Origin of the sequence: Motilimonas pumila (assembly GCF_003596335.1) — a bacterium.
Taxonomy (GTDB): Bacteria; Pseudomonadota; Gammaproteobacteria; order Enterobacterales; family CBDFNC01; genus Motilimonas; species Motilimonas pumila.
The window spans coordinates 1-57,035 of sequence record NZ_QZCH01000027.1; the positions used below are offsets into that span (position 1 = coordinate 1).

Sequence of the window (57,035 nt, forward strand, 5' to 3'; positions counted from 1 at the left end):
TAATCCTCGACGGCGTTATGCGTTAACATACGCGCTCATAGACTGAGGCAAGGCTCCAGCGGCGAAAACAAGTCATGCGGATAACCAAACCCGCGAATATCAGCAAGGTCAACCGCCGAACTTTCTTGCCAAAGGTGCACTCACTTAAGTTTCTCTCCCATGCCGAACATTTTTGGTAGGGATAGTCACGCGCTCGTTGACAGTGGGAATCATATCAACGCCTTGCTAAGCGGCGTGAAATAGTTGGCTAAACTTGCGAGGAACGAGCGTGAGCCAACTGTTATCACGTCCGTTTAAGCAACTTGTTAGAAGCCTATTACGACAGTACTTGATATTCCGAACTGCCATTGTGATATAGCCTAATTTCAATACCATTAATTTCTGATTTTAAGATAGACAATTGCTTTTCTATCCATAAATAACCAAGTTTATATGATAAATCAAGTAGTGGAATGTATGAGTCTTCAGGATCTCTGCTCTTATCAATTGATAATATTTCATACCAATCAAACTCTTTAAATTCAGGCATGGAATCAATATTTAACCCCGCGTAAATCCCCCAAGTACCATTCATCAAAGAAGGAATGTCAACGAAAAAATCACAAGCAATTTTGTTATGATTAATACAATTTTCGGAGTTCCTTTTGACTAAATCATGAAACTCATATTTATAGTTTTCTAACGTACTTTCAACAATTCTCGTTGCTTCGGATAATTGATGCATAAATTCCCATGGGCTTCTAACAGCTTATTAGCGAGCATTCCGCATATACACAAAACAGTGCGAAGCGGGCACTCACATCTTTTGATTAAAAATTCATGTAAATTTAGCACTTTAGTGCAATCGCTACAAACGATCGCTCACTAAAATGCGCGGAGAAACCGAGAAACGTGTTTAGCGAGAGTGACATTCTCGTTAAATAAAAACGAAAAGCCTAAAAGCGCAATAATTTCAATTTGTTACGAAAACCTTCGTATTATTCGAGCCAAAAATCATCTCGAATAACGCGACAAATTCAAGAATAGTCATTATAACTGTATATAAACACAGTTAAAGAGGTCACCATGAGTCGCTCTCCTTTTTTAGAAGAAGTACGCGCGGAAATGCGCACACGGCACTACAGTATAAGAACTGAAAAATCTTACCTCTATTGGATCAAGTCCTTTATTCTATTCAACCATAAACGTCACCCAAAGGAATTGGCGAATAGTGAGATTGAGAGTTTCCTGTCATATTTAGCGAACCAGAGAAATGTCAGCAGCGCGACACAAAACCAAGCGCTGTGCGCTTTAATGTTTATGTATAAACACATTTTGCACATTGAAATCACGCAGCTTGCTTACCAATACACCAGAGCACCCAAGCGCATGCCATGTGTATTGAGTCATCATGAGGTACAACAAATTTTTGCTTACTTAACGGGCAGAAATTGGCTTATCGCCGCTATTTTGTATGGCTGCGGCTTACGGATTAATGAAGCACTTAGGCTGAGAGTGAAAGATGTCAATTTTGATAATCACACCTTATTTATCTTTCGCGGCAAAGGGGCAAAAGACAGGTATACCTTGCTGCCCCACTGCTTACTGGATGCCTTACAGCAGCAAATTCAATTTTCTTTGCAAATTCACCGACAAGATATTGCACAGGGATATGGCTTAACGTCGTTACCACCGGCGTTAATCAGAAAATACCAAAGTGCAGCTAAGGATGCAGCTTGGCAGTATTTATTTCCTTCCTCTCACCTCGGACAACATCCTCACGACGAGTACATGTGTCGCCACCATATTCACGAGACCACCTTTCGCAGAGCATTGCGCCAAGCTGTGCAGCAATCGCACGTAACTAAACGGGTCACCGCGCATACTTTCCGCCACTCTTTTGCAACCCAGTTATTGCTCAATGGAGTCGATATTCGCACCGTGCAAGAGTTGCTTGGTCATACTGACTTACGGACAACAGAGATATACACCCATGTAATGGGTTCGCGCTTTGCTCATACCCTCAGTCCCGCTGATCGCCTGCAGAGCTAAAACCCTTAAAAAAGCGATTCCCAGAGAGTGTTTTAAACAGTGAACACACAATCTAGTCTACATACGCTATGCGGTTGCCACTTATCAGCTTAAACTTGACGATGATTATCTTTTCTTTGGCTAGGTATCAGCATCACCAGCACAACGGCGATGATAACAGGCAATACCCACAGGTTAAGCTGCTGCCAACCTACTTGCGCGTCGAGCCAACCCGACAGCAACGAAGTAAAAGCCACACTGGCAAACACCATAAACTCGTTAAAGCCTTGAGCTTTTGCCTTATTTTGCTCTTGATAGGTTTGAGTTAACGCTTGCGTAGCGGCAATAAACATAAAATTCCAACCTACACCAAGCAATGTAAGTGCAACACGAAAATGCCACAAACTGGTACCATGCCAGTTCACGCCAATGCAGGCGATAAACAGTGCAGCACCCGCAAAGATCATGCACTTGCAACCAAACCGTTGAATCAAATGGCCAGTAAAGAAAGCCGGGGCAAACATGCCTAACACATGCCATTTGATCACACCGGCCGCCTGAGGAAAAGCAAAGCCACAGTGCAGCATGGCTAACGGTGTCACTGTCATTAATAAGTTCATCACGGCGTAGGCCACGACCGCGGTAAATACAGCGGTGGCATAACCAGGGCTACGTATCACCGCCAGCAAAGGTTGCGCACCTTGCTCATGGTGCTGAGTATATGGAGGCAGCTTGACCAAGGTTAGCAGTACTAAAGCAAGCACGTTTAACAGCATCACAACCAAAAATGCGCCGCTGTACAGCTCACCGCCAAACCAAGTTTGACTGTGCACCGCTAAGTTAGGGCCAACAATGGCCGCCAGCACCCCGCCGGCCATCGAAAAAGACATGGCTTGGCTGCGTTGTTCCGGAGCAGCCACTTCAAGTGCGGCAAAACGGTACAAAGATCCAAAGCCAATTCCCACCCCCAGCAAACTGGCAGCCAGGCAAAATAGCCAAAAGTGTTCCACACTCAACGCCCAAACCACCAAACCAGCGCCCAGAATACCAATCACGTTTCCTAACATAAAACCGCGTTTGCGCCCCACCTTAGACATAATAAACGACGCAGGCATAGTCGCAGCCATTAAGCCAACAAACTGCATGGCTACAGGTAAGGTAATTAAAGAGCTATTTGGCGCAAGTTGTTGGCCAATCAGCCCCACTACAGAAATTAACACGATATTGCCAGACATTAACAAGGCTTGGCAGAGCGTCAACAGGTAGACGTTTTTGTTCATCAAGGCGGTCTATTTCGAAGGGTAAGAAGTTGATAATATGCTTAATGGAGAGAAAAACAACAAAACGAAGGCAAAAAAAAACGAGACGTTAAGTCTCGTTTTTGCAACTAAGAATCGACTCTAAGTTATAGAGGTACGATGTTCTCAGCTTGAGGACCTTTTTGGCCTTGAGTTACTTCAAACTGTACTTTTTGGCCTTCAGCAAGAGTTTTGAAGCCAGTACCTTGGATTGCACGGAAGTGTGCAAATACGTCAGGACCGTTTTCTTGTTGAATAAAACCGAAACCTTTAGCTTCGTTGAACCATTTTACTGTACCAGTAGTAGTAGACATAGTCTTTTTCCTGTAATCAAGAGTAATTAAAGCTCAATAATTTGAGCAGATGTTTTGCTGGAAATTTTGCTATTACTTATGAAAACAGGATATTAAGAGATTTCTCAAGTATCCGAGTGGTGTGCATAAATATAAACCGAACTTTCTAGCTGACCAGAATTATAAACCCCTTCTACTACTTGTCAACGAATAATATCTGCTAATAATCTCAGGCTATCCTTTTCTTGATCACAATATTTGTCTTTTGTTGCCATTTTCAACTAGTGATTCGTGCTACCTAAAATCCCTAAACCCCTTGGTAACAGTGAATTCTATAGCCAACGCCATTGCACAAAGTGAATGGCGCTAACTGGCGGAAAAATCAATCCGTTAGAAATTACTTAAGAAGTAAGGGATCATTACCGCATTGGCTAAATCAATAAAGAATGCACACACCAAAGGCACAATAATAAAGGCCAGATGAGAGTTTCCGTAGCGCTGTGAAACTGCCGACATGTTTGCCATTGCAGTTGGCGTAGAGCCTAAAGAAATCCCCCCAAAGCCAGAACAAATGACCGCAGCGTCATAGTTTTTGCCCATGCTTGGGAATACAATGAAAATATTGACCAAAATCGCAACAATAAATTGCGCGCCCAAAATAGCAAAAATAGGACCGGCTAAATCAATTAACGTCCACAGCTGCATGCTCATCAGTGACATCGCCAGGAACGTACCCAACGAAATATCCGCAATAAGCGCGATAGCAGGTTTACGAGAGGGCCACTTTGTGCCGGAAAAGCGCTTAATGTTTTTAGGCATTAAGTTTGTCATCACAATGCCGGCAAACAAACACGTTACAAACATTGGCAGCTCAAGGCCCATTTCAGTCAGCGTACCGTTTAAAATGTAACCCAGCATAATACACACGTGCAGCGCAAACACAGCGTCAAGAAAATCAAACGCCGTAATGCTGTTGTCTTGTTTATTTTCTTGCACGCCAACATCCATTGGCTCTACTTTGTCGGGCGTGAGGTTATGGCGTGTAATCAAAAACTTGGCTATCGGACCGCCCATTAAGCTGGCCAAAATCAAGCCAAACGTCGCACAGGCGATGCCTATTTCCATTGCATTGGTCACGCCAAAGCCTTCCGAGATTTTAGGTGCCCAGGCAATCGCGGTGCCGTGGCCACCAATCAAAGACACACTGCCGCCCAACAAGCCAACTGGGGTCCCTAAGTCAAACATCGAAGCAATGCCCATGCCGGTAAAGTTCTGCACCAGCATATAGCCAATGGTAATGCCTAGAAGAATCACCAGTGGCATACCGCCTTTGAGCAAGTCTTTTAAGCTGGCGTTAATGCCGATAGTGGTAAAAAAGTAAACCAACAGCACATCACGGGCGAATAAATCAAACTGAACTTCCACATCAAATACAGCGTAAATCAGGGCAAACAACACTGAAAATAAAATGCCCCCAGACACAGGCTCAGGAATGCTGAACTCTCTCAGTGCAGCGACCATTAGGTTAATTCGGCGTCCTATGAATAACACCATAATGCCCGTTGTGACGGCAATGAATGAGTCTAAATGCAACACCCCATTGTCTATCGATATATCCATTCAGTTTCCTTATTTGGCAATCTAGAAATGTATCAAAAATAAATAAAGCAGATGTGTTAAGGCTGGCTTACGACACTCTGCTTGAAAAAGCGCTTTAATTTATCAAATCATAAACATATAAGCACTTTAATCGGCTTGATTAATTACGTGGCGAGTTCAGGCTTGGCCAATTTAACAAAAGTAAACTCTGTTCATGTAAGGCGACAATCGCCTGCTGCAAAAGCCCCGGCTGAAAAAATTGCCCGCTGGTAGGCAAACATGAATAATGTTTTATTTGGCCTTGCCAACTGAAACTCAGCTCATAGGCATGCAAATAGCCTCTGTCGCTGTCTCCGCCGCCGTACCGCTCATCTCCTAAGATAGGCGCGCCTAAACTCTTTAAAGCCACCCGAAGTTGATGGGTTTTACCTGTCGCCGGTTTTAAAATAAACAAACGCATACCGGGCAGTAAACTGTGACTTTTAAATTGGGTCAGTGCTGGCTGCTGGCAGCTAGTCAATAATTTGTAGCTCCCACGACGCGACTTGGCCATGTCGCCTTTAATTAAGCCTTGCTTCTTTTTGGTTTTTTTCTGGCTTAGCGCTAAATAAATCTTGCCCACTTGGCGTTCGCTAAACAGCGCGGTAAATTGCGCAGCGGCGAGTGAAGATTTCGCTAAAACCAGCAAACCAGACGTCATTTTGTCCAGTCGATGAACACTAAATAACGGGTAGCCAAACGTTTCACTCACGCTTGCCACTAAACCCGCCTCGCCATCTTCAACGTGAAAGTTCACGCCGGCGTGCTTGTTAACCACTAAGTAATCGGGCTCATCTGCCACTAAGGTAAACATGGGGTATTGTGTTGTCATGGTTGTCCTGCAGCAATGGCTGGCAATAAAAAAGGGCCCGTGGGCCCTTATCGCTTTATTACACTTGCAGTGGTTTGAGGTGTTTATGCCAGCGCTTTTCCCACAGCTTAAAGACGTAAACAATCACAAAGGTCATCAACATGTATAACAAGCCAGCGGTAATAAAGGCTTCAAACGGCGCATAATAGCGAGAATTTACAATTCTTGCAGCCCCGGTTAAGTCAACAATAGTCACCACCCCTGCCAACGCACTGCCGTGCAACATAAAGATCACTTCGTTACTGTACGCCGGTAGCGCGCGGCGAAACGCACTCGGTAAGATAATGCGTGACATAATCTTAACCTGATTCATACCAAACGCTTTGGCCGCCTCTATCTCGCCTACTGGCATGGTATTAATGCTGCCGCGAACAATCTCTGCGGTGTAAGCACCGGTGTTGAGGGTGAATGCCAACAGCGCACAAAACCAGGCTTCTTGCAGCCAATGCCAAATGTAGCCACACAAGCTAAACCACACGCTTTGTAACACCAGCACAATTTGCTGCCAAGCGCTTGGGTTATCGACTTGCGTCACTTGCCAGCTATCCGCGCCGCCCAAAAACTGGCCCGCACCGTAATAAATCAGAAACAGCTGGATCAGCAGCGGGGTCCCGCGAAAGAAGTAGATAAATGCCCACGCCGGTAAGCGCCATTTGGCCTGGCTGCTGTTACGCATAATGCCCGCAGGCACAGCAATAAATAGGCCGAGAAACAGCGATAGTGCCACTAACCAAAAAGTGGTCCACATGCCTTCAAGGTACAGCGGCCATTCTTGTTGTAGCAGTTGCACGTATTCAAACTGCATCAACCATTGCCCGATAGCATTCATAGTATTACCTCGTCACAATGGCGTATTTCTGCTCGGCACGCTTGAGCAAAGTGGTCGAAATAGCGGTGAAAAATAAAAATATCAACGCCACGATAAAATAAAACGTAAATGGCATTTGGGTTGAGCCACCAGCATCGCCAGCGGCTTTTACCATGTCTTCAAGGCCAATGATGGAAACCAAAGCCGTGGTTTTCAGTAACACTAACCAGTTGTTACCAAACCCCGGCAACGCGTGTCGCATCATTTGAGGAAACATCACCCGGTGAAACACTTGCCATTGACTCATGCCATAAGCACGAGCGGCTTCTAACTGCCCCTTGTCAACAGCAATAATCGCGCCGCGAAATGTTTCCGCCATGTAGGCGCCAAAGATAAAGCCTATCGTCGCGATACCTGCAAAAAACGGGCTGACATCGATATAATCCGGTAAATAACTGGTCCATTCGTGCTGCGGGTTTTGCTGACTGAAGTAGTCATTAAGCCATTCGTTAGTATTAGCGCTAAAATCATTGATGAATAGCTGCCCACCAAAGAAAATCAACATCATTAAGATAAGATCGGGAATGCCACGGATCACCGTTGTGTACGCCGTCGCAAGCCATCTTAGGGGAGCAAAGCTCGACAGTTTTGACATCGCGCCAACAATGCCCAATAGCATCGCCAGCAGCAAAGACAGTAGCGCCACTTGAAGCGTGACCCAAGAGCCACTCAAAATGCTGGCTTCATAACCTTGCAGGTCTAACATGAGAATATGGGTAACCTATAACAATGAAAAAGGGGCCTAAGCCCCTTGAGTAGCAACTTACTGGTCGCCGTAAACGTCAAAATCAAAGTACTTGTCTTGGATTTCTTTATATTTACCATTGGCACGAATGGCTTTAATGGCCGCGTTAAATTTCTCGGCCAGTTCTGTGTCTTTCTTGCGCATGGCAATGCCCGCGCCTTCACCAAACCACTTAGGATCGTTCAGTTTCGGTCCAACAAACTCAAACGCATCGCCGCCTGGTTTGTTCAACAAGCCACTTGAGATAGCCGCAGAGTCAATCATCACGTAATCAATACGGCCAGATTTTAAATCAAGATAAGCTTCATCCGCCGTGCCGTAACGCTTAACTTCTGCATCGCTGAAGTTATCCGTGACATAAGTATCCATTGACGTGGCACGTTGAACGCCCACTTTTTTGCCTTTCATAAATGCGTTTGTGAGCTCAATGCCAGTGCCCTTTTTCGCCGCAAAGCGAGCCGGAATGTGCTGATATTTATCTGAAAACGCTACTTTCTTTTTACGTTCTTCAGTGATGTCCATGGTCGCAATAATGGCGTCGTATTTACGGGCTAACAACGCTGGAATAATACCGTCCCAGTCTTGCTTTACCATGGTACATTTGACTTTCATTTCTTCACACAAGGCATTGGCGATATCAATGTCAAATCCGGTGACTTCGCCATTGGCTTCGGTTTTGCTAAACGGAGGGTACGCGCCTTCTACGCCGATGCGTACATTCTTCCATTCTTTTGCTTGCGCTACACCCATGGCGCTAGCCAAAATTGCCGCTGCTACAATTAGCTTTTTCATCCTGTTCTCCTTGCTTGGTAATCTGTGAAGCGCACTGTACGCGCTTTGTTATTTAACTAATAAACCGTAGAAATAAACTGTTTAAACCGCTCTGACGTAGGGTTATTAAAAATATCTTCTGGTGCGCCCTGCTCTTCAACCAAACCTTGGTGTAAAAACATCACCTTGTTAGAAACGTCACGGGCAAATGCCATCTCATGGGTAACAACCAACATGGTGCGGCCTTCTTCGGCTAATTCGCGCATCACGGTTAATACCTCACCGACAAGTTCCGGGTCTAGGGCCGAGGTGGGCTCATCAAATAGCATCACTTCTGGGTCTACTGCCAACGCTCGAGCGATTGCCGCACGTTGCTGCTGGCCGCCAGATAAATGGCCTGGGTAATACCCTTTGCGCTCGTATAGTCCTACTTTCTGCAACAGCGCTTCGCCCTGCTCAATCGCTTCTTTTTTCGGTACACCTAAAACATGAACTGGCGCTTCAATTATGTTCTCCAGCACCGTCATATGAGACCATAAGTTAAACCCTTGAAACACCATGGCCAGACGAGAACGAATGGCTTCCACTTGTTTTTGGTCTACTGGTAATCGCTCACCGCCTTTCACGTTTTTCATTTTAATCAACTCACCTTTGACGTAAACGTCGCCAGCATTGGGCATTTCGAGCAAATTAATGCAACGTAAAAAAGTACTTTTACCCGAGCCAGAAGAGCCCAAAATAGAGATGACGTCGCCTTGATTGGCCGTCAAATCGATACCTTTAAGCACTTTGTGGCTACCAAAAGTTTTATGGAGATCCTTTACTGCTAGGGTCGCTTGTTGACTCATAGTGATTTCAAAGGTCCTTTCTCATGCGCATTGAGATAACATTCAATAAGGTTAGTAAAAAAATTGCTGGGCAAACTACCACCGAGCTGGCTTTTTAACAAGATTTCAACCCCAATACTGTTAAGCAAATGGTTTTAAAAACCTAAATAAGACAGAAATCTAGCATCTAATCATTCACCGTTACAGCATAAATACTCAACTTACTATTTATTTGATATTTTTATTAGCCGCTGTTGCCTTTCTTGATCTAGAGGATTAAGCAGCTGAAATATGGTGCTTCATTAGAACAAGCGCAAACCCTCGCAACCTTGATGTAACATACATATTTAGTCATCTTTACTTAGCTGAAGTATTAACAAGATTAACAATAACAACAAGTGCTTATATTCTACCCAAAAATATTTACATAAAAATCAATAAAGGCATAATTTACATCTAGTTGTTGTCTAAAATTCGTGACTAACTTGAGCAAACATCGAGCAATGTAGCCAGGTTGTTAACAACATTAGGTAAAATTGCTAGCAGCAATTTGCATTAAAATTAAAATCCGAAAATAGGTTGAATTTCGCTATTAATGTGATCTAGATCCTGATACATTTCGCGCTCTTTTTAATCAAATCAATAGGAGCACGTTAACGTGTCTGCAAATTACGCAAATCCAGGTCCCCTTGGTTTAATGGGCTTTGGTATGACAACGGTTCTGTTAAACATCCACAACGCGGGTTTTTTCCCAATCAGTGCGATGATTTTAGCAATGGGTTTGTGTTACGGCGGTCTGGCGCAAGTCATCGCGGGTATTCTTGAGTTCAAAAAAGGCAATACCTTCGGTTTAACCGCATTCACTTCATACGGCTTTTTCTGGATCAGCCTCGTCGTACTATTGATTTTGCCTGAGCTTGGCTTGGCTGAAGCTACGCCACACGCTTACATGGGCTTTTACTTGTTAATGTGGGGTATCTTCACCGCATTTATGTTTGTGGGTACGCTAAGCCACAACAAGGCAACGCAATTTATCTTTGCCAGCTTAACGGTGCTTTTCTTCCTATTAGCAGCCCGCGACTTCACTGGCTCTGAGCTTATTGGTACCCTTGCCGGTTTTGAAGGTATCATCTGTGGTGCCAGCGCCATTTATACCGCGATGGCGACCGTCATCAACGGTGAGCTAGGTCGCGAAGTATTGCCATTAGGCAACAAAAAGCCAGCGCTTGAAACAGCTGAGCAAGGCCAAGTACAAGCCGCCTAATTACCTGGCTTGTAAAATTGAAAAAAGCGACCTTTGGTCGCTTTTTTTATACGTAAATGTCGCATGCAGCCAAAGCGCTAAGCCGTGAATTTAGAAATGGGCCGATTAACTTTTAGATTTCGGCGGATAAAGTACCAATAAGCACCGCGGTGTCGCCATAGCGGCAACTGCGTCACATAATCAACTTGTCGTAACATCGACGCTTTAATTTCTTCGAACAAGTCTTGCTTAGCTACCGGTAGAATAGACTGTTGCTGCTCTAACTCACTGCAAGCAAGTAAGTGACGCTTATATAGCTCTTGCACTGACAACTGAGTAAAGCACTGGGTGTAAGCATTTGGAATATTGGGTAGGGTTAGCGCGTCTTTCGTTGAACAAGTAGTCACCCCCAAAGTGTGGGAGTACTTGGTAACAAAATCGGTATCGGCTTTGCCTTGGCTAAAATACAGTAACAGCCAAGTCTTTTCATTCAACGACCACCACGCCGCACATTTAATGGTCTGGCTTTTTTGTTGGGTATGTGACAAGAAGTAACAATCAAGGAAAAAACCCTTTGCTTCAGCCCACGCGTTGAGCTCATTGCACGCAGCTTGAAACTCAGCATCGTCAATAAAATGTACTTGCTCTAATGTATTTTCTGGGTACCTAAGCTGCTCAACCGAACCAGCTGCGGCTTTGTTCACCAATAATATCAGGGTTAATAACACCACCAATAAAATCGCTAAAATAACTGTCATATCGTGCCTTGTGGATCTTTCAGTGGATCGCGAACGCCATTTTAAACTCGAATTCGCTCAACCTTTTCCAGTAAAACATCATATATATTAATGACCTGTACTCGGCTTACCATCGAAAAATGTAATTAGTCAGTAACAATTTAAAATTTGGCCAACACTATCACAATTTAATAAAAAAAAGATGAAATCAATTTAATTTTGCATCGATATTATTACATCTATCACTATGAAGTATGACTATCGCTGCTGACTTTATAGCTTAGCTTGCCAAGGCATGACCTCCACTCAAGGTGACAGAGCGTCATTTTTGCCACCCCAGCTGCCAGATAGCCGGATTAAACCGTTCAAGAACGATTAATCCGCTACTTTTACCTGCCTTTACACTGATTTACGCCAGCTTCCCCATTTCTTCCTCATTTGTTTTACACACTTATGTTGTTCCCAACCAATGGAGAGTAAAGATGAAAAAGCAATTAATCGCGTTGACTATTGCAGCGACCGTATTCAGTGGCGCAGCGTTGGCCAAAGGCCATCACCAACGTGGTGGTCACGGTGAAATGCAAAACTTTGTTAATGAATATGTCTTGCAATTGACCGATGCACAGCAAACTCAAGCTGACCAAATAAAAGCCGATACCAAAGCAAAATTAAAAGCCCTTAAGCCTGCCAAAGAGCAGCGCCAACAAATGGCTAAACTGAGCCCTGATGACAGTGAATACCAAAGCCAAATGGCGGTCATGGCGAAAGCAAAAGGCGAACGTGTTGAACAAATGATGCTAATAAAAGCAGACGCTAAAGCGCAGTTTTTCGCGATTCTGACGCCAGAGCAAAAACAGCAATGGCAAGAGTTCAAGCAAAAACAAGCGGAAAAAAAGCCACGCGGTAAAGGAAAGGGAAAAGGTGAACGCCATTGTCCAACGCAATAGCCGCGCCTAACTGTTAATTGGCAAAGTCATTAATGAATACAACGAAGCCAGCCATGGGTTGGCTTCTCTGTTATAGGCTGACTGCGCTACTGAGGAAGCTCACTCTTTGCGCGACCGAGTCTCTGGCTAGGCAAGCCTATTACGGGCTACCACAGTCCTTCCTTTCACGCCCTCATGGCCTCCTTTTGAAAATTTTAACCACTTTTTTACCTTTCAGTACCACAACATCCCTATTTCAACGCATTTTTGTTTTCTATTCCGCCTAAGAACAGTGCTATAGTGACGCCATCAGTGGTCTGAAAACCCCACCCTTGCATCATCATGCTCTTGATATGACTGTTAAGTCACCATGGCAATGGCGCACGATTGGGCTTTTTGGTATTAGTAATAACAGGCTAACTGCAGACGAATTGCCGGCGATTCACTGAGGTGACATTGCCCCTATGGCGCCACTCAAACATGGAAGACACGCGCTTGAGCTGACAATGGCAACGTCTTGCTAGTGTAAATATTCACAGGAAAAAGAATGTCTATCGAAATCAAACCTCTGGAGCTTGCAGCACGCGGCTCATGCCCGCAAGAATTTAGCTTTGGCTCTATTTTTTCTGATCATATGTTCACCCAGAACTATACCCCTGAGCAGGGCTGGCACGAGGCGCTTATTAGCCCTTTCCATAACTTATCGTTATCGCCTTCTGCCGCGGTTTTACACTACAGCCAAGAGATTTTTGAAGGCTTAAAAGCCTACCGTACGCCAGAAGGTAAAATTAACCTGTTCCGTCCGGAAGAAAACTTTAAACGTTTCAACCGCTCTGCCACACGCATGGTTATGCCGGAAGTTGCGGTAGACTTTCACCTTGATGCACTGCAGCAATTATTAATGCTAGACCACCAATGGGTGCCAGACCAACAAGGATCGTCCTTGTACATTCGTCCGACCATGATTGCCACCAGTCCAAAACTCGGCCTCGGTGCCAGTGCCAATTACTGTCACTTTATCATTACCGGCCCTGCTGGCAGCTACTTTAGCGGTGGTTTAACACCAATCGGTGTGTACGTGGCTGACAAATATCGCCGCGCGGTAAAAGGCGGTGTAGGCGAAGCCAAAACAGGTGGTAACTACGCGGCAAGTTTGTACGCTTCTGAAGAAGTGGCAAAACAAGGCTTCTCACAAGTGCTTTGGTTAGACGCTGTAGAAGGCCGCTTTATTGAAGAAGTCGGCGCCATGAATATTTGCTTCGTTTACGAGGACAAACGCATTGTCACGCCGGCACTGAGTGGCAGCATCTTACCGGGTATTACTCGCGATTCTATTTTAAAACTGGCCCCGGCCATTGGTTATGAAGTGAGCGAAGAGCGCTTAGACATCAACCAAATTCTGGCTGATATTAAAGCCGGTAAAGTTACCGAGGTATTTGGTTGCGGCACCGCGGCGGTGATTTCTCCCGTCGGCAAGTTTAGCTTCCAAGACCAAGAATACGTCATTAACAATAATGAAACCGGCGAAGTCTCAAAACACCTTTACGACGAGTTGACGGGCATACAATACGGCACCAAAGAAGATCGTTTTGGATGGGTTAAAACCTTAGAGGTATAATTACCGCGCAATGTCTGCCTGCAAAAAGCTCAATGGTCAGCGCCATTGAGCTTTTTTAGTTTTTGGCTTTGGTTTTTGGCGATACTTCACCGCCAAACGTAAAGCCCTACTCTACCATAATGGTGATTTTTTCAGACATGACAGGCTGCTGGTGAGGCACATGGGCATAGTTGCCTAGTAACAACTGTAAAGTGTGCTTGCCGGGTTTTAAGGTGATTTGAGTTTGAGTTTGGCCTGCGCCAAAGTGTTTAACTTGCTCCGTGGCAGGCAAAGGAAGGCTTAAATCCGGTAAGGTTTCCACATCTATCAGTAGGTGGTGATGACCGGTATTTTCTTTGTTCACCCCAGCAGGTGCAACCCCCATATTCTCAAGGCCAAACACCACGGTGACAGGGCCAGTCACCGTGTCACCGTCAGCCGGTGAAATAATATACACCTTGGCATTATCAGGTGCACTAGACACATGACCATCAGCTTGCGCCCATGGACTCACGGTCAATAGCAATACTAGCAGCGCGCTCCACACAGATTTCATAACCCACTCCTTCACTTTAATAACGCTCAATAAGCCAATGTCGAATACTCTTCGACGTTGATGTAAGCTTAGCGTATCTGGCTAAAGTGAACCCGCGATTACAATAAACGCTGCATTTTGTAATATTCCACGCCTGACTTGGTAAAAACCGCACCGTGTCGCGTCATTGAAAATTGCTCATAAAAACCCACCGCGCTGGCTCTGGCGTCACACCAAAATACCTTTACCTGATGCCGTTGCAACTCTGTCAAAATGTGATGGATCATCGCCGTGCCAATACCTTGGTTTTGATGCTCAGGTAAAGTGGCAAATTTGCGCAGTCGAGCCCTGTCTCCTGCGATATACACTGAAGCCACAGCGACTAACTGAGAATGCTCAAACGCCTGCGTGGTAGCGGCGGAAACAGACTTAAAAGCGCCAAAGTGCAACCCGAGTTCATCACCCTCTACTTGGCAAAATGACAGCGACTTATTCGGCCACAATACTTGCTGGCGAATTGGCAACGCTTGCTGCCAACTGATCATTTCTATATGCATCATTACTCCTTTTATTGCTTTGCCCCTATCTTAGCAGCATTGGATGCCACTTCTTGAACGATTTCACTCATGGTAATTAAAGCTGTCGCGCGGTTTAATTTTGATAAGTTCCACACATTTTTATGACCTCAATCAAATAACAAAAAAGACAAAAAACTGGTTGATACCAATTATCAATATCATTAATATTCGCGACCTTTAAACGCAACAAGAAATATAAAAATGAATAAAATCATACCGATAATCGCTTCGATCGGTTTAGCCGGTCAAGCACACGCCGCAAAGGGTTTGGCATTAGAAAGCCAAAAAACTCAAGCAGACATCACCATAGATGGAAAGTTTGACGATGCTTGGCAACAATCTCACGTGGTCACAGTGAAGTTAGACGAATTACCGTACGAGCCAAATAACGGCTATGAAGGCCTGAAGCGCACAGAAATGCAAGTGCGTAGCTTGTACGATGAGCAGTACGTGTATTGGATGTTTAGCTGGGAAGATGAAGACCAAGACTATCAACGATTTCCGTGGCAAAAACAAGCAGATGGCAGCTGGAAGCACATGAAAAACTTAGACAGTACCAAGCATGAAAACACCTGGTATGAAGATAAGTTGGCTGTGTTTTGGAATATTAATGAAAAAGGCTTTGCCAAAAAAGGCTGTGATAAGTCTTGCCATATGGCGGAAGAAGGCATGATTGACGGCATTGCCGATGATTCATCAGGTCGCCATTACACCAAAAACGATTACCTCATTGACGAGTGGCAATGGAAAGGGACTCGTACCAATATCAACCGCCAAATAGATGATGGCTACGTTGACAGCGAGAAAAACACCAACAAAAAATGGGGGCGACACCCAGACCACAAAACCGGTGGCGGTTACTATAACAACTTTAACGAAGACAAAAGTGGCCCAGCCTATCAGTTGCAAGACCCGAGTCAATTTACCTACTGGCTGGAAGACAAAAACAAAGTGCCATTTGTTGATAACTACCAAACCGGTGACATGGTACCTGGCATTATCACCTCGCCGTTTACCGGCTCTCGGGCTGACGTAGAAAGTTACGGCTATTGGGACGGTAAATCTTGGCACTTAGAAGTTAAACGTAAACGCGTGACCGACGATAATACACACGACTTACAATTTACCGACCTAAGCAAAACCTATCACTTTGGCGTGGCCGCATTTGATAACAGTCAAATCAACCACTTGTACCACAATAAAGCGATTAAATTCACCTTTGCCAAATAATGGAATAAGGCGGCATTGCCGCCTTTTTTGATCATGAGATGGATTCAAACCCTCAATATTTTTAGCCTAGTATGGCTACTTTGCCTGATAGCAGGCCTGACTTATCAGGCTTATTTAGGTTGGTACTACGAGTCAAACGAAACCACCAATATCTATTTGCAACTGGGTCGTGTGGCGGCATATTGTTTGCTAGTACTGATGGCGCTGTTTTGGTTGCCCGTAATGCGCAACAGTTTAACCTGGCTCAGCCAATTTAAAATCAGCCAGCTTTTGCCCATTCGCCGAGTAAAGTCATTGCACAAGTGGTTAGGCCATTTGTTAATGATATTTGCTTTGCTACATGGCAGCCAATACTTGCTGTATTTTGACACCCTAGAAGAAGACTTTGTGCCTGTGTTAGTGGGCTCAGAGCCCGACTTGGTGCGGTCAATGAAAACCACCATGTATGAGTTTGTGAGTGAAGATGAAAGCATTGACTTAGTTGCGCAATGGATAGCTCAAGGACGCAGCCGTAGTTTGTATGAAACGGACATCGCCCCCTTGATGACCGAAGATTGCACCAAATGTCACTCAAAAGACTCAACCATGACCTACGCCATCAATGATTTGCCGTTGCAAACCTATGATGAAGTCGTGTCTTTGTCTTATTCAGGTTGGCTTTCAAGGCAATTTCGCATCAATATGTCTGGGCTATTGATGTTTGCACTGTTTAGTTTGATATGGTTTACCTCGTTAATGTGGTTTAGGCGCAAAAATTACCGCGCATTTCGCCACATACATCGCCTCGGTTATTTAATCGCCATTCTATCCTTATTGCATGTCCCTCGATTAGAGTGGCTGCTTGCACCTTGTTTGGTCTTGTTTGCCGAGCTCACCATCAACCGCAGTTTACGACGGTATCGACAAGTCGCGTGTGAAGTTGATCAATCGTTACCCGGCTTTGTTTTATTGCACCTTGCCCTGCCCCCCCATATAAACAATCAGGCAGGTCATTATGTGCAATTGAAGTCGCGCCAACTCGTCGACCAAGATTGGCATGATTTCAGCTTAACCGGTATGACAGATCCCCAAGGCCGGGCCATCATCAAGGTGCAACGGGTTGGTCGTTGGACCAATGAACTGGCACAACATGGTGAATTAATGATGGACGTACGCGGCGCATGGGCAAGCCCTATGGCTTATGCTAAGCATAAACAACACTGGCTATTGGTGGCAGGCGGCATTGGCATTACGCCTATCATTAGTTTGCTATACGCATGGTTAGCAGGCACCAAACAACCGCAGAAAATCACCTTGATTTGGGTATTAAGAGAGGCGAAGCTGCTCGCATGGATTGAGCCCATGCTCTGCAAACTGATGCAGCGTTTTGGCACGCAAATCACCGTAGAGTGTTACCTCACCTCGTCGCAAGCCTACCCGGCTTGGTTACAAACACTGGCACAAGAGTCGAAGTGGCAGGATCACATTTTGCTAAGCCATGGCCGACCAGACTTTGACGCGGTGTGCACTCGACAAGGTTTTGTCCGCAAACCGACCATTTTTACTTGTGGTCCAGAGCCCATGATGGCCGCGGCCAAAAAAGCTGGTAAACGCCAAGGCTGGAAAACCATTTGTGAACAGTTTTAAATGGCAACAACCAGCATCTTAGGATGCTGGTTTTATGCTTTAAGCCAAACATAAACTCCGAACGGTCTGAGGCAAACTAAGCAGGCTTAAGCCCTCAAAATCCATTTCACAAACCAAAAGTTATCAATTACCCTCTAGATAATAATTTTTATTAATGAGGCGAGCATGCTTAATCCCGTTTGGTTACACACCTTTAGAACCTTGGTCGAGGTGGGTCACTTTACCCACACCGCTGAGAAATTAAATATGACCCAACCGGGTGTTAGCCAACACGTTCAAAAACTTGAACAAAGCTGCCGTCAAAGTTTGATTCGCCGGATCAACAAGCGATTTGAGCTAACCGAAGCGGGCCGCATTTTGTATGACTATGCCCTGCAACATGCTGCGCGCGAACAAGCCTTGCTGGCTCAAATACAGCACGACGATCCGTATCAAGGTGACTGCCGCTTGGCTTGTTCAGGTTCCATGGCGCTGTGGCTCTACCCCCAATTACTCAACTTACAACAGCAACACCCGCTGCAGATCCACCTTGAAGTGGCGCCCAACCATCGAATTATCAGTGCCGTGGCCAACGGTGATATACAACTTGGCATCGTAACCCAACCGCCCATTGATGCTAGGTTATCGGCACAATTACTAGGGGATGAGCCTTTGTGCTTGGTACTGCCAAAGCGCTATCAAGACAAACCTATCACGGTTGAACTTTTACAGCAGTGCGCCATGATAGCCCATCCCGATCTGGAGCATTATTTGCAGTTATTTTTAAATAAATGCGGTCATCCGGGCTTCGACAGCTGCCACAGCAGCGACTTTCCGGTGATCGGGTACATCAATCAAATTCACCAAATATTGCAACCGGTGCGCCAAGGCATAGGAGCGACCGTATTGCCACTGAGCGCGATCAAAGCCTATAACCACCAACAAGACTTATACATCGCGCCAACTCAAGCACCGGTAACCGAAGCATTGTACTTGTTGCAGCGTAAACACCAGCCTCTTGCCCAGCGATATGTGATGTTAAAGCAATGGATAGACCAGCACTGGCAACAAATGGCCAGTGCAAGCCAATAACCCGTTAGCAGCAGTATTTTAAGGACTTTCAAAGCCATGCTGCGTGCCAATAAGGCCTGGGAAGGCAAAAGATACTGGCCTAGGTTACGCCATTGAGTGTTTACCCTTTACAGCTTGTCCTTTGCCAACCCCACCAATATGTGATTTAGCCAAGTGACCACAGGCTTTTTGGCATATTTATAGGCCACGGTGCTGGCCACATTCGCACTTGGCATTTTAATATCGTCAAGGTTAAAATCGATTGGCACTGATCTCGTGTTGCCTTTGTTCATCTGACTTAAAATACACATCCTTGCTGGCCGTAAAAACAGAGGGCTCGTATCTTTTAAGCAAAGTCATTATCCACTCAGTGGGGCTTTAGGCGCTACGTAAGAGTTAAATGCCAAGGGGAGAAAACACGCAAATCACTGCAAACCAACTTGTTGAGCCCGCGCCATACTCGCCTTATGATAACCGCAGGATGAAACCAATGGGCTATGCGCTGTTGCTCCCCAAATAGGGTCTTGAAGCCAACTGAAAAGTGCGCCGCTACCAACCTAACAAAGGCAAGTGTTTAACTTGGTGATAAGTCAGCGCCAGGGTCAAACAAGCCATTAAGGGCGCCTTAGGTAAAGGCTGCTTGAGAGGCAGCTCAATGGCGCGGTTGCCATGGAAAAATAAGCAATCACTAAAACGCTGTCGAAAGGTATCAATCAACTTCGTTTGGCAATGAAAAAAGATACTCACGCTATCTGGCTGACGGGGTTTAAAATCCAGTCGTATTGGGCTGCCATGCGCCACTTGGTAGCTGGGCTCTTGCCACTTTAAGCATTCTTTCACCACACCAAGTTCTTGCTGCTCGCTGATATCGAAAAGCCACTGACGGATCGTCAATAAATGCGGCAAAGCTTGAGCAGGAAAAGTCGAAAAGTGCGCAGCAACATCCGTGGGCATCGACGCGATGGCAAGCGCTTGGGCATTTTTATCGGGAAAATTTGTCATCAGTAGCCGGGTATTTGCAATTTTTTAAAGATCTCAACCAATTCAGGTTGAGCAAAACTACGCTGATTATCGGGGTCAATAAAACTCAGGCCAAGGCTTAAATCAGTATGAGTGTCGTGCTGCTGACTTTTGACTACGGCAAACACCGACATAGCTTGCTCGCGCGTGGCTAATTGGATCGCTAAACGCACCTGAGTTAACGGCAATTTACCCTGACTTTTTAACCATTTAAGGCGTAAACGGCAGCCACTTGGGCTGATATCATGAATAATGCCAGCCAGCGGCTCGCCGACTTCGAGGGTGTCGCTGGCGTCGAAAATGGCGACGGGTAAGTGTGTGGCAAGGCGCGTTTGCTGGCGCAAGTTAATCAGCTCAATCACTTTGGGGTAGTGAAAAAACAACACACCGTGGGGCTTGCTGACCACGCCAGAGACCACAGATTTAAATGCGATGCATGCGCCGCCCAATGACTCAGCCATTGCGCGAACGACCAAACCGTTGCCTTCTACCAAGACGTCACGATACTCTTTTCTCGCTTGCCCGCTCAGGCTTACCACAAAGTACTGCCCTTCTAAAAAGCCCACTAATCTCGTTTTAAGTCGAACATCACCCTGGGATACAAATTGAATATCAAATACGTCACCCGATTGCAGGTTTTGTAAATGCGCTATCACAGCTTCCCTGGACTGTAACCTTTCCTTTTGCCTCACTACGTGGCCTCTTTGTCGCCTCAGTGATTCAAATATAAACCATATTGAATCATTGTGCGTGGCCGCGTCGCTAACGCGTCACACGCAGCTGTATTCGCCAGTCAAAAGTAAACCCCAGCGATGGCTTAACTCAGTCGTAAAATCATGATAAAGTCAAACAATAACAATAATCATTTAGATTAAAATATGAAACGTCAAACCATCCACGCCCAAGTATTACAAACTCTTGAAATCAGCCCCAATATGCAACGTATCACGCTTCAAGCTGATGCGTTTACTACGTTTCCTGCAGAGTGTGAAAGTGGCTATATTAAGCTACTGTTTACCCCGCAAGGACAAACCGACTTGAGTGACTTAGGCCAAGCCCGGCCAATGATGCGCACTTATACCGTTCGATTGTTCTCAGCCCACGATGCGACCATTAGCATAGACATGGTTAAACATGGCACCGAAGGCCTTGCCTCGCGCTGGGCGCAAACCGCCAACATTGGCGATGTCATTGAAGTGGTAGGCCCAGGGTTGATTAGTGATATTCCTGTTCCTGCCGATTGGTTTTTGATGGCCGCTGACATGACCGCGCTGCCAGCACTGAGCATTAAATTGGCCCGTTTACCTGCCGATGCAACAGGATACGCGGTGATAAAAGTCGCAGATAAAGCCGATCAACAGGCAATTACCGCCCCTGCCAACGTAGAGCTAATTTGGCTAACCGAAGCAGACTCGTTACCGGAAACGGTGACCGCATTACCTTGGCTAGCAGGTCAGGCTAGCGCTTGGGTCGCGTGTGAATTTGACGACATGCGTGCGCTGCGCCAATACCTGCGTAATGACAAACAATTGCCGCGAGAGCGCATTTACCTTAGCAGTTACTGGAAACACGGCGTCACCGAAGATGGCCACAAACTGCTCAAACATGCCGACAATAAGCAGCATGGCCCCAACTTACTGAGCCGCGCAGTCGATCTGTTACGCAATAAATTTACCCGGTCACATCAGGGATAAGGTAACAATGAATGCCAGCTTAGTAACACTGAGGCCAAACTGGCGATACCGCGCCATGAATTACGCCGCAACTGGCCTGACTCTTTACCCCGGTGAACTGGATATTCACCGGGTATGGTTCGTTCATTAAGGCACAAACACTTGCTGCACGTCCGCAATCATGTGCTCGGTCGCGGTCATGCCACCGCCGGTTAAATACCAGGCATTAGGGTCAAGCATAATAATTTTTCCGTTTTTGGCCGCGGGTGTGCCATTAATCATAGGGTTATCAAACTTGGCTTGCGCCTTGCCTTGACCAATCCCAACGGCTTGTTCGCGATCCAATAAAAAAATGACATCGGGTTTGGCATTGGCGATATACTCAAATGAAATCAGGTTGCCATGGATGCCTCTAATCGGGTTGACATAATTGGTCTTGGCTTCGCTAAAGCCAAACTCATCAAACAACACAGAGAAACGGCTGCCTTTATTGTAAATACTGACTTTGCTGCCACTGCTCATCACCATGATGGCACGGAGATTTTGCCCCTTGGCCTGCTTAGCAATGGCCTCAAACTGACCCGTTATTGTCGCGATTTTGGCTTCTACTTCTGTCTGTTTATTAAAAATTTTCGCCAACATACGCCAGTTATGTTCGGTATCTTGCCAATACTGACCATTGTCCACGTAAAGCACCACGGTGGGAGCGATTTCGCTAATGTCTTCATAAAGATGGATCATTCTATTTTCAGCAATGATCAAATCCGGTTTTAGCTGGTATATGGTTTCATAGTCCGGCTCGTGAAAGCTGCCAGTATGGGTGGTCTCCGCTTTATACTTGGTTAAATAAGCGGGCAATAGGCTGTGTAATGCGCCCACGGGTTTAATGCCAAAGCGGTCTAATATGTCTAACCCAGCATTCCCCAGTACCACTACCCGCTTTGGCATCGTTTGTATCTCGGTCTTACCGGCGATGTGCGTTACTGTCACGCTATTGTCATTGCCACTTGCCACTGCGCCATGGCTAGCAGAAAACAGCATTACGCATAAAAACATGGCCCGAGCGAAGGCACGATTAAAACTCTTCATAGTTGCATCCTTGTAAGTACTCACAGGTATTTGGCGATAAACGGAAACTTGCGCTCGCCGTGTATACGTTAGGCCGTTATCTGACATCCGCTCCGCTTATATTAACGGCAGAAACACCCGCTTTTTCAATGCGTAAAAACCTTGAACTCTGCATGGGTTACCACCATTAAAACGCACCCAAAGGTGATGTAAATCACGAAAACAGCAGAGATTTACCGAAAAAGTGGGAAGTAGGCGAACTATTTGATAAACATACCAACGCGAATGATAATATATATCATCCGCATAATGATTACCAACAAGATATGGATCGTTGTTAGTAGTAGCCACTCACCTTAAATAGAGCTCGACTCACGGAAATCAAACATGAAAACCCAGTATTCTCCCCTTGCACTGCTCGTAGCAAGTTGCTTCGCTTCGCCCTTTGCTCATGGTCAGTCTCAGCTAGAAGCCGCACAGCGTGAGGCCGATAACACGCCAGAGACCATAGTGGTTGTGGGCGAGCTCACCAATTTTGAAGTCACAGATGAAGAATTGAAAAAGTATCAAGCCAATGACTTGGCAGATATTTTTAGAACGGTTCCCTCTGTCACCGTGGGCGGTTCATTAGGCGTTGCGCAAAAAATATATGTTCGAGGGTTAGAAGATACCTTTCTTAATGTGACGGTAGACGGCGCGCCGCAAACCAGTACCTTGTTCCATCACATGGGCCGTTTATCAATTGACCCATACTTACTCAAAAGCGTCGAAGTACAAGCCGGTGCGGGTGAAGCAACCAGTGGCGCAGGCGCCATCGGTGGTGCCATTCGTTTTAAAACCAAAGACATTGACGATTTACTGGATCCAGGTAAAAGCATTGGCGGCTTGATCAACGCCAGCTACTTCTCAAATGATGGTTATCGTGCTGGCGGCAGTTTTTACGGCCGGATCAAAGACACCTGGGGCATGCTTGGCTCTTACACTTATGTTGACAATAACATCATGCAAGACGGTCACGGTGATGATATCCCCGGCTCCGCGTCAGAGCGAAAGCTGGGCTTTTTTAAAGTCAACGGCGATTTAACCGACAACCAAAGTTTAACCTTTAGTTACGAAAACCGCATTGAAGAGGGGGACTTCGCTCAGCGTCCAAACTGGCCCGCCACCGAAGATGCCACTCTCTATCCCCTTGAGCTAGAGCGTGATACCTTTATCCTTAACCACCAGCTGTTGGGTAATCAGTACGTCAACCTTGAAACCACTCTTTACCACACCACAGCTGAAGTAGTGCAAGATATTTACGACCGCTGGGGCCAATACCGAGGCAAGGTGTCAAGTGTCGGCTTTGACCTTCGCAATACAAGCGATATTGCTGAACACTCAGTTACTTACGGCGTAGAATACCGCAGCGATGAAGCTAAAGCCGGCTCATTAGAGGCTGACTCTACTGGTGACGTCAAAGAAGACGGCGACGTGTTGGGCTTATACGTGCAAGACCATTGGCAACTGCACCCTTCTCTTTTACTCAGTTACGGCCTGCGTTACGACCGTTATGATATGAAACAACACGCGACCGGTGTCAGCGTAGACAGCGACGGCTTTAGTCCAAACATTGGTTTTAACTTCGAATTCGCCGATTACTGGATGCTCAACGCCGGTTATGCCCAAGCGATGCGTGGTAAACAAATTGGTGATACCTTTACGTTAGAATCCAAAGCGGTTGATCCAGACCTAAAACCTGAAGAAGTGGAAAATATCGAAGTTGGCATTGAGTTCCAAAAAGGCAACTTTATCGCTTCTGCCACGGTTTTCCAAAGCACCATAGACAACGTTATTAACACCCCGATTGGCAGCCATCAATACGAAAATGTAGGCAAGCTAAAAACTGAAGGCTATGAGTTAAAAGCAGAATACTGGTATGGCGACTTGTACGCAGTGGCCAGCTTTAACAGCTATGACAGTGAGCTCAATGGCCACACGGTAGAAGGCTATGAACACAATGGCCTAGGTAACTCTCGCGGTGATACCTTTGGTTTGAATTTAGCCTATAACGTCACTCCAGACATCGAGCTAGGCTGGAACTTTACTTACGTGGCCGACTTAGACAATATCGAAGTATTACATCGCGCCGTAGATATTGGCTGGATAGATGAAGTGCAAACCATCGATAAACCCGGTTACCAAGTACACGATATTTACGCCCAGTGGCTGCCTCTGTCGGATGACTCTCTCAGCTTGAACTTCACCGTGACCAATTTGTTTGATGAGTACTACCGCGACCATTCTAGCGTAGGTGATTACTCATCTATTCCTGATTGGGGCTCAGTGTCTGGTATTCATGAACGCGGCCGCGACATTCGCGTGTCTGCCAGCTACAAATTCTAATTGCTGTCACATTCATGATGCAGCAGAAAAGGCGCTTGTGCGCCTTTTCTGCTGCAGTCCGTTGGCAATTGCAATCACCGAATTGAAAATCAGGAAACAACACCATCAAGCATATCAGCTCCTCGTATATGGCTTTTACACCCCGTTTCGCGGCAAGTTTCGCTCTCGTGATGTTGGCGTTTTTAGCCTGCTCATCATTGTTTATTGGCGCCAGCGAACTCAGTCTTCATGCCATTTGGCAGGGGAATGAGCAAGCTTGGCAAATTTTAACCGTCAGCCGCATTCCACGCCTTTTGGCTATCGTGTTGGCAGGTGCCGGGCTCAGTGTTGCCGGTCTTATCATGCAACAAATTGTGCAAAACCGCTTTGCCTCTCCTTCTACAACCGGCACCATAGACTGCGCCGTGTTGGGCTATGTAGCAGGCATGATATTTATCAGCAGTGACGCCCTGTGGCTGCACTTTGGCAGCATCTTTTTATGTGCCATGGCGGGCACCTTAATATTGGTGCGGTTTATTCAGCATTTACAATTTAAAAACGCTGTGCTCGTGCCCTTAATCGGTATCATGTACGGCAATGTCATCTCTGCCATTTCCACTTTTATTGCCTATAAATATGACCTAGTGCAAACCATGGCGACTTGGACCTTGGCCAACTTCGCCAGCGTCTTGCAAGGCAACTATGAAATGTTGTTTTTGGCCATCCCTGCTTGCTTTATTGCATATTATTTTGCGCGCCAATTCAGCGCCATCAGCGTTGGCAAACATTTTGCCACTAACCTAGGGCTTAACTATCAAGGGTTGGTAACCTTGGGCGTTATTTTGGTTGCCGCCATTGCTGCCCTTGCCGTTATGACGGTCGGCGTGATCCCTTTTATTGGCTTAATTGTGCCAAATGTCGTGGCGTTAATCATGGGTGACAATTTGAAACGTATTTTGCCATGGACCGCATATTGGGGGGTGGTGTTGGTATTATTGTGCGACGTCATCGGCCGCATCATTATTTTTCCCTATGAAATTCCCATCGCCATGATCATCAGCATTATCGGCGGCGCCTTGTTTATTTACCTGATCCTTAGGGACAAACGCCATGGCTAATCGCTATAAATTTACTGCTTTATTGTTGGCTTGCTGCGCGGTGGTGGCCCTATTTATCGGTCAAGGCCTAACCTTAGACAATTATCAGTTTTTCTTGTCACGGCGCATTCCCAAACTGCTGGCCATAATATTGGCTGCGGTATGTATTTCGGCGTCTTCATTGGTGTTTCAAACCATCACCAATAACCGTATTTTAACGCCCTCCATCTTGGGGTTCGACAGCTTATACTTGCTCATTCAAGCTTTATTAGTGGTGCTATGGGGCACCAGCAGCGTTGTAATTGCTCATCCTATCATCAATTTTCTGATCAGCTGCGCAGTCATGACAGGTTTGGCGCTGACCTTGTTCCACTTTTATTTTAGCCGCAAAGGCAATGACATATTTACCTTATTACTCCTTGGCGTGGTATTGGGGAGCGTGTTTAGTAGCTGCGCCAACTTTTTAATCATGCTGATCGACCCTAACGAATTCACTACGTTACAAGCCATGATGTTTGCCAGTTTCAACAACGTGAACGACACGCTGGTCTATTGGGTATCTCTGCCCTTAGTACTTTGCTTATGGTGGCTGCTGCGCAGCGCCGCAACGTTAGACGTATTGTGGCTTGGGCCGGATAATGCCACCAGCTTAGGCGTCAACGGCCCCAAAATGGTCAAACGCTGCATGTTTATCATTACTGTCATGGTCGCTATTTCCACTGCTTTGGTTGGCCCAGTGCTGTTTTTTGGTTTGATCACTGTCAGTCTAACTCGACAAGTATTTCAGTGGCACCAACACAAGTATTTAATCATCGCCAGCGGGTTATTAGCCGTATTGCTTTTAGTCAGCGGTCAATGGGTGGTGGAGAAAGTACTCGGGTTTGATACTACCATCAGCGTCATCATCAATTTTGTTGGTGGGACATACTTTTTATATTTGTTATACAAAAACAAGGTCTGATACGAGGGAATAACGTGATCACCTTAAGCAAGCTCAATAAAACCTATGGTTCACAACGCGTGGTCAATGAAGCCAGCATGGCGTTCGAACAGGGTAAAATCACGGCGATTATCGGTCCCAATGGCGCCGGTAAAAGTACCCTACTTTCGATGGCAAGTAGATTAACCAAATTGGATGATGGCGCCATTCGTATCGCCAACGTCGCCTTGCAAGATTGGGACAACGCGGAACTGGCAAAAACCTTGTCGGTCTTGCGCCAAGCCAACAATGTTAACATGCGTTTTAGCGTACGCGAGCTGGTGGCTTTTGGCCGCTTCCCCCATAGCCAAGGGCGCTTAACCCCCGAAGACGAAAACAAAATTGATGATGCACTGGCGAAATTAGACTTAACCTTGTTGCAACACAAATACTTAGACCAACTCAGTGGCGGTCAAAGGCAAATGGCGTTTATTGCCATGGTGGTTGCCCAAGACACCGAATACGTTTTTTTGGACGAGCCCCTGAATAACTTAGACATTAAGCACTCAGTAGAAATTATGCAAGTGCTTCGCCGCCTCGCCCATGACTTTGGCAAAGCCGTTGTGATTGTTATTCACGATATTAATTTTGCCGCCAGTTATGCCGATAACCTGGTAGCGATGAAGCAAGGTAAGGTGGTGTGCCAAGGCAGCGTGGCAGAAGTATTAACCGAGCAGCAGATGAGCCAGATTTACGATATACCTTTTGCAATTCATGATATTGGCGACAAGAAAGTTTGCGTCTATTTCGGCTAGTCATTCGTGAGCACTCAATAATAGACGCAACCTTCAATTATAACGTTACCACTACGTCTTTAAGAGCCAAGCGGGCTTTCGGTAAACCGTGGTTATAATCGGCGGTAGGCAAATGATAACCCATTGCCAGTGCAACTTGGCAAACGTGACCGTCCAGCTCATCTTTAAAGGCTTCGCCTATTAGGTCAGGGTCTACTCCTTCCATGGGGGTTGAGTCAATGCCAAGGCGCGCCAGCGTATGCAGGATGTTACCCAGCGCTATGTAGACTTGTGCCTTGGTCCAGCTGGCATTATTACCTTGAGCATCGGTATTAGCCTCGGCAAACGCGTAAGCGCCCATCATGTTGTCGTACATGTCTTTAGGTAAATGGCCTGATGTCACTTCTACGTCTACCCGCTTAGCGTACTTATCCTTGGTGAAATGCGGGTCGTAAGCCAGTAGCACAGTATGGGAAGCTTCTTTAGCATGGGGCTGATTAAACTGATACATGTTGGCAAAGGTGTCATGAAAACGCTGCTTGGCTGCGTCTGAAGCAATAATGATGAATTTCCACGGCTGCGAGTTAATCGAGGACGCCGACATCCGCAAAGCTTGGCAAATCACCGCCATGTCTTCGTCTGATATGCGCTGGTTTGGATCGTACTTTTTTGTGGTGTAACGGGCATTTAAATCACGGATTATCGGGTGTGTCATGATGGCCTCTTAGACAAATAATGGTCGTACAGTGTTGATTTTTAATCAACATAACTCTAGTTGATTAATGCCTCACTCGCACCATGTTTCGCATCATTACTGGTATATTTATTGCCAAATATTATGCCGCATAGCGAATTTTGTTAACGTGTCACCGGCAGCTAAATTAAGCTTATCGCCGATGCGATATTTATGGGACTCTACCGAGCGAATGCTGAGGTTTAACTCACCGGCCACCACTTGATTTGATTTGCCGCTGCCAATCATTCGTAGAACCTGCAGTTGGCGCCGAGTTAAACTCTCTAAATTCACTTTATCGGCTTGGCGTTGTTCATAATCAGTGGCAACACTGGCGCTAAATTTAGCTTCTCGCCAACACATTAACCACGCTCTGCTGAGTAATTGCATCACTTGTAAATATTCAGCTCGACAAGGCTGCTCCGTCATAGTGGAAATGGCTAAGCCACCTTGTAGTTCGCCAAACATGGTCAATGGCAAGGTATAATGGCTGTTAAAACCTTCTTTGTATAATGCTCGTAAAATGGTGTTGCTGCTTTGCCGCAAACTCAGCGCATTGTAGTAGCGCCAGTCTCGGATAATCGATAGCCCTGCTAAATATTCATTAACGGCTTCAGATTGAAGGTTAACGTAGAAATCAAAAACGAGCTTTTGATTATCATATCGCTGAGCTGAAAAGTATTGCTTACTTATTAGCTGTAACTTGGACGCTGGAATAAGGGTAATTCGATCAAACGGAAAAACCTGTAATGAACGGCTAATGCTTTGCTCAACCGCTTCAAGCAAACATGATTTTTCGCAGTTCAGCAGGCCATTCATTTGCTCAATAATAAATCCTTGATGCTGGCTCATGTTAGTCACCTCTTTTGTTAATTGACATCGCCCATGTATGCATCACTGCGTGGGCCTAAAAGCTCAGTAACATGACGCTAAGCATGAGCGCCACGGTTAAAAATAAGCGTTTACTGTGTTTCATTTTCACTCCACTTCGTTGACGCCATTGGCGTGCAAAAAAACAGGCTCATCAATCGACGCGCAAGGCGTACCAATCGGTCTGAATAAGTACCCAATGCAATAGAAACACCCGGTCTGTTTCTGGCACGCCGTGGTCTTCACTCCAATCGGCAATCGCGCTGAGCAACGCTCGCTCACTAACGTGATCCGTTTTCACCTGGTAACCTAATTCGTTTAGGGCATGTCCCAGCGAGGGATACACCGAAGGCGACAGAGCCAGCTGATAACTGTTCGCTTGTTCAAGCAATTGCATCACGTCCCAATTTGCTTTGGTGGCCATGTAATGAATCTTTGCTTGCGTAAATGATTGCTCACATTCTGTTTCTTGCTCCGACTCCTGGCATCTGCCGTGCAAGGATAAATAATGACGATAGCTTTGCTTCATAAGCGCAAACGCGGTGTGTTCATACCGAGTTAATACCGCCCGGGTGGCCATTTTTATTTCACTGCCCACCGCCAAAGGACTGCTAAGCCCAGATAAACAACACATTACGGCAGCCACAATTCGGTTTTTATGCATACTTCTCCACCTTTTTAGTCACTTATTAACCCCTTATCTCGCCACCCAGCGTCATTTCTTCCCTTGATACCGAGCAGGTTGGATTTTTTTAATGACTTGATAGCCCATGGCTTTAATAATGAGCGACACTTGGTGATCGATATGACTGAAAAATTGGTGCCAACCACGGCATAAGTAATTTAAGCCGGTCTCTCCTTCGAAGGTTTGCAAAATTCGCCGCTTAGGGCACTCCCCAAAACAGGTAAATAGATACTGGCATTGACGGCATTGATGGGGTAAACCGGCTTCTTTAGCAAGACTGAACAGTTTTTGTTGGCTGCCTGTTTGCATTTGACTTAATGACTGGCGGGCAATATTGCCTAACTTGTATTCTGGCTTTTGGTATTGCTGGCAAGAAAATACGTCACCATTGCGTGTTAAAGATAAATTATTGCCACAGCTGGAAGACAGGGTGCATAACGGGCTTGCTTGCCCCATCCATGTTTCAACGCAAGCCGCCACATAAGGCAAATTGACGTTTCCTAAATCATGGTAAAACCACTCATCAAACAGGGTGCACAAAAAGTTTCCCCACTGCCCAGGTAACAGGCTGTCAGGCGTCATCAAAGGGTCTGTGGGTGATTGCATTGCTTCGCATTGAGCAAAAGGGAAGCTGCGACTCGGGTTCGACCTAGCTTGTGCCTGTTTTACGACAGGCACAAAATGCATCTGAGTAGAACCTAACGTATCGCGCAGGAAATGGTACAGGGTTAATGGCGCTTCGGCACTTTCACGGTTAACTTCACTGACGGTTGAAAAAACCACTTGGTAGTGACGTAACAAGGCGACCCCTTCAATGGCCAAAGCGAGTGCTTTGTCCGGCACAGATGGCGACGCATGCTGTCTGATGGGACCATTAATTTGCACTTGTACAAAAAAGCCATGCGCGGCTAAAAATTGTGCCCATTGCTGGGTAATTTGCGTCGCGTCGGTTTGCAAATGGTTCACAATCACTGCGCCTGGCGGACGATATTGTTGCTGTAAGCGCACCACGTCTTTAAAGTAAGCTAAGCCTAATAAGGTTGGCTCTTCGCCCTGCCAAACAAACTCGATTTCGTGGTGATGTTGCTGTTCGATATAACTTTTAATGTAGTGTTCTAGCAAATCTGGTGACATGGCATACCAACTCAAACAAGCCGTCGATTCAGCCTGAGAGGCTGGATCCAAACACGGCTCAAGCAAGTTTGCGCTCATCCGAATGCGCGGTGATGAATGTACTCTAGGATCAAGTGTCATGACGAACTCCAAGTCAAAATCGATTGGCTTGCGCCTCTCAATACGTTAACGATACAAGGGTCCTTGTCACTGTGGCACTGGAAGATTTACCAGTTTGGCAAGCAACATTTACCAGACTTAACGCCGCTGAGGAGGACACTTACTTGTGGCCACCTTTAAGTCGCAATAGGCTGAGCCAAATAGCCTAACCTGCAACTTAATCTGACAGCATGCTAAACGAGGAGCCCTGAAACAGGAGCAGTAGAATCACTGCGAATAAACGCTTTTTTCAATTTGAACGTGTTTAAAAGTACCAAAAGAGCGTGAGGGCATCACTTAACCCAAGTGAAATGCAGGCGTATTGGGTGGTTTAAAAGAGGGTAAATAAAAAGCGCACCTGAAAAGACTTCAGGTGCGCTTGACATCAGGGGAAGCTTAATTAAAGGACGGAAAACCGCCACGCTATTTAGATGTTTACGTCAAATCGGTCAGCGTTCATGACCTTGCTCCAAGCGTCAATAAAGTCGTTAACAAACCTTACTTTATTGTCGTCTTGAGCATAAAACTCAGCGTATGCCCGCAGCACAGAGTTTGAGCCAAAAACCAAATCAACGCGGCTCGCTTGCCATTTCACCTCACCAGAGGCGCGCTCGCAAATGTCGTAGCGGTTACCCGCCGTCGGTTGCCAACTGTACGCCATATCGGTTAGGTGAACAAAAAAGTCATTGCTTAAAACGCCAACTTTATCGGTGAACACGCCTACTTCACTGCCTTGGTAATTGGCACCCAATACCCGCAACCCGCCAATCAACACCGTCATTTCTACGGCGCTTAAACCTAATAGTTGGGCACGGTCGAGTAACAGTTCTTCTGGTGTCACGGCATAATGTTGCGGCAGGTAATTTCGAAAACCGTCTGCTTTTGGCTCTAACACGCTAAAAGACTCAACATCGGTCATGGCTTGAATCGCATCTCCGCGCCCCGGCGTAAATGGCACCACAAAGTCTAAACCTGCTGCTTGGATCGCTTGCTCAACCCCGACATTACCCGCTAATACGATAACATCGGCTAAACTGATACCGTACTCTTCAGCAATAGGCGTTAAGGCATTTATTACCTTGGTGAGTTGCTCTGGTTCATTAGCTTGCCACTCGGCTTGAGGGGCCAAGCGGATGCGGGCACCATTGGCTCCTCCGCGTTTGTCTGAGCCCCTGAATGTACGGGCGCTGTCCCACGCTGTCACTACCATTTCGGCGATACTCAAGCCTGCTTCAGCAATGCGCTTTTTGACACTCTTCACATCGTACTGGCGAGGCCCCGCTGGCACAGGATCCTGCCAGAGTAAGTCTTCAGCAGGGACATCTGGTCCAATATAAGCAGACTTAGGCCCCATATCTCTGTGAGTTAACTTAAACCAAGCGCGTGCGAACGTTTCAGAAAATAGTTGCGGGTCGTTCTGGAACCGCTCGGATATCTTTCGATAAGCCGGGTCTACTTTCAGTGCCATATCAGCGTCTGTCATCACCGGGTTATATTGAATGCTAGGATCTTCCACATCAACTGGCATATCCTCTTTTTTAATATCAATCGGCTGCCACTGATGGGCGCCAGCAGGACTCTTGGTCAGCTGCCACTCGTAATCAAATAATAATTTAAAATAGCCGTTATCCCACTGGGTTGGGTGCGTTGTCCACGCTCCTTCAATGCCGCTGGTCACGGTATCGCGACCTATGCCACGACTGCTGTGGTTATTCCAACCTAAACCTTGCTCTTCTAGCTCTGCGGCCTCAGGCTCTGGCCCCAATAAGGCAGCGTCACCGTTACCGTGACATTTACCAACAGTGTGACCACCCGCGGTGAGCGCCACTGTTTCTTCATCGTTCATGGCCATGCGCTGGAATGTCACCCGCATGTCTTGAGCCGTCTTTAATGGATCGGGCTGGCCATCTACGCCTTCTGGATTGACGTAAATCAGTCCCATCATGACCGCTGCAAGTGGGTTTTCTAAGTCCCGCTCACCGGAATAACGTGAACCTTCAGAGCCACTTGGCGCTAGCCACTGTTTTTCCTCACCCCAATAGATGTCTTTTTCTGGATGCCAAATATCTTCACGACCAAACGCAAAGCCAAAGGTTTTCAGCCCCATAGACTCGTAAGCCATGTTGCCGGCCAAAATCATCAAATCGGCCCAACTGATTTGGTTACCGTATTTCTTTTTGATCGGCCACAGTAAACGGCGTGCTTTATCGAGGTTAGCATTATCAGGCCAAGAATTGAGCGGTGCAAAACGTTGATTACCTGTGCTTGCGCCGCCACGGCCATCAGTCACGCGATAGGTGCCAGCCGAGTGCCATGCCATGCGGATCATCAGTCCGCCGTAGTGTCCCCAATCGGCAGGCCACCAATCTTGGCTGTCTGTCATTAAGGCTTTAAGGTCCGTCTTTAACGCCTCCACGTCCAACTTTTTCAGCGCATCTCGATAGCTAAAAGCATCCCCTAAAGGATTGGTTTTGGTGTCATGTTGGTGAAGAATGTCAAGGTTGAGGGACGTTGGCCACCAATCTGTATTATTGGCTTGTGTGGTGGTAGCACCACCGTGCATCACTGGGCATTTACCACTGGAACTTTTCTTTAGATCAGTCATTTAAGACTCCCTTAGATGAAGGTAATAAGTAGTTTCGCCGCCAGGATGTCCCTGACCAAAAGCGACGCATTTACAGTTCGGCTGACGCCTTACTGTGCAATATTGTCTTACTTTTCAATCTATCTTATTCGACATTTAAATAGCAATGAAAACCATTCTAATTATAGGGCTTTTGATGTCGATTTTAGCTTATCAAGATAAAGTTGCAGAAAAATATCTTCACAAAGCTGGGGTTTTCGTGGATACACTCATTAAGGAAATACAAGAAGAAATTCACACTGTATCCAGCGGCGGCAGTTCAATTATTGGTAAGTTCGCCCTTGATGTTGCAACCAACCACCAACATGACGACCACCGGGGTCATGATGCGTCCAATGCACAACGCCACCTTTGGCATTCCACTCATACTCACCATAAAAACGGACATGATCGCCCACCTGCAGGTCTGCAATACGCGGGGCCAGGTCGATATTATGAGCAATGAGCAAGGTTTGGCCGCTGGCTAACTTGAGAATAAAGCGTTGATGTTGACTGCCTTTGGTGTCATCTGGCAGTACTTTAATAACCCGCCCCTCTCCTTTTACTTGTATGTCACTTTGCTGCTGGCGATAAGCCGTTTCAATGCTCCTATCGGCGGCTAAGCCGACACCACAAAATCCGCATAAGACGGCCGCCAAAACCAATATAAGGGGTTTAAACATGACAGAACTCCGTATCGAATACTTAAATGATGTCCATCAATTTTAGCTAGCGGTATGATTTATAGCTGGTAAATATCTCTCAGAAGTGTGTTTGACCCGCTTTGATGCAGGTTTTGATGATCACGATCAAAACCATTAAAGCGCGTTCTTAATGGTAACGTCTGGCAAAGTGAATATCGCGTCGCCATGATCTGGCAGCGAGGCGCAACGGCTCAAGCAAACATTGATACAACCAGACTTCAGCAGGCAAAAAAAAGGGACAATACTCAGTGAGTATTGTCCCGGATAGTCGTAACATCTGATCCTTGATGTAATGGTGCTCCCTGCACTCCTATGACTAAATAACCTAATCCCTAGGTTGTTCCACTTCCCAATCCTTTGGGGTGTCCTTCTTTGGCCATCCTAGCCTAACAAACCATCCTGATTTGTTGTCTATCTCCTTCCTGGAGGTGTCCCTTGGCTACATCCTGTAGCATTTCCTTTTGTCATCCTGACTGCCAAACTTCCTGTCTGACATCGAGACCCAACATCCTGTTAGTGCCTCTGTGCTTCCTTGCGGGATTAAATATAAGCTTTTTTGTCTCTGACAAAAGCAATAAAAACAAAAAAAATAGGGGTTTTCCAATAGCTAAAATACCAATAAAAGTATAACTTAATGTTTTAATTGATAAAAAAATGAAATAACGTCCAGTTACCTCGCACTTAACACAGGGTTTTCTTAGCCATAAAATGTAGCAAGATTACAACGGCTATGGTCAATCTCTCACAGAGAAAATTTAGGCGTTTGCATTTCATCGGCATTATTTTCAATTTAGCCGGAAAATTAGCCGTTTATCATGATGTTATGATATTTTTTTATGTGATTTGGATCACTCAATAAGTGAACAACTCTTAGCCATCATTAAAAAATCCCACAGGGCAGATGACACTGCGTCATAGCAAGTCCCATTTAAAATAGAACTCATGACCAAAAAAGCCCCGCAAGGCAGGGCTTTTGAAAACAGAAAGGGAATTAGTTGGTTTCTATGGTCATCTCAACGCGCCCACTTGGACGAGGATCGCTGCATTTACCATGAACATAGCGGCCATTACCGGTAAACGGCCCGGTTTTACCTATGCTAATAAAATCGCCCAGCAAGAATTGATCGATAACGCCCGTGGTGATGGATACGTCAAATAGCTTATATTGGTTAAAACGACTGCGCCAGCGCGATTTACTGGTATCGTCTACCCACCACATTAACAACAAATCTACCGGCGCTTGTTCGTTGACGAAAAAGATATCATTGCCTCGGTAATGGCTGCTTAACTCATCCTCGGCTAAACACTTCTCGAAGCTGTCGATACACTCTTTAATGGAATGAGGCGCAAGCAGCCATGCATTTTGAGCGTAACCAGAGGCATAGCCAATACGTGGCTGCTTACTGCTGGGTCTAAATCTGTCGGGACGGTTAACTCTAATGCCATAACCTGCTGGCAAGTTGTCAACAATTTCGTCTGGTAAATCTCCCGCCTGAGACAATGGCACAAATAGCTCTTCGCCGCTGCGCGCGTCTTTCATGCCCAGCGGGCCTGCGTAAGCAAAGCTCACAAACTGTTTTAAGTTTTGCTCACAGGCTGGCACTTGCGGCGCGGCCACAATTGGCTGCTCTTGATAAACCGGATCGTAACGGTAAATGCCCCAATCCACGTCATTGATGCCAGTCAGCGTCGACATTAATACTGAACTGGTTCTCGGCCTTGGTGATCCCGCTTGAATCGCACAATGATATTGGCCATCAGCGGCTGGGTTAAACTCTTCCCCAGCGGCTTCTGCGGCTTCCCGCGCCTGCCACAGGGCAGGATCGTCCGGCTTCGGCGCGTCAATACACGTACCAGGCAAAGCAGTGACTTGCCCCGTTAGCGGGTTGCGTATTTCACGCGGGCATTGAAAAGGATCCGGATTGTTTGGATCGCAGGGCACATAGCCCTCTTCTAAATATGACGTATCAAAAGGATCGCTGCTCGGGTCTAAACTTTGGCTGTAGTCGGGTGACGGCGTACGAGACTGCTCAATGATATCGACAGGGTATTGATAACTCCAATCGTCTTGGGCGGCGTACAAGCAAAAGAAATTTGGCGGCGTGTTACCCGCGCCAAGGTATATATTTGCAGATCCCGCTGCTGGGTCTGTGGGCCCAAAACCTGTTACGTCACACTCACCTCGTACGGGCTGCGAAAAGCCACCTTTCTCAAAATGGCCATCATTTCTTACTCTTTCACCTTCGTAAGAGGGTAAATGTGCAAAGGCGCTAAAACTTACTGTGGTCAGTAAAGCAATCTGACTAAATCGAAACCAGCGTGGCTGGGTGCTTCCAGGTAAGGGGGATTTCATTTTCTGTATCCTGTCTTAGATTAATAAGTACAGAGTACAAACAAACTTCTCTCTGCAGCCGGCAACTACGAGATGACAAAACGGCGAGATCATTAAAGGCGGCTAATTCATACAGCGGACTTAGCCAACTCACTAAATATAGGTCGAGAAATACCCTTTTATGGCCATTAAGGTAAAACCAATAAAAAGCAGCAATAAGGAATGCAAACGTGTCAGCTTATATCATGAGTTTGATATAAGCTGGCACTACACAAGATTAATGTATCGTGGCGTCATCTTGCTGGTAAACACAATCAGTGCACTGGCCACAAGGCGTTTCGGATAAGTTTTTATCGTCATGGTTTGCCATGTAAGCCACGTGTTCATCAATTAAGGCGTCAGCCAGTAATTGACTGTGCTGGACTTGGTTAGTTTGGTAATAATCCAACAACCCTACCAAGGTCACATCAAGCACTTTAAGACTATTCACCCGGGTCAACTCGGTCAGCTCTGGGCGATTAGCAAAAATTTGCAGTTGAGTATGAGCCAATTGCAAGTATTTCTCTTGCTCCTGGCCCATGCCCTGACCTTTCGCGCTAGTCACCAAATGATGACAAGCGGTCATATACAGCTGGGCACTGTGCTCGTAGTCCTTGCTCAATTGCGTGTCATCAATTAATTTTTGCGCTTCATCCAGCGCTAGCGCATAAAAGATGTGCGCTTGGCGCAGGTCTTTCTGCGCAAAGTAATGTTGCCCTTGAGCGGTAAGGGTTTGCCAGAGATCTAGTGAAAATGACGCCATATTGCCTAACCTGCTAACTGTCGAACGAAGTGATTGTGGTTAACTTGTTTTACCTGCTGGCTGTGCGCGCTACTGATAGAGCGAATATGATGCGCATTGTCAGAGTAGTCCAAGTCTCCTTTGATAACATCGGCAAAGCGCACGTCTGGATCGGGCACCGCTGAAATAAGCAGCTTAGTGTAAGGGTGCTGCGGGTTGTTAATCACTTCCGTGGTATCACCCCACTCTACAATTTGGCCTTTAAACATAACCGCAGTTTCTTCGGCAATGTAATGCGCTGTCGCCAAGTCATGGGTAATGTATAAAAAGCCCAAGTTGAACTCTTTTTTCATTCGTTGCATCAAGTCCAATACGCCAATACGAATCGACACGTCAAGCATTGACGTCGGCTCGTCGGCTAACACTAAATCAGCGCCCACGGCCAAGGTCTTCGCCATATTGACACGCTGGCGCTGACCACCACTGAGCTCATGGGGATACTTGTCTGCGGTGAGGCTTGGCAGTTCAACCATTTCAAGCAGTTCTTCTACTCTGGTGCGCAGCTTGACCTTGTTGTTTTCACACATGCCGTGCAGCAACAGTGGTCGAGCTAAATGGTGATAAATGGTGTGTGTAGGGTTAAGCGAGCCAAACGGGTCTTGGAAGATCATTTGCACGCTTTTACGGTAATTTAGAACTTCTTGGCGGCCTTTAATTTCAGTGATGTCTTTGCCGCGAAATAAAATTTGGCCATTCGTTGGCTCGTAAATTTTAGTGATCAAGCGAGCACAAGTACTTTTACCACAGCCAGACTCGCCGACTAACGCCAGCGCACGGCCTTTATGAATGGAAAAAGAGATATCATTAAGGGCGCGGAAGATGTCTGTTTTGGCAAAGCCACCGCCGGTGGTGAAGTCTTTGACCACGTTGCGCATTTCTAAAATTGGGGTATCTGGTTGCATCGTTGTTTCCTACAAAGTGATCGTTTGTTCTTCAAAACCTTCGGTTTTGGTGTAGTGCTTACGCCCTTCATGAATCGACGGGAATGCCGACCATAGCTTCTGGGTGTATGGGTGCTGTGGGTTATGGCGTATTTCTTGAGACGCATTCACTTCCACTAACTCACCTTGATACATCACACCGATGCGATCACAGAACTGCGTCATCAAGCTGAGATCATGGGTAATAAACAAAATTGAGAAACCAAACTCTTCTTTAAGTTGGTAAATCTGCTGCAGGATTTCCCGTTGCACCACTACGTCAAGCGCGGTGGTGGGTTCATCCATAACAATGAGCTTGGCATTAAGGGCCAAACAAATTGCGATCACCAATCGTTGACGCATGCCACCCGAGAATTGGTGAGGATAATCACGAATACGTTCACGAGGAATTTTAACGATATCCATTAACTTCATAGCGCGGTCAATGGCTTGCTCTTTTGTCATGTCGGTGTGCGTCATGATGACGTCACAAAACTGCTCTTCCAAACGCAAAACAGGGTTTAATGAGTTCATTGCACTTTGGAATACCATGGCAATTTGGGTCCAACGGAATTCACGTAATTGCGTTTCTGTCAGTTTTACCACGTCGGTGCCATCAAAGATGATCTGACCACCACTGATTAACGCAGGCGGCTTATGCAACCTAGTTACTGCAAAGGCTATGGTGCTCTTACCACAACCAGACTCGCCGGCTAAGCCAAAGACTTCCCCTTCGTTAATGTGAAAGTTGACTTTTTTTACCGCACTAAACGCACCGTCGTTAGTTAAATAATCCACCTCAAGGTTTTTTACTTCTAACAACGGACGCGGGTCAGTTGTTTTATTCATCTTCGATTCCTATACACTCAAAAAAATCTGACAACAAATCAGAAAATACAAATACTATTGCGAATTATTACCATTAGCAATATAAAAATCACCTGAATCGCGATTTCTTTGCGCCAGTTAAATCAAACCTTGTTTTTGTCAGTGACCGCACCCACTATATGACTAACAACCGCAAGAGACGCTCAGTTATGCAACAACATATCATTGATATCACTTTAGAAAACTTTCAACAGGTCATCTTAGAAGGCTCGCAAACTCAGCCTGTGATGGTGTGTTTTTGGGCCCCAAACCACGACGAATCCGCGTTATTACTGGCCAGTTTAGAAAAGCTCGCCATTGAGAAAAATGGCGCATTCACCCTTGCTAAAATCAACTGTGAGCAAGACCAAAGCATTGCGATGCAATTTGGCGTGCAATCTATTCCTACCAGTGCCATGTTTGTGCAAGGGCAACCCGCAGACGGCTTTGCGGGCAATAAACCCGAACAAGAAATTCGAGATATTTTAGACAAGCACTTACCCGACGAAGCGCAACTGTTGGCAGAACAAGGTATCGCCTTGATTGGCGAACAAGATTTTGTGCAAGCCGCTGAGGTATTGCAGCAATCTTTGCAATTAAAACCCGACGTTGCTCCAGTCAAACTCGCACTGTGTAAAGCGTTGCTTGAAACACAACGGGTAGCAGAAATAGAAAGTCTACTTGAGACCATTGGCATGGCCGACCAAGACGCAGATTATCAGGCCATTTTAGCGCAATTGGAATTGGCCAAAGAAGCGGCCGACACGCCAGAAATTCGCGCCCTAGAACAAGCCCTTGCCAATGGTGGCGACAGTGACACGCAATTGAAACTGGCGGTGCAATACAGCCAAGTCGGCCGAGTGGAAGAAGCGTTAGAATTGCTGTTCCAACTATTACTGAAAGACATGAACGCGGAAGACGGCCAAGTGAAGCAACGCTTTATGGATATTCTTTCAAGCCACAGCGGCGAAGCGTGTGTATCGGCTTACCGCCGCAAACTGTACAGCTTGTTGTACTAACACAGTTTTCAAATCTTGATGCTGTCTTAAATGACGTCGAATAAGGGTAAAGCACTGGCTTTGCCCTTTTTTATCGCCTATCTCATGCTTTATTAAGCCAAAGCCTTATATAGCCCTAAGATACATTGAATTAACCAATAATTAACAACTGGTTAAGAGTGACAGGATAATTCAATGGCAAAACAGTTTCCCAGCTTAACCCCCGCATTAAGCAAATTTATCGCTAAACAGCAGATGTTTTTTGTCGCCACAGCCATGGCCGAAGGTAAAGTTAATATGTCTCCTAAAGGAGGGGACAGTTTTCGTGTTATTTCGCCAACGAAAGTGGCGTGGCTCAATCACACCGGCAGTGGCAATGAGTCTGCTACTCATGTGCAACACGACACTCGCATGACCATTATGTTTTGCGCTTTTGAAGGTGCGCCGATGATATTAAGGTTGTATGGCCAAGCCAGCGCCTTGCACCAAGGCGATCCTCGCTGGTCGGAATATATCGACTTGTTTCCAGAAAGCGTTGCCAGTAGGCAGGTATTTGTGGTCGACTTAGATTTAGTGCAAACCTCGTGCGGCATGCAAGTGCCCCTGTTTGATTATGTGGATCAAAGGGATGCATTGGCTAAGTGGTCAGATAAACAAGGTAAGCAAGGCATAGAGCAATATTGGCGCAGCAAAAACCAAGTCAGCTTTGATGGTCACGCCAGTAACATTTTGGCTTTATCTGGGCTAAGCAACGAAGAAGAAGCATAAGACCTAACGCCTTAGCTGTCGCTGCAAAACGCAGCGACGCAGCCATTGCTGTGCTTAATGGCGTTAGATAGTGGGGCACTCTGGAGGTAATTTTAGTTTGATGGCCCCAGGCACAATCTGATAGCGGCAACGATGGCTATATTGCGGCTCGCCATCATGATTGGTTGGGATCTGCTCATGAGAAGCAAATTCTAACCAGTGCACTTGTTTACGCACAATAAAATCGCCGCTGACTAACTCTCCCGCCCCTATTGCACGCGCCTCTTCTAATACCATAGGCAGCTCTAAAGCGGTAAACGCCTTGAGGTAGACAAAATCCAATAAGCCGTCGTTAATTTTAGCATTCGGCGCTAGCACCTTACCACCTCCGGCTTGCCGGCCATTACACAGCGCGCCAACAATAAACTCTATCTCACTGCTGTTATCGCCACTTTCGAGCACACCGCGATAGGGTTTAAAGTTTAATGCTTGCACCGCCCCCGTTAAAGTATAAGCTGCCCCGCCCAATAAATTCTTTAACTCAATGGGCGTTTCAGCCGTCACTTGCGCGCCAAAGCCAGCGGTCGCTGCATTGATAAAATAGCTGGGGGCGGCGTGTCCTTGTTGCGTCGCTTGCACAACGTCTATTGCTTGTCCTTCCCCCTCGATGGCAAGCGTGATGGCTTGCTCTGGCAGCCAGCTGATGCCACAAGCGGTGGCAAAATCATTAGCTGTGCCCATGGGCAAAATTCCTAAGCTTGGGCGTTGGCTCTCGGGCAAAGCCATCAGAGCGCTGACCACCTCTTGCACAGAGCCATCTCCACCGGCAATCATCAAGGTTTTACTGCAATGGTTATAGCCTTGGGCGTGGGCTTCTTGAACTAGACGCTCGACATCCCCACCTTCCCAAGTTGCCCTGACCTCTACCTCATGGCCTTGTTGACGGGCTTGGTAAACACTTTGTCGAAAAGTTTCTTCAGCGGCTTTTTTGCCATTGACTATGATCCTCACGCGGGCTCCTGAATTAGCGCATATAATAGAATATAAACCTAGCGGAAATGACGCCGTAAATCTGCCTTTTTATGCATTGCTGTAGCAAAGCTGTGGCCGTTACCTCGGAACTTACAACCCTGACTCAGCTTAGGTGATGGCGGGTGAATCAAAACATAAAAGCAATGGAATCAATATGTTCATAATTTAGTAAGACAACTGTCACGTCAGTTACTTAGATTGAGCTAATAACTAAATCAATAAAGTTACTCACCTCAAGGAAAAGTAATGAGCAAGGAAATATTTAATCCAACGCGCTTTAACAAAAGCGATAACCCAGACTTCAACCAAGTATTAGAAAATCACTTATCTCGCCGAAAAATCCTCAAAGGCGGTTTAGGCTTAAGTGCTATGGCTACCTTAGGCGCCTTTGGCCTAGCTGGCTGTGGCTCGAGTGGCAGCAGCAGTAGCGCGGTTGAAACGCCGCCTGAGGTACCTCAATTACAGCTGGGCTTTAACTCTATTCCAGGTTCAAAGACCGATGCGGTAAGCGTGGCTGAAGGTTACCGTGCCCAAGTATTGGCGCCATGGGGGCAACCTATTACGGCCGACGGTGCGGCTTGGCAAGACGATGGCAGCAACAATGCCAACGACCAAGAAAATGCCATGGGCATGCACCACGACGGTTTGCACTTTTTCCCACTCAATGAGGCTGGCACCGACGGCGTGTTGTGTGTCAACCACGAATACATTGACCAAAATGCATTGCACCCAATGGGCAGCGACAAAGACGAAAATGGCCTTCGCAGCAGCTTAGACCAAGTACGCAAAGAAATTAACGCCCACGGCGTGGCCGTGGTTCGCATTCAATTGCAAGACTCGGGCGAGTGGCTAGTTATCGATAATGACCCACTTAACCGTCGTTATACCGGTGCTACCGTGATGGACATTGCCGGGCCACTGGCAAACTCTGACATGCTAGTAACGCCTTTTTCACCCGACGGCAGTCAAGCTCGCGGCACCCTAAACAACTGTGGCAACGGTTTTACTCCCTGGGGCACCTACCTGACTTGTGAAGAAAACTGGCCGGGGTATTTTATCAATACTGCCGAAACGACGGCTGAGCAAGAGCGCATTGGTTTAGACACTTCGGGTACGACGCGCTACGGATGGGAAACATTGGCTGGCAATGCCGATGAAATGGATGACGAGTTCACTCGTTTTAACGTGACGCCAAACGCTGACAACGCATCACAAGACTACCGTAATGAAGCCAATGGTCATGGTTACATCGTTGAAATAGACCCTTACACAGAGAATTCTCGTGCAGTAAAACGTACCGCTCTGGGGCGTTTTCGTCACGAAGGTTGTACCATCGGCAAGTTAACGCAGGGCCAGCCAATTACCTTCTATTCTGGCCACGACGCCCGTTTTGAATACATGTATAAGTTTGTCTCGGCGGCGCCATGGGACCCAGCAGATGCCAACCCAAGCGATCGTATGGCAACGGGTGATAAATACATGAACGAAGGCACGTTATACGTCGCCAGATTCGACGCTGACGGCACCGGGGTATGGCTGCCATTGACGCTGACCGGCGCAACAAAAGACGGCGGCGTATTAGCAGACCACTTTGCCAACCTAGCTGAGATTATCCTCAATACAGCAGGAGCGGCGGACTTGGCTGGCGCAACGCCGATGGACCGCCCTGAGTGGTGCTCTATCGACCCGGTGACTGGCTCGGTGTACCTGACTCTGACCAACAACACTCGCCGTAACGAAGAAACGGGAACCAACGCCGCTAACCCGCGTTTAAACAACAAATTTGGTCACATCATTCGTTGGGATGAGAGTGAGTCGATGACCGACTTCAGCTGGGACATTTTTGTGTTTGGCTCGGATGCCGGCGGTGATGAGTTAACTAACTTGTCTGGGTTGACGGAGTTTAACCAATTCGCCAGTCCTGATGGCTTGGCGTTTGATGCTCGCGGCGTCATGTGGGTACAAACCGATAACGGCGCTGATGAAGTGGAAGATTACACCAATGATCAAATCTTGGCGGTGATCCCTTCTAACTTAACCGACGAAGAAGGCAATCAAACCACTATCACCAGTGCTAACCAAGGTGAACTGCGCCGCTTCTTTGTTGGGCCAAATGGCTGTGAAGTAACGGGGTTAACCATGACGCCAGATTACACCACCATGTTTGTGTCTATTCAGCACCCGAAAAACTGGCCTTATAGCAGCAATGCGCAAGAGGAAACCCCAGCAGGAATGGCACTGCGCCCTCGCGCGTCTGTGGTCGCCATTCGTAAAGTAGATGGCAGTCCACTGGGCGTGTAGGCCAGCTCTACCTGACATCAAATGGCCTGCTGCTTCACCCCGCCGGCCATTTTGTTGTTATTACGAGTAAACGTTCTCTGAGCCTTGCCGGTATCAATAGCCAGCAAGGCTGCTCTTGGTCGCTTACGCTTCTCCCCGCTGCGCGCTATCAATCTCGGCGTACTTGTGCAATAAATCGGTTAATACCTTAACCCAGCTGAACACGTCAGAAGGGGTTTTCTTGAGGATAATTTCAACCTGCTGGCAATGTGTTTGCAGCGTAATCGCGCGCTCTAATTGAAAGGAAACCGCGTAAAAATGCCACAATACCAACCGGGTCATGCGCTCACTGTTTTGTCTGGCGTGCTCTGAGTCATCAAACGCTTGCTGAAGTTCACTCAGCGCAATGGCCGTCATCCGTAAAGTAGCATCAAGACGCGCAGATAGCAGGCGGTCCTCATTTTCGGTTTCTTGAGCCTCAAACGTGAATAATTCATTCATCACATCTGGCGGCACCATTTTGCTGATCATTCGTTCGCTAAAACTTTCTAACTCTTGGCGTTCCATGTTGTTAAGGCATTCAAAGGTATAATCAAGCTGCATGCTTTACTCGCTGTGGTTATGGTTTTATGGCAACAATGAAAGTTCAACGCTCGCGTTGACATTCATGACTCGGGCGATAAAAACGTAAATAGGCAGCGCCACTCCTGAGCCTGAAGGCCCGCTATAACAGGTCTTTACTGCCTATTAATTTCAATTAAAGGAAGCCGTTCACTGCTTTTGCAGTAGCAGTTGCTTAATCTCTGCCAGCTCTTGCTGTAACGATTCCACCTGATTATGGGTGGCAAATATCTGCCTAGACTCATGCTCAGGGCTAAGGGTTGGCAGCTCGTCTTCTTTGTCTTTTTCTGCCAGCGCATGTTCAGCCGTCATGGTTTCAATCACCACGCCTATCATCATATTAAGAAAGACAAATGCGGTCAGGAAAATAAAGGTCAGGTAATACACCCAGCTAATCGGGTACACCGCCATGGTTTCATACATCACGTCGGTCCAGTCTTCAAACGTTGCCACTCTGAACAAGGTTAACATCGAAATCGACACGTCCCCCCAGAGGACAGCGTTAATCTCAGCAAACATCAAACTGCCCACCACAGCGTAAATATAAAAGATGATAAACATCAATACGCCAATATAGCTCATCTTAGGAATGGCCTTGAACAGCGCATTAATCAGTAACTTGAGTTGCGGTACGGCGGAGATTAGCCGCAGCACACGAAACACGCGTAACAAACGTGCAATTAACACGCCCTGCCCGGCCGCGGGGATCAAACTGCCAATTACGATGGCGGCATCAAACAAGTTCCATCCGCTTTTAAAGAAGTCGAGCTTTTTTTCATACGAAAAAAACTTAATGATTATCTCGACTAAGAAAAACAACAAGATGGCTTGGTCCAGCCAATGAATCGCCGTGCTGACTGCTGGCGAGAGCTCAAACGTATTCGCGCCGATTAATAAAGCGGCGAGCACAATCACCAACACGGTGAATGCTTGGAAATACTTGTTATTATTGATCGCATTTAAGCGATGATGGAGCGAAGAAAACACTTTTAACAAATCCTTTTGCTGAACATATAAAGGCTAGATGGGCGCATACTATAGCCACAGTTGTTTAGCGGGTGAATACCCTAAGCTTAAAAGAGACAAAAAGCCTGAATTTCCCCTGCTAAAACGTGTATCTTACGCTTGTGCCAGCGCTAAATTGCCCGTTTTCATCAGCCAAGGCGTGCAAATATTACCCCGCAAGGCGACAAGGCAAGGTAATCGGGCGTTCATCGTCATATGTGCGGCGTAGATAAAGACATTATCAGAGGAAGAAAAGCCAATGGAGACAAAGCAAACAGCGCTGAGCATTTATCAAGTAGATGCTTTCACCACTTCTGTGTTCAGTGGCAACTACGCCGCCGTCGTGCCACTGACAAGCTGGTTAGCTGAAGCAACCATGCAAGCCATCGCGGCGGAAAACAATGTGTCAGAAACCGCTTTCACAGTGCCAAGAAATGAGCCAGGCCATTATGATATTCGTTGGTTTTCTCCGTTAGCCGAAATCGACTTTTGTGGCCACGCCACCTTGGCCAGCGCCAAAGTGCTGATGACCGAGCAAGGCTCATTGAACACCTTATACTTTCATGCCCCTGCGGTCGGGGCTTTAGCGGTGGAGCAAGATTCCACCGGCTTGATCACCATGACATTCCCTAACCAAATGCCACAAACAGTGGCGCAGCCGCCCGCACAATTATTGGCCGCACTAGCGACTGCTCCGCGTCAGGTAATGAAAAATCGGCAAGCGTATTTTGCCATCTATGACCAACAGCAACAGGTTGAGCAATGCCAGCCTAAGCTTGATTTACTGCGACAACTTGCCCCTTTGGATGTGGTAGTCACTGCGCCGGCCAATCAAGACAGCGAAGCCGACTTTGTTTCTCGCTACTTTTGGCCCGCCAACGGCGGTGATGAAGACCAAGTAACGGGCTCTATTCACACCGGACTGGCGCCTTATTGGGCGCAGCAATTGGGTAAAGATACATTAACAGCGCAGCAGCTTTCTAGCCGGGGGGGCACCTTATACTGCCAAGTAAAAGGCCAACACGTATTAATATCAGGCTATGGCGTGTTATACCTTTCTGGCACCATTCAAGTCCCGCAGCACACAACGGCAAACGAGGGCAATAAAGCCGTTCGCTAGGCCGAATAGTTTGGACTGCTTGAGTTAGGCTATCTCGCCCATGGTCGCAGGCAGGCTAGCGTGACAATCGCGTAAATGCGGCATTGTAAATGCGCGCGAACGCGTGTTGCATGCTGGCTTTATCTGTTGCTCCCCTACTCGTTAATGACAATAGGAATTTGAAACGCAAAGGTTGCCCCACCTGTCATGGTCATTTCGACGTCCCGTACCATTTCGATTATAGAGCCAGTTTCATCTACCTCATAACCCCGCTCACGAGCCTGTTGAAAAAGGCTCTCTATTGCGGCAATAAACGCCACGTCAGATGTTAAATACACTTCGCAGCAAAGGTAGTAGCCTTCTGGAATAAAAAAGTCATATTGCTCATGGTCGACTTGCCACTCACCTATGGTATAAGTGATATCTCCCCACGAACCTTCTAGTTCAGCAATGGGTGTGGCGCTTAACAGCTTGCAGCTGTCCTTACCATAACTATCAAATACAGTGTCCCAGTCAAAGTCAGGCATCGGCGTGACTTTGATGCCCCTTTGTGGATACCAAACCAGCTCAGTGGGCATCGATTGAGCCAACTGTTTTTCCAGCGAGCCTTGCTTGGCGGGATGGGCCAGCTTTTGCAACATGGCAGACGCTTCAGAAGGAGTGCCTGTGACAAAAGACTGCCGCAGATCTTTGGCGGTGATGCCAAGCTCTCGTTTGAGCACTTTTGCCATCGCTTGTGAAGACGAGTAACCGCAGTGGTGTGCGATGTCCGTGACTTTCATGCCTTCGCTCATATAGAGTAAAAACACCGCGTACTGTAACCGCACTCGGCTCAAATAGTGCCCAGGGGTTTCCCCAAACAAACGGCTAAACTGGCGATGAAAGTGATAAGGAGAAATGGCGCTTTTTTGGGCTATCTGCTCCCACGACAGGCTTTGTTCCAACGCGTCATGCATCATCGTCAGCGCCCTCTCAAATCGCTTTCGCTGATGGGCCGGTAACGGCTCAAGTAAAGCAACTTCTGGCACAAATACGTAAGGTTTCTTAGCCGTCTCGGTCATGCAAGCTGTCTGTAAAGATTGATAACATCTACTATGACGAGGGGGCGCTGCAAATGCAACCGCGCCAGAGTGAGTCATATCATCCCTCCAGAAGGTGCGCCCGACATAGCAGCTGGCTTAAGGCGGCGTATTTTACCATTGTGCTGGTGGCTGATGCTTAAAAGTACCGGCAATAATATCAGCGTCACCACGGTAGCAAACAGCTCACCAAACACCAGCGAAACCACCGCGGGTTTTAAATACTGAGCTTGCTCAGCGCGCTCGCTGAGTAAAGGAAGCAGTCCGCAAACCGTGGTCACTGTGGTTAAAAAAATAGCCCTCATTCGACCGGTTCCCGCTTGCACAAGCGCCGACACTAACGACATTCCTTGGCGATAGTGATCATTAAACCGAGTGATCAGCACCAAGGAGTCGTTAATCACGATGCCCGTCATTGCCATCATGCCAAACAAAGACAAAATACTGATGGGTAAGTCCATCAGGTAGTGACCAAAAATGGCACCAGCAAAACCAAATGGGATCACTGCCATGATAATCAGCGGTTGCCAGTAGGATTTAAGGGGAACGGCCAACAAAATGTAAACCAACAGTAAAGTCAGGATCATGGCGGACTGAAACCCTTGCTGCACTTCGCCTATTTCTTCAAATTCACCTGCGGGAGTGATAGTCACGCCAGGATAATGCTGTTGCAGCTTGACGATGTTAGCGTTCAGCTGCTGGATGCTAGCCTCTGGTGACTGCACGGAACGGTTTTGATTCCAATAAAGGTTCACCACTTGCTCGCGATCGCGGCGATACAAAATTTCGGGCTCTCGCTCAATCTGAAATCGAGCCACTTCACCCAACGGAATAACCTGCCCACCGGCCAGCATAATGGGGCTGGCTTGCAGCTGCGATAAGGTCGCGGTGTCCTTCACCGGATAACGCACAATAACCTTGGTTTCCTGCCCTTGCTCAAGCAAGCGGTGAATGTCTCTTTGGCCAAAAGCATCTGCCGCCAGCTGCGCAATTCGGTCTTGGGTAAGCCCTAATTGGCGACCATAAGCATTAAGGGTAATGCGTACCTGTTCTTGTCCCCCAGTGCCATCATCAAAGACGTCTGCGACTCCGGGCAGCCGCTTTAACGCTGCGGCCAACTCTTTTGCAGCCATTATCGCTAACGCTCGCTCAGGGGCAGAAATAGCCAAAAAGGTACCGCCAGCAGGCGCATCAGCAGCAGAGAAGCTGACCGAATGGGCTCCTTCAAAACCACCCGTTAAGCTGCGCCATTCATTGGTTAATGCATGGGCAGGCAAAGACGAAAGCGCCTCCTGACTGAGCTCTGCGGTTACCTCAATATCACCGTAGCCGTCTGACCAAACCAGCAAATTCTGCAGCGGCTTATTCTTCAATTGATGCATTTGTTGCAAGGAGTGGTTTAATTGCAAAGCCGTCGTTTCAAGCTGATGGATGGCTTTTGCTTGTAATGGCAAGGGCGCGCCATCTTGCAATTTCACCTTAGCAGTTACGTAGCGCCCAGGTATCTCAGGAAAAACCGCGCTGCGAATGGTTCCGCTTGCCCACATGCCATACGCCAGCACGATAAATGCGCTAAAGCCCAGTAACGCCGCGCACCTATTACGTAATGAATATTGCAAAACTGGCCGGTAAAGCCGTTGATTCAAGCTAGCTAAGGCCTGTTGCGCGCCTGCTTGAACACGGCCAGCGCCCTTAGCTTTACCTGCTCGGACGCGCATCGCTGCAAGATGAGACGGCAAAATAAATTTACTTTCAATTAACGAAAAAAACAGCGCAAATATCACTACCGCGGCAAAACCTGCGAGCAATTTGGCTACGTCATTATTGATCCAAAGCATTGGCGAGAAGGCGGCAATGGTGGTTAAGGCGCCAAACACTGTCGCGACCGAGACAGAACGAACGCCTTTCCAGGCTGCGAGTTTGCCGTTCGCCGTGTGCTTTCGTTCAGCATGGACCGACTCACCAACTACCACGGCGTCGTCCACCAAGATGCCAAGCACCAAAATAAAACCAAATAAAGTGATGTCGTTAATGCTGTAATTAAATACTTGCATGGCGCTGAGCGTGCCGCACAACGCAATGGGGATCCCTACTGCAACCCAAAAAGCCAGCTTAAGCTCTAAAAACAGCCCAAGCAGTATCATCACAATTACCAACCCCTGCCAGGCATTATTACTTAACCGCAGCAGCTGATCCTCGATGTAAGGCGCCATATCCGCCATGGTGTTAATAGACACGTCACTGGGAAGACGCTTGCGCGCATTGCCGAGGGTTTCTTTTATCGCCTGACTAATATGCAGCAGGTTGTCTGTTTGCTTGCTGCTGACTAAGAGCGCGATGGCATTTTCACCATTATTGCGAACAATGGCGCCACGGTCTTCGTAGCCTCGGGTAAGCTTTGCCACGTCACCAAGTCGCACCGTTCCGGTTACCGTTGAAAGGATCTCCAGCGCTTTGAGTTTTTGCAAATCGTCGGCATAACCGTCAGCACGAACCAGGATCCGGCCTTTTTCACTTTTTAATTCTCCGGCTCGGGTTTCCAGCGAGGACTGCTCTATTTTGAGGGAAAAATCATGCAGGTTTATGCCAAGATTGCGAAGCTTATCGACCTCAGGTTCAATCACGATCAAACCATTACGGCTGCCCCAATTTGTGACCTTAGATATATTAGGGTGTTTGGTTAACGCCATTTCAACTTGGCGAGCAATGGGCTGCAACTCACTGTCATCTCTGGGGGCGGAAATAATCACAAACGCGGCGAGATTGGTAAAGTCATCACGGGTGATTTGAGGCCGCTCCGCTTGCATTGGAAAACTTGTGATGGCGTTGACTTGATTGCTCACATCATGGAGTAGCGTGTCTAAATTTGCTTCTATGGTCTTTCTCACCCTCACCGTTGCTAGCCCAGCAACAGACTGACTGGTGATTTGCTTAATGCCGCTAATGCCACCGATGGAGGCTTCAATCCGTTGGGTAATGCTGGCATCAATTTGCTGCGCACTCCCTCCCGGGTAAGCCACGTTAATCACCAGGCCAGAAGGTGCTATCTGAGGAAAAGACTCTACTCGCAACTGCCCTATAGCCAACAGACCACTGGCAACAATGGCCAACATAAGTAAATTGGCCGCAACCGTGTTATTGATAAACCATTTGGTGAGCCAACTCATGGTGTCTGCTCCATATTGTCGTTATCGCCGCGCGCCATTTTCGGGGCGACTTGAGTACCTGAGATCATCGACAGCAAAGGGTAAGTCACCACCCTTCTGGCTTGCAGGGGCGCGAGCTGAAACACTGCAAACACCGCCGACGGCGTTTCTTTTAGGACATCGATGGTTTCTAAACGCAGCTTGTTGTCATCGTCGAGTGTCCATACATCGCCATCTCGAGTAAGCGCACTTAAAGGCAGGGCCATCACCCCATCACGCTGTTCCAAGCGCACCTCTACGCTCACCTGCTGATTAGGTAATAACCTTGGCGAGGCCCGATACGGCTCTGCAACTGCCAGCACCACTTGGCGTTGGCGGCTAATGCTATCAACCTCGGGAGTCACAAAACGTAGCGTCCCTTGGCGTTTGTGGTGTTGCCTGTCGACGACGCTAATATCAGGCTGCTCCAGCGCAGCAGAAAACCTTTGCCACAGCTGCTCTGGCACCGCAACATGAATGTCCAAGCTAGCGCTTGATGCTAATTGAAACAAGGGCTGTTCCACTGCTACTTGCTGCCCTGGACTGACGAAGCGATTGATAATCACCGCATCAAAAGGCGCGACCACGGTGGCATCTTTAAAGTGTTGCTGCGCGCTGACATAAGCTTGCCTTGCTTGCTGCAGCGCCGCTTTTGCAAATGCAATTTGCGGCTCTCTTCTGGCATAAGCCGAGCTTTTTCTTTGCGATAACATCTTCAGCGCCACGGTGCGCTCATGCTGCTCCCGCTCAAGATTAAGCTCTGCTTGAGTGACCGCACTGCGCGCTTGAGCCAATTGAGAACTAAGGTGCGTGGTGTCAATTTTAGCCAGCACGTCACCTTGTTTGACCAAGGCACCCGGCTCTAAATGGGCATTTAACCATTGCACTTTGGCACTGCTTGTCGCCTTAATTTCCACCGGCCATCGTGCGCGGCTAAAACCAAACAGTGCGATTACCGGTTGGTAAGCTTGCGGTTTAACCAAGCTGACCGTGACCGGCTGCTTGACCTCAATAACCGCAGCAGGCGGCGTAGGCTCAGGCGCTAACGTGGCTACTAGGGTTCCAGCGCATGCCACCAGCAACAAGCTCAATGCGATAGGTAAAATTTTACGCCATTTCATCGTTGATTCTCCGAGTAAGACTGGACAAGTGCCGACGGCTTATTTAACCGTTGACTGATTTCGCTCAAGCGAGACAAGGTCTGTAAAGTAATGGGCAATAAAATCGCAGCTTCAACAAACTCCAGTGAATAAGTCACAATCGAAAAAATTTGCCCCGCCGAAGGCGCTGGAATTAAGGTAGAAAGCCACAGGTTAATCAGCACAAATGCAAATAAAGCCAAGAAAATTAAGCCGTAAACAACGGCCTCAGCATCAGAAATTAAAATTTCCCGGCGTTTAATACGCTTTAAGTGGCCACGCAGGCCGCGCCGAGAACGTTGCGACAAAATGGTTACCTGTTGCTCCATTCGACTATTCAACAGGCCATTAAGGCGCACAAAATACGCATGAAACTGAACGTAAATCAGCAAGATGATAATGCCAGCAACGCCAGCGCTGACGCCCAGTTGTACATGAAAGGAACTCAGAATAATGATTGAGGCGATTAATTGGATCACCGCAGTCATCAGCGGTGGCACATCATTTTCAAGAAAGTCGACCAATTCGCGAGACATATTGAGTCGTGCGTTGCGCACCGATACGTTGGCCACAGGCGCATTATTTCGACAAGCTTGTTTTTCCACAGCTACGCCGACTTCCACGCGAATATCGCCGTAAACTCGGGTATCGTAAAAACGGCGCCCGACCGACACCAAGATAAGCGCGGCGAACAAAATCGCCAACCAATACAGCGCTAAGTGCTCACTGGCTAACAGGTCATCAATGGCAAAACCGATAAACAAAGGCAGCAGCACCATAAATACATTTTCAAGGGCAACCAACAGCCATGTCACAGCCACTTTCGCTTTAAATTGGCTCAGGATAGAGCGGACAGTAAATTCAAATTTGCGGGACAAAATTAAGACTCCATGTAATGGCTACCGAGTCATTATTGCTAAAGTGTGCGTTTAAAAAGTGTCTCAGCTTGCGCTTTAACTCTGGCTGGCGTCTTTTAGACCTTATGAAATGAATTGCGATGTAATACCAGATAAATGCTAAACCTTGCCCCCTCGTTTGCAGCAAAGGGTCAATCCGCGGTTCTTAAACACTTGGATTGAGATGGCGAGCCAGGCATCTATTGGGTATAAACTGTATAACAAATGGAATGGCAATTGATGCCAACTAAGCGCCCAATTTATAACGGAAATAAAGTGAATATATCTCCTGCCCAAGCCAGAAAGATAGCCTTATTGTCACAAGGCTTATGCACCAGTAAACCTAAGGGCAACGCCTACCAAAAGACGGTTCACGCGATGCAAAACTTAGGCTATGTACAAATCGATACTCTTTCTGTCGTGCAACGAGCTCATCACCACACCCTTTGGACTCGAAACCCTGACTATCACCCTCATCACTTGGATCAAATGCTTGCCGACGGCTTGGTCTACGAATATTGGTCACATGCTGCCTCTTACCTCTCGATGGCACACTTTCGCTTTTCCTTACCACGCAAACGCGCCATTCAATCCGGTCAACAAAAACACTGGTTTAAAAAAGATGAAAAACTCATGGCCTCTATTTTGGATAGAATCCGCATTGACGGGCCGTTAATGGCAAAAGACTTTGCCTCCAATGTCAAAAAGAAAACCGGATGGGAAAGCAAACCCACCAAACAAGCACTCGAAACCCTTTATATGCAAGGCGATTTAATGATTGCTGCGCGGAAAAACTTTCATAAGGTGTATGATCTCACAGAGCGAGTCTTGCCAAGTCATGTCGACACTTGCGTGCCCTCTTCGAGTGAGCACGCTCAATTTTTGGTTACGCGCTACCTGGCCGACCATGGCGTGGGTAAACTGGCAGAGATGGTCTATTTGCTCAAGGACGTAAAACCTCACGTACATACCGCCCTGAACTCACTGCAAGAAGAAGGCGTTATTTCAAAGGTTCTGGTTGGAAATGAGCCTTATTACACCACCGATGCTGCGCTTGCGTTATTAGACAGCCGTATGAAACGTCGGCAAGTCAGCATTCTTTCTCCCTTTGATAACCTACTCATACAAAGAGCGCGGGCCAAGCAATTGTTTGGGTTTGACTATTTGCTGGAGTGCTATACCCCCGCAGCCAAAAGACAATATGGCTACTTTTGTTTACCTATATTATGGGGAGAACACTTAGTCGGGGTCTTAGACTGTAAAGCTCACAAAACACAATCTGTGTTAGAAATCATCTCGGCCTATGTACAAGCGCCCCTCATCCACCATCAAGAGTTTGGCTCTGCGCTCAATAAAGCGCTGATGCAATTTGCAAACTTTAATAACATGACTCGCTGCTCCGCATTTGATTTACAGCCTTATAGGTGACGCAAGCAAAGCCAATAAAGCTTTCGTTTCCACTTAATCTCACCGCACACAACGCACGTGAAGCTGTTAGCCTTATCAGGTTGTTGCACTTAACATGAAAAATCCCTGGGAGGTCTCCAAGGGATTTGGGGGGGAGGACGCCACAATCTTTTAAGCGAATAGCCCTTCACCATAGGCGTCTTTTGTCACACAGTTTTATCTTAGTGCGCTTCACATTTAGAGAATACCGCTTTGCTCAGGCCTTGCTCTGTTTGCTTGACCGTGTCAGCACAGACGGTTTCAGTAAACGCTAACGTGTCGTTAAAGTTGTAACTGATTTGAGCGCGAGAGTCATAATTGGTGAACAGGAACTCGCCGTTATCATGGTTGTAAACAAACTGAGTCCAGGTTGCGTAAGTCTCACCGTTAACTGGGTCATGAGATCCTGTGGCACAAGACTACCAGCATTGAACATGCTAAGCAGTTTACCTTGGGTTTGCGCCCAACTTGCGCCCTCTTTAAATTTAACGTGAGAGGCGTTAAACAAGCTTCGCAGGTTCCGGTCAGCAGAGCTGATTGAGCTTGGAATGTCTTTTGCTTTTAGGTCGCTAAGGTCAACCTTGGCAACGTATTTGCGGTGATACTGTTGCAACGGTGCGTTTGCCATGATGCGAAGTTCAGACTGCGTGTCACCACGGTGCTTCACCATTTTACCGCCTTCATTCAGTTGCAGCAGCGCAATATCCCAAGGCCTTGCTAAAACAATTGAAACAAACCTTTTTGAGTGTGCGAATGGCCGAAGTCGAATTGCGGGAGTCGGTGAAATCATTGATGCTGATGGAAAGCGATGGACGGTGCCAGCTCAAAACCACTTCACAACGGCTCCAAAAGCGGTCGACCTTTATGAAGAATGTGCCAACATCACTCCTGACAGCATTGCCAGTGTTGATGTAGGCTCTGTGCCTGTGGTTGTTATTGATGCCGATGGTGAAGAAATCACGGGTTATATTTTTGCTGACAACTACTTCGAGTTATATATCAATGGTCAGCTGATTGCGGTAGACACAGTGCCTTTCACACCGTTTAACTCAAGTATCGTCAAATTCAAAGTCAACAAGCCATACACCATTGCTGTCAAGGTCATTGACTGGGAAGAGCACTTAGGTTTGGGTACTGAAAATAACCGTGGTAAGGCATTCCACCCTGGTGATGGGGGTTTTATCGCCAGCTTTAGCGATGGCACTGTGACAGATTCAAACTGGCCAGCGCAGACATTTTATACCGCGCCAATTTATGATTTAAGCTGCCTGAGTGAAGTGAATGGCCAAAACCTTGAAGAACTGCGCCTATCGGAAAACTGTACAACCCAAGGCACAGATAACGGTGCAAATGCTTATGCAGCTCACTGGGAAACCCCGAGCAACTGGATGGCAAAAAACTTCGATGCAGCTTCATGGCCTGCAGCGACTGAATATTCAGAAAGTGATATTGGTGTGAACAACAAACATGCTTACATGAACTTTATAGATAAATTCAGTGGTGCTGGAGCAAGTTTAATCTGGTCAACGAACGTTGTGTTAGATAATCACGTTCTGTTGAGATACGAAGTGGAAAAGTAATTGAGGCATGTATCTTCGAGAATGGGTATAGCGCTCACAAGTTCAGGGTTAAGGCTCAAAATCCCCCCTAATGAGTAAAATGAAAAACCGACTGCTTGTAAAAGAATTTTATTTTCGATTTACGTTCTAGTTGATATGCTCCTGTTCAATGAGTCTGAGCTGAGTGTTCTGGTCAACTACAACTGGACACTTTTAGTTGAGAATTTTCAAACTCCACTGGTGATAAATCACCATTGGCTGAATGTAGTCGCTCTAGGTTGTAATACTTCATGTAAGCGGCCACATCTTGCTTCATAAATCTCC

The 57,035-nt window shown here is 46.9% G+C and carries 52 protein-coding genes; 18 read left to right on the forward strand and 34 right to left on the reverse strand.

Annotation, left to right across the window (positions count from 1 at the left end; genetic code table 11):
* Positions 1–316 precede the first annotated feature (316 nt).
* A complete protein-coding gene (locus tag D1Z90_RS16660; RefSeq protein ID WP_119911929.1) occupies positions 317–724 on the reverse strand; it encodes a hypothetical protein in 408 nt (135 codons plus the stop codon).
* A gap of 341 nt (positions 725–1,065) precedes the next feature.
* Between D1Z90_RS16660 and D1Z90_RS16665 the strand changes: the two genes are divergently transcribed.
* Positions 1,066–2,031, forward strand: a complete 966-nt coding sequence (locus D1Z90_RS16665) for an integron integrase (RefSeq protein WP_119911930.1) — start codon at positions 1,066–1,068, stop codon at positions 2,029–2,031.
* Positions 2,032–2,120: 89 nt separating this feature from the next.
* Here D1Z90_RS16665 and D1Z90_RS16670 read toward each other — a convergent pair whose 3' ends face one another.
* From D1Z90_RS16670 to D1Z90_RS16705, 8 genes are all read right to left on the reverse strand, one after another.
* Positions 2,121–3,290, reverse strand: coding sequence for an MFS transporter (locus tag D1Z90_RS16670; RefSeq protein ID WP_119911931.1), 1,170 nt, complete (start codon positions 3,288–3,290; stop codon positions 2,121–2,123).
* Between the two features lie 125 nt (positions 3,291–3,415).
* Positions 3,416–3,622 (reverse strand): transcription antiterminator/RNA stability regulator CspE, encoded by a 207-nt coding sequence (gene cspE, locus D1Z90_RS16675; protein WP_119911932.1) that lies wholly within the window; start codon positions 3,620–3,622, stop codon positions 3,416–3,418.
* A gap of 369 nt (positions 3,623–3,991) precedes the next feature.
* On the reverse strand, positions 3,992–5,221 hold the full coding sequence (gene gltS, locus D1Z90_RS16680) for a sodium/glutamate symporter (RefSeq protein WP_198419243.1): 1,230 nt from the start codon (positions 5,219–5,221) through the stop codon (positions 3,992–3,994).
* A 139-nt stretch (positions 5,222–5,360) separates the two neighbouring features.
* Complete coding sequence (locus D1Z90_RS16685) at positions 5,361–6,053, reverse strand: TIGR01621 family pseudouridine synthase (protein WP_119911972.1); 693 nt, start codon at positions 6,051–6,053, stop codon at positions 5,361–5,363.
* 76 nt (positions 6,054–6,129) lie between these two features.
* The gene (locus D1Z90_RS16690) at positions 6,130–6,939 is read right to left on the reverse strand and encodes an ABC transporter permease (RefSeq protein WP_232525281.1); all 810 of its coding nucleotides are present in this window, start codon (positions 6,937–6,939) and stop codon (positions 6,130–6,132) included.
* 4 nt (positions 6,940–6,943) lie between these two features.
* Complete coding sequence (locus D1Z90_RS16695) at positions 6,944–7,684, reverse strand: ABC transporter permease (protein ID WP_119911933.1); 741 nt, start codon at positions 7,682–7,684, stop codon at positions 6,944–6,946.
* A 57-nt stretch (positions 7,685–7,741) separates the two neighbouring features.
* On the reverse strand, positions 7,742–8,515 hold the full coding sequence (locus D1Z90_RS16700) for an ABC transporter substrate-binding protein (RefSeq protein WP_119911934.1): 774 nt from the start codon (positions 8,513–8,515) through the stop codon (positions 7,742–7,744).
* A gap of 56 nt (positions 8,516–8,571) precedes the next feature.
* A complete protein-coding gene (locus D1Z90_RS16705) occupies positions 8,572–9,342 on the reverse strand; it encodes an ABC transporter ATP-binding protein (protein ID WP_119911935.1) in 771 nt (256 codons plus the stop codon).
* Between the two features lie 637 nt (positions 9,343–9,979).
* On the opposite strand from D1Z90_RS16705, the gene D1Z90_RS16710 reads away from it, so the two are divergent.
* Entirely contained in the window at positions 9,980–10,585 is a 606-nt protein-coding gene (locus D1Z90_RS16710; protein WP_119911936.1) for an acetate uptake transporter, read from the forward strand.
* Positions 10,586–10,662: 77 nt separating this feature from the next.
* Here D1Z90_RS16710 and D1Z90_RS16715 read toward each other — a convergent pair whose 3' ends face one another.
* Entirely contained in the window at positions 10,663–11,322 is a 660-nt protein-coding gene (locus D1Z90_RS16715) for a hypothetical protein (RefSeq protein WP_119911937.1), read from the reverse strand.
* 461 nt (positions 11,323–11,783) lie between these two features.
* Between D1Z90_RS16715 and D1Z90_RS16720 the strand changes: the two genes are divergently transcribed.
* Both D1Z90_RS16720 and D1Z90_RS16725 read left to right on the forward strand, forming a co-directional pair.
* Complete coding sequence (locus tag D1Z90_RS16720) at positions 11,784–12,248, forward strand: Spy/CpxP family protein refolding chaperone (protein ID WP_119911938.1); 465 nt, start codon at positions 11,784–11,786, stop codon at positions 12,246–12,248.
* 526 nt (positions 12,249–12,774) lie between these two features.
* Positions 12,775–13,845: a branched-chain amino acid aminotransferase gene (locus tag D1Z90_RS16725; protein WP_119911939.1), complete on the forward strand. Its 1,071-nt coding sequence runs from the start codon at positions 12,775–12,777 to the stop codon at positions 13,843–13,845.
* Between the two features lie 106 nt (positions 13,846–13,951).
* Here the strand turns inward: D1Z90_RS16725 and D1Z90_RS16730 are convergent, their stop codons facing one another.
* Together D1Z90_RS16730 and D1Z90_RS16735 are read right to left on the reverse strand one after the other, a co-directional pair.
* Positions 13,952–14,380, reverse strand: coding sequence for a DUF4399 domain-containing protein (locus D1Z90_RS16730; RefSeq protein ID WP_119911940.1), 429 nt, complete (start codon positions 14,378–14,380; stop codon positions 13,952–13,954).
* A 98-nt stretch (positions 14,381–14,478) separates the two neighbouring features.
* Positions 14,479–14,916, reverse strand: a complete 438-nt coding sequence (locus D1Z90_RS16735; RefSeq protein WP_119911941.1) for a GNAT family N-acetyltransferase — start codon at positions 14,914–14,916, stop codon at positions 14,479–14,481.
* A 222-nt stretch (positions 14,917–15,138) separates the two neighbouring features.
* On the opposite strand from D1Z90_RS16735, the gene D1Z90_RS16740 reads away from it, so the two are divergent.
* From D1Z90_RS16740 to D1Z90_RS16750, 3 genes are all read left to right on the forward strand, one after another.
* Complete coding sequence (locus D1Z90_RS16740) at positions 15,139–16,167, forward strand: ethylbenzene dehydrogenase-related protein (RefSeq protein ID WP_119911942.1); 1,029 nt, start codon at positions 15,139–15,141, stop codon at positions 16,165–16,167.
* Positions 16,168–16,200: 33 nt separating this feature from the next.
* On the forward strand, positions 16,201–17,793 hold the full coding sequence (locus tag D1Z90_RS16745; RefSeq protein WP_119911943.1) for a ferric reductase-like transmembrane domain-containing protein: 1,593 nt from the start codon (positions 16,201–16,203) through the stop codon (positions 17,791–17,793).
* Positions 17,794–17,958: 165 nt separating this feature from the next.
* Positions 17,959–18,864, forward strand: coding sequence for a LysR family transcriptional regulator (locus tag D1Z90_RS16750; protein ID WP_119911944.1), 906 nt, complete (start codon positions 17,959–17,961; stop codon positions 18,862–18,864).
* Positions 18,865–19,392: 528 nt separating this feature from the next.
* Here the strand turns inward: D1Z90_RS16750 and D1Z90_RS16755 are convergent.
* On the reverse strand, positions 19,393–19,845 hold the full coding sequence (locus D1Z90_RS16755; protein WP_232525282.1) for a DUF1801 domain-containing protein: 453 nt from the start codon (positions 19,843–19,845) through the stop codon (positions 19,393–19,395).
* Positions 19,845–20,519 (reverse strand): flagellar brake domain-containing protein, encoded by a 675-nt coding sequence (locus D1Z90_RS16760; RefSeq protein ID WP_147378788.1) that lies wholly within the window; start codon positions 20,517–20,519, stop codon positions 19,845–19,847. Before D1Z90_RS16760 ends, D1Z90_RS16755 begins: the two co-directional genes overlap by 1 nt.
* A 222-nt stretch (positions 20,520–20,741) precedes the next feature.
* Between D1Z90_RS16760 and D1Z90_RS16765 the strand changes: the two genes are divergently transcribed.
* Positions 20,742–21,557 carry a siderophore-interacting protein gene (locus D1Z90_RS16765; protein ID WP_119911946.1) on the forward strand — a complete coding sequence of 272 codons (816 nt, stop codon included), beginning with the start codon at positions 20,742–20,744 and terminating at the stop codon, positions 21,555–21,557.
* Between the two features lie 126 nt (positions 21,558–21,683).
* Here the strand turns inward: D1Z90_RS16765 and D1Z90_RS16770 are convergent, their stop codons facing one another.
* Positions 21,684–22,625, reverse strand: a complete 942-nt coding sequence (locus D1Z90_RS16770) for a siderophore ABC transporter substrate-binding protein (RefSeq protein ID WP_198419244.1) — start codon at positions 22,623–22,625, stop codon at positions 21,684–21,686.
* A 366-nt stretch (positions 22,626–22,991) separates the two neighbouring features.
* Between D1Z90_RS16770 and D1Z90_RS16775 the strand changes: the two genes are divergently transcribed.
* From D1Z90_RS16775 to D1Z90_RS16790, 4 genes are all read left to right on the forward strand, one after another.
* Positions 22,992–24,989: a TonB-dependent receptor domain-containing protein gene (locus tag D1Z90_RS16775; RefSeq protein WP_119911947.1), complete on the forward strand. Its 1,998-nt coding sequence runs from the start codon at positions 22,992–22,994 to the stop codon at positions 24,987–24,989.
* A 128-nt stretch (positions 24,990–25,117) separates the two neighbouring features.
* Positions 25,118–26,086: an ABC transporter permease gene (locus tag D1Z90_RS16780; RefSeq protein WP_119911948.1), complete on the forward strand. Its 969-nt coding sequence runs from the start codon at positions 25,118–25,120 to the stop codon at positions 26,084–26,086.
* Entirely contained in the window at positions 26,079–27,026 is a 948-nt protein-coding gene (locus tag D1Z90_RS16785) for an iron chelate uptake ABC transporter family permease subunit (protein ID WP_119911949.1), read from the forward strand. Before D1Z90_RS16780 ends, D1Z90_RS16785 begins: the two co-directional genes overlap by 8 nt.
* A gap of 14 nt (positions 27,027–27,040) precedes the next feature.
* A complete protein-coding gene (locus D1Z90_RS16790) occupies positions 27,041–27,799 on the forward strand; it encodes an iron ABC transporter ATP-binding protein (RefSeq protein ID WP_119911950.1) in 759 nt (252 codons plus the stop codon).
* 37 nt (positions 27,800–27,836) lie between these two features.
* Here the strand turns inward: D1Z90_RS16790 and D1Z90_RS16795 are convergent, their stop codons facing one another.
* The 10 genes from D1Z90_RS16795 to D1Z90_RS16840 form a co-directional block, all read right to left on the reverse strand.
* Positions 27,837–28,493: an NAD(P)H-dependent oxidoreductase gene (locus tag D1Z90_RS16795; RefSeq protein WP_119911951.1), complete on the reverse strand. Its 657-nt coding sequence runs from the start codon at positions 28,491–28,493 to the stop codon at positions 27,837–27,839.
* 108 nt (positions 28,494–28,601) lie between these two features.
* Positions 28,602–29,363, reverse strand: coding sequence for a helix-turn-helix transcriptional regulator (locus D1Z90_RS16800; protein ID WP_119911952.1), 762 nt, complete (start codon positions 29,361–29,363; stop codon positions 28,602–28,604).
* 172 nt (positions 29,364–29,535) lie between these two features.
* A complete protein-coding gene (locus D1Z90_RS16805) occupies positions 29,536–30,045 on the reverse strand; it encodes a hypothetical protein (protein WP_119911953.1) in 510 nt (169 codons plus the stop codon).
* A 51-nt stretch (positions 30,046–30,096) separates the two neighbouring features.
* Positions 30,097–31,320: an SPASM domain-containing protein gene (locus D1Z90_RS16810; RefSeq protein WP_119911954.1), complete on the reverse strand. Its 1,224-nt coding sequence runs from the start codon at positions 31,318–31,320 to the stop codon at positions 30,097–30,099.
* Between the two features lie 445 nt (positions 31,321–31,765).
* Positions 31,766–33,943 (reverse strand): catalase/peroxidase HPI, encoded by a 2,178-nt coding sequence (gene katG / locus D1Z90_RS16815; protein ID WP_119911955.1) that lies wholly within the window; start codon positions 33,941–33,943, stop codon positions 31,766–31,768.
* Positions 33,944–34,245: 302 nt separating this feature from the next.
* Positions 34,246–34,644 carry a DUF3465 domain-containing protein gene (locus D1Z90_RS16820; protein WP_119911956.1) on the reverse strand — a complete coding sequence of 133 codons (399 nt, stop codon included), beginning with the start codon at positions 34,642–34,644 and terminating at the stop codon, positions 34,246–34,248.
* Positions 34,645–35,656: 1,012 nt separating this feature from the next.
* Complete coding sequence (locus tag D1Z90_RS16825) at positions 35,657–37,018, reverse strand: hypothetical protein (RefSeq protein ID WP_119911957.1); 1,362 nt, start codon at positions 37,016–37,018, stop codon at positions 35,657–35,659.
* Between the two features lie 256 nt (positions 37,019–37,274).
* Positions 37,275–37,799 (reverse strand): DUF2753 family protein, encoded by a 525-nt coding sequence (locus D1Z90_RS16830; RefSeq protein ID WP_119911958.1) that lies wholly within the window; start codon positions 37,797–37,799, stop codon positions 37,275–37,277.
* Between the two features lie 5 nt (positions 37,800–37,804).
* A complete protein-coding gene (locus D1Z90_RS16835) occupies positions 37,805–38,740 on the reverse strand; it encodes an ABC transporter ATP-binding protein (protein ID WP_119911959.1) in 936 nt (311 codons plus the stop codon).
* Between the two features lie 9 nt (positions 38,741–38,749).
* Complete coding sequence (locus D1Z90_RS16840) at positions 38,750–39,607, reverse strand: ABC transporter ATP-binding protein (protein WP_119911960.1); 858 nt, start codon at positions 39,605–39,607, stop codon at positions 38,750–38,752.
* A gap of 188 nt (positions 39,608–39,795) precedes the next feature.
* Between D1Z90_RS16840 and D1Z90_RS16845 the strand changes: the two genes are divergently transcribed.
* On the forward strand, positions 39,796–40,644 hold the full coding sequence (locus tag D1Z90_RS16845) for a tetratricopeptide repeat protein (RefSeq protein WP_158587174.1): 849 nt from the start codon (positions 39,796–39,798) through the stop codon (positions 40,642–40,644).
* A 174-nt stretch (positions 40,645–40,818) separates the two neighbouring features.
* The gene (locus D1Z90_RS16850) at positions 40,819–41,391 is read left to right on the forward strand and encodes a pyridoxamine 5'-phosphate oxidase family protein (RefSeq protein WP_119911962.1); all 573 of its coding nucleotides are present in this window, start codon (positions 40,819–40,821) and stop codon (positions 41,389–41,391) included.
* Between the two features lie 63 nt (positions 41,392–41,454).
* Here the strand turns inward: D1Z90_RS16850 and yegS are convergent, their stop codons facing one another.
* Complete coding sequence (gene yegS / locus D1Z90_RS16855; protein WP_119911963.1) at positions 41,455–42,381, reverse strand: lipid kinase YegS; 927 nt, start codon at positions 42,379–42,381, stop codon at positions 41,455–41,457.
* 267 nt (positions 42,382–42,648) lie between these two features.
* On the opposite strand from yegS, the gene D1Z90_RS16860 reads away from it, so the two are divergent.
* Positions 42,649–44,703 carry a PhoX family protein gene (locus D1Z90_RS16860; protein WP_119911964.1) on the forward strand — a complete coding sequence of 685 codons (2,055 nt, stop codon included), beginning with the start codon at positions 42,649–42,651 and terminating at the stop codon, positions 44,701–44,703.
* Positions 44,704–44,826: 123 nt separating this feature from the next.
* On the opposite strand, the gene D1Z90_RS16865 is transcribed toward D1Z90_RS16860, so the two are convergent.
* Together D1Z90_RS16865 and D1Z90_RS16870 are read right to left on the reverse strand one after the other, a co-directional pair.
* Positions 44,827–45,285 carry an exoribonuclease R gene (locus D1Z90_RS16865; RefSeq protein WP_119911965.1) on the reverse strand — a complete coding sequence of 153 codons (459 nt, stop codon included), beginning with the start codon at positions 45,283–45,285 and terminating at the stop codon, positions 44,827–44,829.
* A 168-nt stretch (positions 45,286–45,453) separates the two neighbouring features.
* Entirely contained in the window at positions 45,454–46,290 is an 837-nt protein-coding gene (locus tag D1Z90_RS16870; protein WP_119911966.1) for an ion transporter, read from the reverse strand.
* Between the two features lie 277 nt (positions 46,291–46,567).
* Between D1Z90_RS16870 and D1Z90_RS16880 the strand changes: the two genes are divergently transcribed.
* A complete protein-coding gene (locus D1Z90_RS16880; protein ID WP_198419246.1) occupies positions 46,568–47,428 on the forward strand; it encodes a PhzF family phenazine biosynthesis protein in 861 nt (286 codons plus the stop codon).
* Positions 47,429–47,562: 134 nt separating this feature from the next.
* On the opposite strand, the gene D1Z90_RS16885 is transcribed toward D1Z90_RS16880, so the two are convergent.
* Genes D1Z90_RS16885 through D1Z90_RS16900 form a run of 4 tightly spaced genes read right to left on the reverse strand, consistent with a single transcriptional unit; the run spans position 47,563 to position 53,688 of the window.
* Positions 47,563–48,546 (reverse strand): AraC family transcriptional regulator, encoded by a 984-nt coding sequence (locus tag D1Z90_RS16885; RefSeq protein ID WP_198419248.1) that lies wholly within the window; start codon positions 48,544–48,546, stop codon positions 47,563–47,565.
* Positions 48,543–51,653 carry an efflux RND transporter permease subunit gene (locus D1Z90_RS16890; RefSeq protein WP_119911968.1) on the reverse strand — a complete coding sequence of 1,037 codons (3,111 nt, stop codon included), beginning with the start codon at positions 51,651–51,653 and terminating at the stop codon, positions 48,543–48,545. The genes D1Z90_RS16885 and D1Z90_RS16890 overlap by 4 nt, the downstream gene beginning before the upstream one ends.
* The gene (locus D1Z90_RS16895) at positions 51,650–52,792 is read right to left on the reverse strand and encodes an efflux RND transporter periplasmic adaptor subunit (RefSeq protein WP_119911969.1); all 1,143 of its coding nucleotides are present in this window, start codon (positions 52,790–52,792) and stop codon (positions 51,650–51,652) included. The genes D1Z90_RS16890 and D1Z90_RS16895 overlap by 4 nt, the downstream gene beginning before the upstream one ends.
* On the reverse strand, positions 52,789–53,688 hold the full coding sequence (locus D1Z90_RS16900) for an ABC transporter six-transmembrane domain-containing protein (protein ID WP_119911970.1): 900 nt from the start codon (positions 53,686–53,688) through the stop codon (positions 52,789–52,791). Before D1Z90_RS16900 ends, D1Z90_RS16895 begins: the two co-directional genes overlap by 4 nt.
* Before the next feature lie 294 nt (positions 53,689–53,982).
* On the opposite strand from D1Z90_RS16900, the gene D1Z90_RS16905 reads away from it, so the two are divergent.
* Positions 53,983–55,134 carry a winged helix-turn-helix domain-containing protein gene (locus D1Z90_RS16905; protein ID WP_232525283.1) on the forward strand — a complete coding sequence of 384 codons (1,152 nt, stop codon included), beginning with the start codon at positions 53,983–53,985 and terminating at the stop codon, positions 55,132–55,134.
* Between the two features lie 289 nt (positions 55,135–55,423).
* On the opposite strand, the gene D1Z90_RS16910 is transcribed toward D1Z90_RS16905, so the two are convergent.
* Positions 55,424–55,942 carry a hypothetical protein gene (locus D1Z90_RS16910; protein ID WP_198419250.1) on the reverse strand — a complete coding sequence of 173 codons (519 nt, stop codon included), beginning with the start codon at positions 55,940–55,942 and terminating at the stop codon, positions 55,424–55,426.
* A 25-nt stretch (positions 55,943–55,967) separates the two neighbouring features.
* Here D1Z90_RS16910 and D1Z90_RS16915 point away from each other — a divergent pair, with 25 nt between their 5' ends.
* Positions 55,968–56,732, forward strand: coding sequence for a hypothetical protein (locus D1Z90_RS16915; protein WP_198419252.1), 765 nt, complete (start codon positions 55,968–55,970; stop codon positions 56,730–56,732).
* 172 nt (positions 56,733–56,904) lie between these two features.
* On the opposite strand, the gene D1Z90_RS16920 is transcribed toward D1Z90_RS16915, so the two are convergent.
* On the reverse strand, positions 56,905–57,035 hold a 131-nt coding region (locus tag D1Z90_RS16920), incomplete at its 5' end, for an IS3 family transposase (RefSeq protein WP_147378772.1).

What these genes read in the sequence shown, in the direction of transcription:
- D1Z90_RS16705 (WP_119911935.1), bottom strand. Translation starts at nt 9,342, where the DNA reads ATGAGTCAACAAGCGACCCTAGCAGTAAAGGATCTCCATAAAACTTTT.
- D1Z90_RS16700 (WP_119911934.1), bottom strand. Translation starts at nt 8,515, where the DNA reads ATGAAAAAGCTAATTGTAGCAGCGGCAATTTTGGCTAGCGCCATGGGT.
- D1Z90_RS16845 (WP_158587174.1), top strand. Translation starts at nt 39,796, where the DNA reads ATGCAACAACATATCATTGATATCACTTTAGAAAACTTTCAACAGGTC.
- D1Z90_RS16795 (WP_119911951.1), bottom strand. Translation starts at nt 28,493, where the DNA reads ATGACACACCCGATAATCCGTGATTTAAATGCCCGTTACACCACAAAA.
- D1Z90_RS16690 (WP_232525281.1), bottom strand. Translation starts at nt 6,939, where the DNA reads ATGAATGCTATCGGGCAATGGTTGATGCAGTTTGAATACGTGCAACTG.
- D1Z90_RS16780 (WP_119911948.1), top strand. Translation starts at nt 25,118, where the DNA reads ATGGCTTTTACACCCCGTTTCGCGGCAAGTTTCGCTCTCGTGATGTTG.
- D1Z90_RS16850 (WP_119911962.1), top strand. Translation starts at nt 40,819, where the DNA reads ATGGCAAAACAGTTTCCCAGCTTAACCCCCGCATTAAGCAAATTTATC.
- D1Z90_RS16695 (WP_119911933.1), bottom strand. Translation starts at nt 7,684, where the DNA reads ATGTTAGACCTGCAAGGTTATGAAGCCAGCATTTTGAGTGGCTCTTGG.
- D1Z90_RS16660 (WP_119911929.1), bottom strand. Translation starts at nt 724, where the DNA reads ATGCATCAATTATCCGAAGCAACGAGAATTGTTGAAAGTACGTTAGAA.
- D1Z90_RS16735 (WP_119911941.1), bottom strand. Translation starts at nt 14,916, where the DNA reads ATGCATATAGAAATGATCAGTTGGCAGCAAGCGTTGCCAATTCGCCAG.
- D1Z90_RS16730 (WP_119911940.1), bottom strand. Translation starts at nt 14,380, where the DNA reads ATGAAATCTGTGTGGAGCGCGCTGCTAGTATTGCTATTGACCGTGAGT.
- D1Z90_RS16910 (WP_198419250.1), bottom strand. Translation starts at nt 55,942, where the DNA reads ATGATTTCACCGACTCCCGCAATTCGACTTCGGCCATTCGCACACTCA.
- D1Z90_RS16820 (WP_119911956.1), bottom strand. Translation starts at nt 34,644, where the DNA reads ATGTTTAAACCCCTTATATTGGTTTTGGCGGCCGTCTTATGCGGATTT.
- D1Z90_RS16885 (WP_198419248.1), bottom strand. Translation starts at nt 48,546, where the DNA reads ATGACTCACTCTGGCGCGGTTGCATTTGCAGCGCCCCCTCGTCATAGT.
- D1Z90_RS16770 (WP_198419244.1), bottom strand. Translation starts at nt 22,625, where the DNA reads ATGAAGAGTTTTAATCGTGCCTTCGCTCGGGCCATGTTTTTATGCGTA.
- D1Z90_RS16745 (WP_119911943.1), top strand. Translation starts at nt 16,201, where the DNA reads ATGAGATGGATTCAAACCCTCAATATTTTTAGCCTAGTATGGCTACTT.
- D1Z90_RS16830 (WP_119911958.1), bottom strand. Translation starts at nt 37,799, where the DNA reads ATGGCGTCATTTTCACTAGATCTCTGGCAAACCCTTACCGCTCAAGGG.
- D1Z90_RS16810 (WP_119911954.1), bottom strand. Translation starts at nt 31,320, where the DNA reads ATGACACTTGATCCTAGAGTACATTCATCACCGCGCATTCGGATGAGC.
- D1Z90_RS16685 (WP_119911972.1), bottom strand. Translation starts at nt 6,053, where the DNA reads ATGTTTACCTTAGTGGCAGATGAGCCCGATTACTTAGTGGTTAACAAG.
- D1Z90_RS16720 (WP_119911938.1), top strand. Translation starts at nt 11,784, where the DNA reads ATGAAAAAGCAATTAATCGCGTTGACTATTGCAGCGACCGTATTCAGT.
- D1Z90_RS16755 (WP_232525282.1), bottom strand. Translation starts at nt 19,845, where the DNA reads ATGACAAATTTTCCCGATAAAAATGCCCAAGCGCTTGCCATCGCGTCG.
- D1Z90_RS16765 (WP_119911946.1), top strand. Translation starts at nt 20,742, where the DNA reads ATGAAACGTCAAACCATCCACGCCCAAGTATTACAAACTCTTGAAATC.
- D1Z90_RS16865 (WP_119911965.1), bottom strand. Translation starts at nt 45,285, where the DNA reads ATGCAGCTTGATTATACCTTTGAATGCCTTAACAACATGGAACGCCAA.
- D1Z90_RS16800 (WP_119911952.1), bottom strand. Translation starts at nt 29,363, where the DNA reads ATGAGCCAGCATCAAGGATTTATTATTGAGCAAATGAATGGCCTGCTG.
- D1Z90_RS16670 (WP_119911931.1), bottom strand. Translation starts at nt 3,290, where the DNA reads ATGAACAAAAACGTCTACCTGTTGACGCTCTGCCAAGCCTTGTTAATG.
- D1Z90_RS16860 (WP_119911964.1), top strand. Translation starts at nt 42,649, where the DNA reads ATGAGCAAGGAAATATTTAATCCAACGCGCTTTAACAAAAGCGATAAC.
- D1Z90_RS16890 (WP_119911968.1), bottom strand. Translation starts at nt 51,653, where the DNA reads ATGAGTTGGCTCACCAAATGGTTTATCAATAACACGGTTGCGGCCAAT.
- katG (WP_119911955.1), bottom strand. Translation starts at nt 33,943, where the DNA reads ATGACTGATCTAAAGAAAAGTTCCAGTGGTAAATGCCCAGTGATGCAC.
- D1Z90_RS16775 (WP_119911947.1), top strand. Translation starts at nt 22,992, where the DNA reads ATGAAAACCCAGTATTCTCCCCTTGCACTGCTCGTAGCAAGTTGCTTC.
- D1Z90_RS16785 (WP_119911949.1), top strand. Translation starts at nt 26,079, where the DNA reads ATGGCTAATCGCTATAAATTTACTGCTTTATTGTTGGCTTGCTGCGCG.
- D1Z90_RS16665 (WP_119911930.1), top strand. Translation starts at nt 1,066, where the DNA reads ATGAGTCGCTCTCCTTTTTTAGAAGAAGTACGCGCGGAAATGCGCACA.
- cspE (WP_119911932.1), bottom strand. Translation starts at nt 3,622, where the DNA reads ATGTCTACTACTACTGGTACAGTAAAATGGTTCAACGAAGCTAAAGGT.
- D1Z90_RS16840 (WP_119911960.1), bottom strand. Translation starts at nt 39,607, where the DNA reads ATGAATAAAACAACTGACCCGCGTCCGTTGTTAGAAGTAAAAAACCTT.
- D1Z90_RS16725 (WP_119911939.1), top strand. Translation starts at nt 12,775, where the DNA reads ATGTCTATCGAAATCAAACCTCTGGAGCTTGCAGCACGCGGCTCATGC.
- D1Z90_RS16825 (WP_119911957.1), bottom strand. Translation starts at nt 37,018, where the DNA reads ATGAAATCCCCCTTACCTGGAAGCACCCAGCCACGCTGGTTTCGATTT.
- D1Z90_RS16715 (WP_119911937.1), bottom strand. Translation starts at nt 11,322, where the DNA reads ATGACAGTTATTTTAGCGATTTTATTGGTGGTGTTATTAACCCTGATA.
- D1Z90_RS16835 (WP_119911959.1), bottom strand. Translation starts at nt 38,740, where the DNA reads ATGCAACCAGATACCCCAATTTTAGAAATGCGCAACGTGGTCAAAGAC.
- D1Z90_RS16740 (WP_119911942.1), top strand. Translation starts at nt 15,139, where the DNA reads ATGAATAAAATCATACCGATAATCGCTTCGATCGGTTTAGCCGGTCAA.
- D1Z90_RS16880 (WP_198419246.1), top strand. Translation starts at nt 46,568, where the DNA reads ATGGAGACAAAGCAAACAGCGCTGAGCATTTATCAAGTAGATGCTTTC.
- D1Z90_RS16750 (WP_119911944.1), top strand. Translation starts at nt 17,959, where the DNA reads ATGCTTAATCCCGTTTGGTTACACACCTTTAGAACCTTGGTCGAGGTG.
- D1Z90_RS16895 (WP_119911969.1), bottom strand. Translation starts at nt 52,792, where the DNA reads ATGAAATGGCGTAAAATTTTACCTATCGCATTGAGCTTGTTGCTGGTG.
- D1Z90_RS16805 (WP_119911953.1), bottom strand. Translation starts at nt 30,045, where the DNA reads ATGCATAAAAACCGAATTGTGGCTGCCGTAATGTGTTGTTTATCTGGG.
- gltS (WP_198419243.1), bottom strand. Translation starts at nt 5,221, where the DNA reads ATGGATATATCGATAGACAATGGGGTGTTGCATTTAGACTCATTCATT.